The organism is Mycobacterium sp. NGS48, assembly GCF_059812585.1.
This window is the reverse complement of record NZ_JCALCY010000010.1, coordinates 55,532-111,722: the sequence shown is the minus strand read 5'-3', so window position 1 is coordinate 111,722 and position 56,191 is coordinate 55,532. Positions and strand designations below refer to the sequence as shown.

The following is a 56,191-nucleotide window of genomic DNA, read 5'->3' as shown; positions in this document are numbered from 1 at the left end:
GCTTCGACTTCGTCGCCGAATTCGCCGGCAAGCTGCCGATGGACGTCATCTCCGAACTGATGGGCGTGCCCGAGCCGGACCGTGCCCGCATCCGCGAGCTGGCTGACGGCGTGATGCACCGCGACGACGGTCTGGCCGATGTCCCGGCATCGGCGATCCAGGCATCGGCCGACCTGATGGTCTACTACGCCGACATGGTCGCCCAGCGACGCAAGAAGCCGTCGCAGGATTTGACGTCGGCCCTGCTGGAAGCCGAGATCGACGGGGATCGCCTCAGCGACCAGGAGATCATGGCTTTCCTGTTCTTGATGGTGGTCGCCGGCAACGAGACGACGACCAAATTGCTGGCCAACGCCGCGTATTGGGGTTTCCAGAATCCCGACCAGCTGGCGAGCGTGTACGCCGACCATTCCAAGATCCCGCTGTGGGTGGAGGAAACGCTGCGGTATGACACCTCCAGTCAGATCCTGGCCCGCAGCGTGGCCGGCGAGCTCACGCTGTATGAGACCACGCTGTCCGAAGGTGACACGCTGCTGTTGCTGCCGGGTTCGGCCAACCGCGACGACCGGGTCTTCGACCAGCCCGACGAGTACCGCATCGGCCGCGAGATCGGCTCCAAGCTGGTCAGTTTCGGCAGTGGCGCGCACTTCTGCCTGGGCGCACATCTGGCCCGGATGGAGGCGCGAGTAGCACTTACCGAACTGTTGAACCGGATCCGTGGCTATCAGGTGGACGAGGCGAACGCCGTGCGCGTCCACTCCAGCAACGTACGGGGATTCGCCTGTCTGCCGATCACCGTGGAGACCATGTAAATGCCTCGCTTCCAACCACACCCGGCACGTCGGCCCGCCATCGTCGCCGGTGCGTCGTCCGGCATCGGTGCCGCCACCGCTGTCGAGCTCGCCGGTCGCGGCTTCCCAGTAGCGCTAGGCGCCCGCCGTGTCGAGAAATGCCAGGAGCTGGTCGACGAGATCCAAGCACACGGCGGCGAGGCCGTCGCGCTGCACCTCGATGTCACCGACCCCGAGTCGGTCAAGGGCTTCGTCCACCAAGCGACCGAACAGCTCGGCGACATCGAGGTGCTGATCACCGGCGCCGGTGACACCTTCTTCGGCCGGCTGGACGAGATCAGCACCGACGTCTTCGAATCGCAGGTGCAGATCCACCTCATCGGCGCCAATCGGTTGGCTACCGCGGTGCTGCCCGGAATGTTGGAACGCCAGCGCGGTGATCTGATTTTCGTCGGGTCCGACGTCGCGCTGCGCCAGCGTCCGCACATGGGCGCCTACGGCGCGGCCAAGGCAGCGTTGCTGGCCATGGTGACCAACCTGCAGATGGAGCTGGAGGGCAGCGGGGTGCGTGCTTCGATCGTGCATCCGGGCCCGACGAAGACCGGCATGGGCTGGAGCCTGCCGCCCGAATCGATCGGGCCGATGCTCGAGGACTGGGCCAAATGGGGGCAAGCCCGCCACGACTACTTCCTGCGCCCGTCGGACTTGGCCCGCGCAATCGCGTTCGTCGCCGAGACACCGCGCGGTGGGTTCGTCACGTCGATGGAGATTCAACCCGAGGCGCCGCTGTCCAGCGCGCCCGCCGAACGTCAGCAACTGAAGTACCCGGAGGAACCGTGACAAGCCCAGAGCTCAAAGATGTTCCACGAGTGTCGGGCGGCCAGGAGGAGCACGGCCACCTCGAGGAGTTCCGCACCGACCCGATCGGCCTGATGCAACGCGTGCGCGACGAGTGCGGCGACGTCGGCTGGTTCCAGCTGGCCGGCAAGCAGGTGGTGTTGCTCTCCGGTGCGGAGGCCAACGAATTCTTCTTCCGGTCCAGCGACGACGACCTCGACCAGGCCGAGGCGTATCCGTTCATGACACCGATCTTCGGCACGGGCGTGGTGTTCGACGCCAGCCCCGAGCGGCGAAAGGAGATGCTGCACAACTCCGCGCTGCGTGGCGAGCACATGAAAAGCCATGCCGTCACCATCGAGCGCGAAGTGCGCCGGATGATCGAGAACTGGGGTGACAGCGGCGAGATCGATCTGCTGGACTTCTTCGCCGAGCTGACCATCTACACCTCGACTGCATGCCTGATCGGACCGAAGTTCCGCGAGCAACTCGATGCCCGGTTCGCGCACCTCTACCACGAACTCGAACGCGGGACCGACCCGTTGTGTTACGTCGATCCGTACCTGCCAATCGACAGCTTCCGTCGTCGCGACGAAGCTCGGATAGGGTTGGTGGCGTTGGTTCAGGAGATCATGAACGGCCGAATGGCCAATCCGCCTGCCGACAAGGCGGATCGGGACATGCTCGACGTGCTGGTGTCGATCAAGGACGACGACGGCAACCCGCGGTTTTCCGCCGACGAGGTCACCGGGATGTTCATCTCGCTGATGTTCGCCGGTCATCACACCAGTTCGGGTACCGCGTCGTGGACGCTGATCGAGTTGATGCGCCACCCGGATGTCTACGCGGGCGTGATCAAGGAACTCGGTGAGCTCTACGCTGATGGCCAATCGGTGAGTTTCCATGCGCTGCGCCAGATTCCGAGGCTGGAGAACGTGCTGAAGGAGACGTTGCGGCTGCATCCGCCGCTGATCATCCTGATGCGAGTGGCTCATGGCGAATTCGAGGTGGCAGGCCACCCGATTCACCGAGGCGATTTCGTCGCCGCATCACCGGCAATCTCCAACCGGATCCCCGAGGACTTCCCCGACCCGGACGACTTCGTGCCCGAACGTTATGACGAGCCACGCCAGGAAGATCTGATCAACCGCTGGACCTGGATTCCGTTCGGCGCAGGGCGACATCGGTGCGTGGGGGCGGCATTCGCCACTATGCAAATCAAGGCCATCTTCTCGGTATTGTTGCGCGAGTACGAGTTCGAGATGGCCCAGCCGTCGAATAGCTATCGCAACGACCATTCCAAAATGGTGGTGCAGCTGGCCCAACCTGCCAAAGTGCGCTACCGCCGTCGCGCCGGGGACTGATGATGGGCTATCACGTGAAGGCCGACCTCGACCTGTGCCAGGGACACGCGATGTGCGAACTGGAGGCCCCCGACTACTTCCGGGTGCCCAACCGCGGACAAGTCGAAATCCTCGACGACGAGCCGCCCGAAGCGGCCCGCCGACAAATCGAGCAAGCCGTGTGGGCCTGCCCGACTCAAGCCCTATCGATCCAGGAGACAGGAGAATGACGGTGGCCGGATTTTCCCGTGCTGAACTCGAACAGTGGGTGCAGGCCTGGCTTCAGGCCAACAAAGACTGCGAGAAGTCAGGCGACTGGAAGCCGCTGGCAGACTTCTACGCCCCCGAGGCGACCTACGGCTGGAATATCGGCCCGAAAGAAGACGTGATGTGCGTCGGCATCGACGAGATCCGCGACATCGCGCTCGGCCTGGAGATGCAGGGTCTGGAGAACTGGCAGTACCCGTATCAAAAGGTGATCATCGACGACCAGCAGGGCGAAATCGTCGGCTTCTGGAAACAAGTAGTGGTCGACGGCGGCGGCGGTCAACAGGAGATTTACGGCATCGGCGGCAGCTGGTTTCGGCTGGGCGCCGACAAACTCATCGAGTGGCAGCGCGACTTCTTCGACTTCGGCCATGTCCAGACGCTGTACATGGACCTGATGAAGGCCGGAAAACTGTCGGCGGGCATGCAGAAGCGGATCGAGCGCAGCCTGGCCGGTGAGAAGCTGCCCGGCTACTACCCGCTTGGAAAGACCCCGGTACCGCTGTGGTGAGCCACGTCACTACGCTGACGCTCGAGTCCTGACAAACAAGCTGAAAGCAGGTTCGCGGTGAAAACAAAGGGCGCGCTGCTCTGGGAGTTCAACCAGCCGTGGTCGGTCGAGGAAATCGAGATCGGCGACCCGCGCAAGGACGAAGTCAAAATCCAGATGGAAGCGTCGGGGATGTGCCACTCCGACCACCACCTGGTGACGGGCGGCATCCCGATGGCCGGGTTCCCGGTGCTCGGCGGCCACGAGGGCGCGGGCATTGTGGTCGAAGTGGGCGAGGGCGTCGAAGACTTCGCGGTCGGCGACCACGTGGTGCTGTCCTTCATCCCGTCCTGCGGGAAGTGTCCAACCTGTCAGGCCGGCATGCGCAACCTCTGTGATCTGGGTGCCGGGCTGCTGAACGGCGCATCAGTGACCGACGGCAGCTTCCGCGTTCAGGCCCGCGGCCAAGACGTCTACCCGATGACACTGTTGGGGACGTTCTCGCCGTACATGGTGGTGCACAGGAGTTCGGTGGTGAAGATCGACCCGTCGATCCCGTTCGAAGTGGCCTGCCTGGTGGGCTGCGGTGTGACCACCGGCTACGGTTCGGCAACCCGGACCGCCGACATCCGCCCCGGCGACGACGTCGCGATCGTCGGTATCGGCGGCGTCGGCATGGCAGCGCTGCAGGGTGCGGTCAACGCCGGTGCCCGCTACATCTTCGCGGTCGACCCGGTGGAGTGGAAACGCGACCAGGCGCTGAAATTCGGTGCCACTCACGTCTATCCGGACATCGAAGCCGCGCTGCTGGGCATCATGGAGGTCACCGCCGGCTTGATGGCCAAGAAGGTGATCATCACCGTCGGCGAACTGCATGGCGTCGATGTCGACAACTACCTGAACATCACCGCCAAAGGCGGCACCTGTGTGCTGACCGCGATCGGCAGCCTGCTGGACACCCAGGTGACGCTGAACCTGGCGATGTTGTCGCTGATGCAAAAGAACCTGCAGGGCACCATCTTCGGTGGCGGCAACCCGCAATACGACATCCCGCAGCTGCTGTCGATGTACAAAGTGGGCAAGCTCAACCTCGATGACATGATCACCCGGCAGTACAAGCTCGAGCAGATCAACGACGGCTACCAGGACATGCTGGACGGCAAGAACATTCGCGGCGTCATCCGCTACACCGACGACGATCGGTAGCGACATGACCGGCCCGCTGCGGGTGTTCCAGGTGGCGTCCGGGAACGTCGGGACCGAGATGGTCAAACGGATCGCCCGCCGCCCTGATCTGGAACTGGTCGGATTGCATTGCTATTCGCCGGGCAAAGTGGGCCGCGACGCCGGGGAAATCGCCGGTATCGAGCCGATCGGGGTGACCGCCACCACGACGGTCGACGACATCATCGCGGCCCGGCCGGACTGCGTCACCTTCCACGGCGTATGGCCGGATTTGTCGCTCTACGAGCAGGTGCTGGCGGCCGGGATCAACGTCGTCACCACGGCGGACTGGGTCACGGGCTATCACCGCGACACCAACCACCGCTTACCGGACGGCCGCAGCGAGTCCGAGGTGCTGCAGGCGGCATGCCTGCGCGGGAACTCCACGTTTTACGGCACCGGGATGAACCCTGGTCTGGCGCAGATCCTTACGATCGTGCACAGCGCCGACGTGGCCGATATCGAGAACGTCACCTGCATCGAATCGGTGGACGTGTCGTGTCACCATTCGGCTCCGACGTGGGCGAATTGCGGTTTCGGCCGGCCGGTCGACGATCCGGAGATTCCGCGGCTGCTGGAGCGGGGCACCCGGGTGTTCGAGGACGGGGTGCGGCTGATGGCCGACTGTCTCGATATCACGCTCGACGAGGTCGGGTTCAACTACGAGTTGGGCGCTTGCACCAAGGATGTGGATCTGGGCTGGTATCAGTTGCCGGCCGGGTCGGTCGGCGGCGCGGCATTCCAGTACGTCGGCCTCCTCGACGGAGTACCTCGGGTGGAGTTGCATCTGGAATGGCAGATGACGCCGCATACCGACCCGCACTGGGACATTCAGGGCTGCTACATCACCAAGATCCAGGGCGATCCGTGTATCTACAGCAAGCATTTGATCCTACCCAAGCCGGGAACCGACTTTTCGTCGTCTGAAGCGTTCGCGGCGATCGGCATGACGGTCACCGGGCTGCCGGCTCTCAACGCAATCCGGGCGGTTGTCGGCGCGCCACCGGGCATCGTCACCAGTGCCGATCTGCCGTTGCGCGCATTCGCGGGCACCTTCAGCAGGTGAGCCGCTTTCCGAACCTGCTGCAACCGGGGCGCATCGGTGCCATGATGCTGCGCAACCGGCTGGTGATGTCTCCGATGGAGACGATGTACGGCACACCTGACGGGCTGCCGTCGCCGCGCACCTGTGACTACTTCGCTGCACGCGCGCAAGGTGAGGTTGGCTTGATCACTGTGGGCGCCACCGGCGTTGACCCTCGGCATCCGGAAACCCCGGGCGGCTTGCATTTGGGCACCGACGCCGCAATCGATGCGCACCGCAGGCTGGTGGAAGCGGTGCACGAGCACGGCGCCAAGATTCAGCCGCAGATCGTGCACGCCGGGCCCGACGGCTTGGGACCGGAAATGCACCAGGTGACGTCACTGGGTCCGTCGGTGATCCCGTCGTATCTGACCGGACGGCCCTCGGAGGAGATCAGCACACGACAGCTCACCGAAGTACTCGACTTGTTCAGGGCTGCGATACGTCGCGCCGCCGAAGCCGGCTACGACGGCATCGAACTGCACGCGGCGCACGGCTACATGTTGCTGGGCTCGTTCCTTGCGCCGCAGCGCAATCGACGCACCGACGACTACCGCGGCGACTCGGTGCGCGGCCGAATCCGGATCGTGCTGGAGACACTGGCGGCAATCCGCTCCGAGGTCGGCGACGCGTTGCCGATCACGTTGCGGATCTCCGGATACGAGCGGGTGGCCGGCGGCCGGCCGATTCACGAAACCGCACAGGTGGCACCGGAATTAGCGGCCGCCGGAGTCGACGCCTTCCATGTCAGCGGCGGGGTGATCGACCGGCTCGTCACCCAGATGGTCAACGGCGCCGACGACGGCGACGCACTCAACGTGGGCGCAGCCGCCGCGGTCAAAGAGGTGGTCGACGTACCGGTGATCGCCGTCGGCCGCATCCACAACCCGGGGCGCGCCGAAGAAATCCTGGCCGACGGTCGCGCCGATTTCATCGCAATGGGGCGGCCACTGCTCGCCGACGCTGAGCTGCCGCGAAAGCTCCGGATGGGCCAGGCGCGCCGCATTCGCACATGTATCTCGTGTGAGAACTGCATCGACGCCATGGAACAGCGGTTTTCGGTCGACTGCGCGGTCAATCCGCGTACCGGTAAAGAACGCGACTTGGCTGCCCAGCCGGCCGGGCACGCCAAGCGGGTGGTGGTGATCGGCGGCGGTCCGGCCGGCTTGGAAGCCGCGCGTGTCGCATCCGAACGGGGACACCGCGTCACGCTGTTCGAGCGCGCTGGGCAACTGGGTGGCGCATTACGTTGGGCCGCGATCCTGCATCCGGAGAACGAGCCGTTTCTGCGATACCTGCGCGACGAGATCAGGATCAGCACCACCAAAGTCGTGCTGGGCCAGGCTGCTTCGATAACCGACGTCGTCGAGCTGAAACCGGACGCGGTGGTGGTGGCCACCGGCGGCCGCATCGTTGTCCCGGCGATCCCGGGCGATCACCTCCCACACGTGCAGACCGGACCGGCGTTGCGCCAGATGCTGGCCAAATGGACACCGCGGCTGGTGTCGCCGAAGGCAGTCCGATTCGCCACCCGCGCATGGATGCCGATGGGACGGCGCGTCGCAATCATCGGAGGTGACTTGGTCGCCCTGGAACTCGCCGAATTCCTGGCGAAAAGGGGACGTTTCGTGTCGATTCTCGAATCCGGCAAGTCCATCGCGCCGGAGGTGGGCAGCAAGCGCAAAGTCGAACACATGGATCGTCTCGACCGCCTCGGAGTCACCGTGCACGTCCGAGCGGCCGTCGAACGCATCGCTGACGACGCGGTGGTCTTCACTCCGGCGGGAGGCACAACCCGTCAGCTGGCTGTCGACACCGTCGTCATGGCAGGGACGCCCGAGCCCGACACCGCCGTGTTCGACGCAGTGGTGGCTGCCATGCCCGACGCCGAAGTACATGCCGCCGGGGACTGCACCGGGTTGGGACTGATCCGCAAGGCAACCGAGGACGGCGCCCGTGCCGCCTGCGCCATTTGATGATTGGAGAGAGAAAATGTCAGAAGAAGCAGTGCAACAATTGCCCGCGCTGGCTGCGTCACAGTCGTCGTGGCGCTGCGTGCAAGCCCATGACCGGGAGGGCTGGTTGGCGTTGATGGCCGACGACGTCGTCATCGAGGACCCGATCGGCAACGCGATCACCAACCCGGACGGCACCGGCGTCCGGGGCAAGGATGGGGTCACCGGGTTCTACGACACCAACATCGCCGCCAACCAGCTGACGATCACTTGCGAAGAGACGTTTCCTTCCAGCTCACCCAACGAGATCGCCCATATCCTGGTGCTGGACAGCAAGTTCGACAACGGAATCACCAGTTCGGTGCGCGGCGTGTTCACCTACCGTGTCAACGACGCCGGACTGATCACCAACATGCGCGGCTACTGGAACCTCGACGCGATGACATTCGGCACCCCGGAGTGAGCCGGCTGCTGGCCGGCCGCGCTGCCGTCGTGGTCGGCGGGTCCCGGGGTATCGGGAGGGCGGTAGCCGGCTTGCTGGCCCAGCACGGCGCGGCTGTGGTGGTCAACGGCCGAGATGCCGCCACCGCTCAGGCCACTGCCGAGTCGATCACCGCCGAAGGTGGCCGCGCGGTGGCTCACCCGGGTTCACCAGCCGACCAGACGATTGCAGAAGCGTTGGTGGACAGATGTATTGACGATTTCGGCGCCATCGATATCTTGGTGAACTGCGCGGGCATCGCCGAGCCACCGGGTTCGTCGATCCTCGACATCAGCGCAGCGCAATTTCGCGAGCTGCTCGACGCGCACGTGGGCACGGTATTCGCCACCTGCCGCGCGGCCGCCCCGAAGATGGCCGCTCAGGGCAGCGGCAGCATCGTCAACACCAGCTCGATGGCTTTCCTCGGCGATTACGGCGGCACTGGATATCCCGCCGGCAAAGGCGCGGTGAACAGCCTGACCCTGGCGATCGCCGCCGAACTCAACGAACACCGAGTCCGCGCCAATGTGGTGTGCCCCGGCGCGAAGACGCGGTTATCCACCGGGCACGACTACGAAACGCACATCAGGGAACTGCACCGGCGGGGCTTGCTGGACGAGATCAGCATGCGCGGATCGCTGGACGTGGCGTCACCGGACTACGTCGCGTCGACGTATGTCTATCTGGCCAGCAACCTGGCCGCGCAGGTGACCGGTGAAATCTTTGTCGCTGCAGGTGGTTTCATCGGTCGGTTTCCGCGGCCGTCGCCGGCCTTCATCGCATACCGCGACCACCACGACTCGCCGCCGTGGTCGGTGACGGAGTTGGCCGGGCTGATCGGTGGCTGCACCGACGTTAAGCTTTGACGCATGGCCACTGTGTTCACCAAAATCATCAACGGCGAAATTCCGGGACGGTTCGTGTATGAGGACGACGAGATCGTCGCGTTCTTGACCATCGAGCCGATGACGCAAGGGCACACGCTGGTAGTGCCGCGCGCAGAGATCGACAACTGGCAAGACGTCGACGGCGCTGCGTTCGCCCGCATCATGGCGGTGGCGCAGCTGATCGGCAAGGCGGTGTGCCGAGCCTTCAGCACCGAGCGGTCCGGCGTCATCATCGCCGGGTTAGAGGTTCCGCACCTCCACGTGCATGTCTTCCCGACCCGCAGGCTCAGCGATTTCGGCTTCGCCAACGTCGACCGCAACCCGTCGCCGCAATCCCTCGATGAGGCGCAGCGCAAGATCAAGGCGGCGCTGGCCGAACTGACATAGGCGGCGCTAGCCGACGTGGACCGGCACGTCGGCGATGCGGGGCAGACTGACGCGGAAACGACAGCCCTGGTCCGGAGCGGTAGTCACCGTCACCGAGCCGCCGTGGGCGTGGACCAACGAGTCGACGATCGACAGTCCGAGGCCGGTGCCGCCGCTGGTTCGCGCTCGCGACGAGTCGGTCCGATAGAACCGTTCGAAGACTCGCAGCGCATCCTGCTCACTCATCCCCGGCCCCTCGTCCGCGACCTCCAGCACGGCGTTGTCGCCATCGGTGCCGACCCGCACGGTGATGTCGGCGCTTTCCGGCGTGTGCTGCAACGCATTCGTCACCAAGTTGCCGAGCACCTGGCGCAGTCGGGCCTCGTCGCCGAGCACCTCCGGGGTGCCGGGGCCGTCGAGCACACCCATGGTGATCGTGCGCTTGGGGGCGATCGCCTGCGCATCGTGCACCGCGTCGCTGGCCAGCGCCAACAGGTCCACCCGGTGGTGCTCGAGTGGTCGTTGTGCATCCAGCCGGGCAAGCAGCAGCAAATCCTCGACCAGAAGGCCCAACCGGCTCGATTCGCTCTCGATCCGAGACATCAGCATCTCGACGTCGCGCGCGGCACCCTGGCGATACAACTCGGCAAAGCCCCGGATGGTGGTCAGCGGGGTGCGCAATTCGTGGCTGGCGTCGGTGATGAAGCGCCGCATCCGATCTTCTGAACTGCGCGCCTTCGCCGCGGAGGACTCGGACGACGCCACCGCTCGCTGAATCTGGGCGAGCATTCCGTTGAGCGCCAGGGACAGTCGGCCCACCTCAGTTCGCGAACTGCGTTCGGGGACGCGGCGATCCAGCTGGCCGGCGGCGATCGCGGCGGCGGTCTGCTCGACCTCGGTCAGCGGCCGCAGACTTCGGTGCACAACCGCGTATCCGGCGACGCCGAGAACCAATAGCACCGCCGCGCCGATGCCAACCTGCAACCAGACCAGTGACCGCACGGTGTGCTGGACGTCGGAGAGGTCATAGGCGACGGTGATCAGTCGACCGAGCGGTCCCCGCACCGACACCGCGCGCCACTGCACACCGGATTTGTCGACGGAGCCGATTGTGGTGGGTTCGGGGCCGACATCGTTGTTGTTGGGCAGCGCGGGTTCGGCGTTGCGATCGTTGACCACCGTCCAGGTGCGGCCGTCCTTGCCAATGCTGCGCACGTAGAAGTTTGTGGGCGGGCGATCGGCGTTCGGCCTTTCGTTGGCGCGTGATGACGTGTGGCGCGGAGCCTGCGCCCAACCTCGGGATGCGTCGATCAGATTCTGGTCGACCCGATTGATCAGGCTGTGCCGCAGGATCGACGTAACCGCGATACCCGAGGTCGCCAAGCCACCCGCTACCAGCACCAGGGTGGCCGCAACGAGGCTCACCCGGAGCGGCAGTGCTCCTCGATGAAGTTTGGCCATTCCCGTATTCTTCGCCTACGACGCGCTATCGCGGCTCGCGCAACACATATCCCACTCCACGCAATGTGTGCAGCAGGCGCTTGTCGCCGGTGTCGATCTTGCGTCGCAGATACGACACATAGGACTCGACGACATTGACATCGCCGCCGAAGTCATAGCGCCAGACGTGATCGAGGATTTTCGGTTTGCTCAATACCGTGCCGGCATTGATCACGAAGTAGCGCAACAGGGTGAACTCGGTGGGTGACAGCGACACGGGCTCGCCTGCCTTCCACACCTCGTGAGTGTCCTCGTCGAGTTCGATGTCGGCGAACGTCAGTCGGGCGTTGCGGTCCTCGGTGATGCCCTTGCCCGCGCGGCGCAGAATGACGCGCAACCGAGCGACGACTTCTTCCAGGCTGAACGGTTTCGTCACGTAGTCGTCGCCGCCGAGGGTGAGGCCGGCGATCTTGTCCTGCAACGAGTCGCGCGCGGTTAAAAACAGCGCGGGCGCATCGATGCCGTCGGCGCGCAGACGACGCAGCACCCCGAAGCCATCCATGCCGGGCATCATCACGTCGAGGATCACCGCGTCCGGTTTGACTTCGCGGGCCAGGTCGAGGGCTGCGGGCCCGCTGGCGGCGGTGTGGACCTCGAAGCCCTGGAATTTGAGGCTCACTGCGAGGAGTTCGAGGATGTTGGTTTCGTCGTCGACGACGAGGACTCGCGCCTCGGGGGTGGTTCCGTCTGTGGTTGCCGATGCCATATCGCTAATCTCCTCGCACTTCGTTGAACGGAACCTCCATGGCAACTGTGATGTTCCTGTGAATGCGGTGCCAGTTTGATCTGCGCGCTCCCGGGTCAGCGCAGGTCGGCGCGCATAGACTCGGGGGATGAATCTCGGAAAAAGCCTGGCGACGCTCGCCACCGCACCGCTGCGGGTCGGGCTGACCGCGGCCGACGCGAGCCTGGGCGTTGCGGCCTCGGCGGTTGGCCTGGCGAAGCAAGCGATCGGTGAGGCCGGCGTGCAGACCCGGTCTAACGCCGTCGTTCACATGCTGGGCATCGATGACGCGCTCGGGCGAGCAAACCGGATCGCCGGGCTTCTCGACGACGACGCTCCGTTGGGACGCGCCCTGGCAGCCGATGGGCCGGTGGACCGGCTGCTGCGCCCCGGCGGGATCGTCGACATGCTGACCGCCCCCGGCGGGCTGCTGGACCGGCTGACTGAGGAGGGCGGTGGTCTTGAGCGAGCCCTGAAGCCCGGCGGGCTGGTGGATCAGCTGGTCGCCGACGACGGTCTGATCGAACGCGTCCTGGCCGAGGACGGGCTGGCTGACCGGTTACTGGCCCAAGGTGGTCTGATCGACAAGCTGACCGCCCGGAACGGGCCGCTGGAACAGCTCGCCGCCGTCGCCGACACTCTGAGCCGCTTGACACCGGGGATGGAGGCGCTGGAGCCGGCCATCGAGACCCTGCAGGAGGCCGTCATCGCTTTGACGATGGTGGTCAACCCGCTGAGCAATATCGCCGAGCGGATCCCGTTGATACCGCGGCGGTCCTCGCGCCGCTCGACAAGCCGTCCCGTGCGTTCCCCGCGCGTTATCGAGGAGTAGGCGGGTTGGGCTGACACCGGCCCCGCCTCCGCGAGCGTGAACTTAGCTTCACGCTGGGCGACGAGCGTGAGCCCAGCTTCACACTCGCCGTTGAGACGACGCTATCCCTCAGGGCCGATAGGTAATGGAGCCGCGTGAGAGACTCGAACTCTCGACATCCGCTTTACAAGAGCGACGCTCTACCAACTGAGCTAACGCGGCCGGGGCCGGCTCGACGAGCCATGGCGATTCTACGACGGGGTCGCGGGGTCGCCGCGGCGCGCTAAACGAGCGGTCCTCTGGTCAGCCGTGGGGCGCCTCAGAAATCTTGCTATCCGGCTTGCCCACCGTTTGGCAGTAAGTCGTCGCCGACAAACGCGTAACCGAGATCTCCATACTGCTCGGGTCAGCACCGCTCTTGTCTTTGAGCATTTTGCTGATCTCCTCGTTTTGCTTCTTCTCGTCCTGCGTGGTGAAGTCCTTGCACTTGGTGTCGCCGCCGGTATTGATCACCTCTGAGGCCGAACATCCACTGAACAGCAGCGCAGCGGCCACAATCGTGACAGGAACAATCGACTTCATCATCGACTTCATCGTCGGCCTTTCGGGTCGGAGTAGCTAGACATTTATAGACGGGCGAGTCGGACTTTAAACGCCGGCGCTCGCCGACAACGCCGGGTCAACCGCTGGTATGCACGATCAACACGTCGACCTTGGCCTTGCTGGCGACACTTCCGGGGATCGAAAACACCCGTCCGATGATCGCCGATCGTGCGTTCAGTCCCACGTTTCCGACCACGAGCAGATCGGCTTGAACCTGTTCGGCGAGGTCAACCAGCGCATCGACAGGAGCATCCTGAATCGGCCGCTCCTCGATGTCCTTTGCGCCGGCCGCCTTGGCCCGGTCGCGGCCCTCGCGCAACATCGCGTAGATCGGCGCATTGCCCTGCACTTTGTAGCCTTCGTCCCCGAGCGCGTCGGCGGCGCGCGGATCATCCTTGTCAGGAAAATAGCCGGTCACGATGATCAGCTTCGCGTTCGATTCGGCGGCGATCGCACCCGCGCGCTCGACCGCATTCAGCGACGAAGCCGAGCCGTCGGTACCGACCACCACAGTTTTATAGGCGGTCATCAGCCCTCTCCAGCGTCTTTGCAGTGCCTTTCGCAGACACTAACGCTGCGGACCCGAGACGGCTGTCAGGATCCGCGAAATGCATCGTCAACCGCTGGTCACACGCTTGGACGAGGGTCTTCGCAGCAAGCTGCGGCATACTGGACGTCAAGCATTAAACGTCGTCGCCGCAAATTGCCGTCGGGGGGTAGGGGCGGCGCTCAGGACAGAGTCGAGATTGTGGTGGCCAACCAATCCGGCGGTAGGCACCGCCGCCCAAAACCGGCACCCTGGCAGATCCGCCGCCGATTGACCCACGGCGCGGTGGCCGCGGTGTCGGTGTTGGCCGTGCTGGCGACCGGCGCCGGCTGGTGGATGGCCCATGGCGTACTTGGCGGAATTACCGTGTCTGAGGCACTGAGCTCCGACGACCCGCATTCCAGCGGCGGCGAGATGAACATCTTGCTGATCGGCTTGGATTCGCGCAAAGACCAAGACGGCAACGAACTGCCCAACGCGATCTTGAACCGGCTGCACGCCGGTGACTCCGACGCCGGCGGCTACAACACCAACACGCTGATCCTGGTGCACGTCGGCGCCGACGACAAAGTCGCCGCGTTCTCCATTCCCCGCGACGACTATGTGCCGTTCAGCGGCGTCCCGGGATACAACCACATCAAGATCAAAGAAGCGTACGGGCTCACCAAGGACTACGCCGAGCAGAAGCTGATGAACAAAGGCGTCAGCGATCAGCGGGAACTCGAGACCAAAGGGCGCGAGGCCGGCCGGACAGCAACTTTGCGGGCGGTGCGCAACCTGACCGGCGTACCGATCGACTACTTCGCCGAGGTCAATCTGGCCGGGTTCTACGACCTAGCCCAAACCCTCGGCGGCGTCCAGGTGTGTCTGAAACACGCCGTCTACGATTCCTATTCGGGCGCCGACTTCCCGGCCGGGCGCCAGACACTCAATGCCGAACAAGCGCTGGCGTTCGTGCGGCAGCGCCACGGCCTGGAGAACGGCGACCTGGACCGCACCCACCGCCAGCAGGCGTTTCTGTCCTCGGTGATGCACCAACTCCAAAGTTCGGGCACCTTCACCGATCTGAGCAAGCTGAAAAGCCTGATGGCCGTGGCTCGTAAGGACGTGGTGTTGTCGGCGGGCTGGGACGAGAGCCAGTTCCGCCGGATGGGCGCACTGGCCGGCGGCGACATCGAATACCGGACCCTGCCCGTCGTACGATACGACAACATCAACGGGCAAGACGTCAACATCGTCGACCCCGCCGCGATCAAGGCCGAGGTGGCCGCGGCGTTCGGTACCGGCGGGTCGTCCACCACCACAACCAGCACTGCGCCCAACCCGGCAACCGTCGTCGACGTCGTCAACGCCAGCAGCACATCCGGACTTGCCACCACGGTGTCACGCACACTGACTCAGGACGGTTACACCAAGGGCGCTGTGCGCGACCGCGAATACGGCGAACCGAGCGCCACGACAGTCGACTACGGATCGGGCGCCAAGAGCGATGCGCAGACGATCGCGGCACTGCTGGGCGCCGAAGTGGCCGACCACAGTGATTCATCGCTGCCCGCCGGTCGCGTTCAAGTCTTCGTCGGCGACGATTACTCCGGGCCGTCGCACGACGAAACATCGTCGGCCACAACGATGGCCGGTTCCTATCACGGTTCACGCACCACCAGCGCCGAGCCGACCCCAGATCAGGGCGCACCCATCGACGGTGGCGGAGTTCCCTGCGTCAACTAGGCCTGTCGCGAGAGTGCAACTGCCGACGCATTTCTCGAGTAGACCCGTCGCCAGTTGCACTTTCGCGGCGAAAAAGGAACGCCAGCACCGCGCTCTCGAACCCTTCCTTCGCTTCGATCATCGTCCAGTGCCCGCAGTTAGGGAACACGTGCAGTTCGGCATTCGGGATGGTGCGCATCGGGATCAGCGCCATGTCCAGCGGGCTGACCCGATCATCGCGGCCCCAGGTGATCAACGTCGGCGCCTTCACCCGGTGCATCATCGCCCACGGTTGCGGACCTTTCGATGACTCCATGGCTTGGATCATCTGCTCGAATGCAGCCCTGCTGTACATCCGCCGCGCACCGGCCAGCGTGGCGGGATCGGTGGCGTGCTGCCAGCGCTCCTCGATCAGGTCCTCGGTCACCACTGCAGGGTCATACACCATCGAATACAGCCAGCGGATCAGCCGCTCGCGTGACGGCTCTTCGGTGAACTCCTGCAGCAGTCGGATGCCTTCGGCTGGACCGGGACTGAAGACGTTACGTCCGATACCTCCGATGGTTACCAGTCGGCCCACCCGATCGGGATGGGCCATTGCGAAGTTGAGCGCCACACCCCCGCCCATCGAATTACCGATGATATCGACGGTGTCGAGGCCCAGCGCGTCGACGAACCGCCCCACCGCGTCGAACGCGGTGATCATCGGGTGGCCACCGAAGTCGTCGCTGACACCGAAACCGGGGAATTCCAATACGAGGCAACGGAAGTGTTCGGCGAATGCGCCCAACACACCGCGGAAGTTGCGCCAGCCAGTAACTCCGGGCCCCGACCCGTGCAGCAGCAGCAGCGGTGGCCCGTCGCCGGCCTCGTGATAGCGCAGAACGCCTGACTCGGTGGAGATTTCGCGAATAGTGCCTTCATAGGTGACGGTGGCTGTCATGCGTGGGTTCCGCCGTCGATGCGGATCTCAGTGCCGGTGATGAACGCGCCGTCATCAGACACCAGCATGGCGATCACGCCGGCGACGGCGGAGGGAGCGGCCATCGGCGCTCCGCTGGATTCCTCTGTGGTGGGCATGATCGGTGACAGCCTGCCGAACAGCGTCCAGTCCGCATCCGGCGGAATGAATCCGCCAGTGGCATCGGTGATTCCGGATTTGATGCTGCCCGGCGCCACGCACACGGCGCGTAACCCTTGCTTTGCGTACTCAAGCGCCAGCGCATGGGTGAACGACTGGACACCGCCCTTACTGGCCGCGTAGGCCGCCATGTAGGGGTGCGCGAAGGACGCCGAGGTCGAGCTGAAGTTGACGATCGCGCTGCGCGGGTTGCTCAGCAGCGTCGGCAGCGCCTCGCGTACCACCAAGAACGTCCCGGTCAGATTGACGCCGATGATCTGGTTCCACAGGTCGGTCGTCATCTGATCGGTGTGCGCCGCACGTAACATGCCCGCGGCGTTGACCACCGAATCCAGGCCGCCGAGCGTGTCGACGGCCGACCGCACGCCGTCAACCACCGATCTCTCGTCGCCGATGTTCATCTCCAAGGTGGAGAGACGCTCGCTGCTGCCGGCCTCTGCCGCCTGCGCACGGGTCTTGTCCAGTCCGTCGGCGGCGATATCCGCAGCGACGACGGCGGCGCCCTCGTCGAGCAGCCGCAGTGCGGTGGCCTGGCCGATTCCCGATGCGGCGCCGGTCACCAGGATCCGGTTGCCCTCAAGACGCTTCATGTGAACTCCCCTTGATCAGGTTGAAGCCTTTGTAGCCGACCGCGGCCACCTCTGCACAGATGTCGTTGTAGACGGCGAATCCGCCGGTGAACAACATAAACACACGTGGCTTGCCGGGGACGTTGGCGCCCAGGTACCAGGAGTTCGCTTTCGGGAAGAGCGTTGCCTCTGCGCGTTGCGCACACTCGGCAATCCAGTTGTCTACCGCCTCCGGGCTGGGCTCGATGGCGGTGTAGCCGTGCTCGTCGAGATAGGCGATGCAATCGGCGATCCAGTTCACGTGTGCCTCGGCGTGCAAGACCATGTTGGCCAGCACACCGGGCGCTCCCGGGCCCGAGACGATGAACAGGTTGGGGAAGCCGTCCACACCCAAGCCCAAATATGTCCGCGGACCGTCCTTCCAGTCGTCGCACAGCACTTCCCCGCCTCGGCCGGCGACATCGATCTTGGCTAGCGCACCGGTCATCGCATCGAAGCCGGTGGCCAACACGATCACGTCGACATCGTAATGCCCGCTGGTCGTGGTGATTCCGGCCGTATCGATGCACCGTATTGGTGTCCGACGGACGCTGATCAGCTCGACGTGCGGCTTGTTGAAGGTCTGAAAATAGTTGGTGTCGGTGCAAATACGCTTGGTTCCGATTGGATGATCGTTCGGGATCAGCAGGTCGGCAACCTCAGGGTCGTCGATGGCGGCACGGATCTTCTCCTCGTAGAACCTTCTGGCCTCGTCGTTGGCATCCGAGTCGATCATCTGGTCGGAGAAGGTCTTGGAGAACAGCACGCCGCCCAGCTGCCAACGCTTTTCGAATGCGGCTCGGCGCTCGTCCGCGGATACTTCCATCGTCTTATTCGGGTGGGCGATGTGCGGTGAGCCGCCGCCGCTGCGCCATGAAAGCCGGCGCCGCTCCGCGTAACCCGCCTTGATCACAATCATTTCCTCGGCCGTCAGCGGCTTGTTGCCCGCGGGAACACTGAAGTTCGGGGTGCGCTGAAACACATAGAGCTGCGCCGCCTGCTCGGCGATGACCGGAATCGACTGGATGCCCGAGGAGCCGGTGCCGATGACCGCGACCCGCTTGCCGGTGAAATCAACCGGCTCATGCGGCCAATGAGCCGTGTGGTACACCTCGCCGCCGAAGGTGTCCAGGCCCGCGAAATCGGGTGTCATCGCGGCTGAAAGCGAGCCGGTAGCCATCAGGCAAAACCGAGCGGCGATCACCTCGCCGCCGTCTGTCGTCACCGCCCAGTACAGGGTCTCCTCGTCGAGGACCGCCGAGTAGACACGGGTGTTGAACGTGATGTCCTTACGGAGGTCGAGCTTGTCGGTGACCCAGTTGATGTAGCGCAGGATCTCTGCCTGGGTCGCGTACTTCTCGGTCCAGTTCCATTCCTGCTGCAGTTCGTCGGAGAACGAGTAGCAGTAGTCGACACTCTCGACATCGCACCGACAACCGGGATACCGATTGAAGTACCAGGTGCCGCCGACGTCGGGAGCGGCTTCGAGAACACGCACCGACAACCCCTGTGAGCGCAGTTTGTGCAAGGCGTACAGTCCGGCGAATCCGGCACCGACAACCACCGCATCAAGGGTCACGACGTGACGGTAGGCCCATTCGATCGCGAATAACAGTTGCTTCCCGGTCACTGGGATCGCCAAAGGTGTCATCATCACGGGCAGGAGACCATCGATCGCGGCCCACAACGTAAGGACAAGAGGATGACCGAGCGGGTAATCGATCGGATAACGGATATCGCCGACCAGCTTCGCGAGCAGGCCGCCGACGCCGAACAAATTGGCCGGCTCACCGACGACACCGTCAAGCTGATGAAGGGCGCCGGCCTGATCCGGCTGCTACAGACCAAGCAATACCAGGGCTTCGAGGTTCATCCCCGCGAGTTCGCCGAAACAGTGATGGCCACCGCGGCGCTGGACCCTTCGGCTGGCTGGATCACCGGCGTGGTTGGCGTGCACCCCTATCAGCTCGCCTACGCCGATCCGCGAGTCGGCGCGGAGGTCTGGGCGAAAGACGTCGACACCTGGATGGCTTCGCCGTACGCGCCGCAAGGAGTGGCCAAGCCCGTCGACGGCGGCTACCTCTTCAACGGACGGTGGCAGTTCAGCTCGGGTACCGACCATTGCGACTGGATCATCTTGGGCGCCATGCTCGGCGACACCGGGGGCGTCCCGGTGATGCCGCCTCAGATGTTGCACATGATCTTGCCGCGCAAGGATTACGAGATCGTCGAAGACTCGTGGAACGTGGTGGGCCTACGGGGAACCGGCTCCAAAGACGTCATCGTCCGCGACGCATTCGTCCCTTCCTACCGGACGATGGATGCGACCAAAGTGATGGATGGCACCGCCCAACGTGAAGCCGGAATGACCGAGCCGCTCTACCTGATGCCGTGGTCGACGATGTTCCCACTGGGCATTTCCGCGGCGACGATAGGTATCGCCGAGGGAGCACTCGGCGCGCATCTCGACTATCAGCGGGAACGCGTCGGCGCCACCGGAACCGCGATCAAGGACGACCCCTACGTCATGCATGCCATCGGCGAGGCCGCCGCAGACATCAACGCCGCCCGGCAGGAGCTGCTGGCCAACGTCGACCGCATCTACGACAGAGTTGCCGCCGGCAAGGAGGTGTCGTTCGCGGACCGCGCCGCCGGTCGCCGCACCCAGATTCGCGCGGTGTGGCGCGCGGTCTCTGCGGTCGACGAGATCTTCGCCCGCTCGGGTGGCAATGCAGCCCGGATGGACAAACCGCTGCAACGCTATTGGCGTGACGTGCACGTCGGCCATCTGCACGCCATCCACGTCCCGGGCACGACCTACCACGCATCGGCGCTCAGTTCGCTGGGCATCGATCCGCCCGAGGGACCGCTGCGCGCCCTGATCTAGGAGGCCATCATGAGCGACCTGAAAAGCCTGGGCTACATCACCATCGCGACCAACGACGTCGAGCGCTGGCGGCAGTTCGCTTTCGGCGTTCTCGGTTTCGCCGAGGGCAAAGGCCCAGACTCGTCGGCGCTGTATTTGCGGATGGACGAGCGCGCCGCTCGGCTCATTGTGGTGCCTGGTGAGACCGACCGGGTGCTCACCGTCGGCTGGGAAGTGCGTGACCATCCGGGTCTTCAGCGGGTCAAGACCGCCCTGGATGGAGCCGGGGTGGCGTTCAAACAGCTGTCCGTCGATGAAGCCGAGGCCCGTCGCGTGGAAGAGGTCATCACCTTCGAAGACCCGGCCGGCACCATGGTAGAGGTTTTTCACGGTGCGGTGCTGGACCACAGCCCGGTTGTCACCCCGTTCGGTGCGAAATTCGTGACCGGCGACCAGGGCATGGGCCATGTCGTCGTGCCGGCCACCGATCCCAACGGGCTGTTCGAGTTCTACACCGACGTGCTGGGGTTCCGTTCCCGCGGCGCTTTCCGGGTGCCACTGCCCAAAGAGTTTGGCCCGGTGCGGGTTCGGTTTCTCGGTATCAACGAACGACACCATAGCCTGGCCATTGTTCCTGCAGCACACCAGCGCGACCCACGCCTGGTGCACATCATGGTCGAGGTCGACAGCCTCGACGCCGTCGGGCAGGCGCTGGACCGCGTCAAAGCCGAAGGCTTTCAGCTGTCATCGACCCTGGGCCGCCATACCAACGACAAGATGGTGTCGTTCTACGTGCGGGCCCCCGGCGATTGGGACATCGAATTCGGCACAGACGGCATGCGGGTCGATGAAAACTCATACACCGCAGAGGAAATCACTGCCGATAGCTACTGGGGCCACCAGTGGGTGGGAGAGATGCCCGCGGCAATGCGGCTGTGATGTCCAAGACACCCGACACCGACGTAAGGCCGGTCCAGGCCAAGTCCATCGCCTCTTGGCACCACGAGGCCGACGTCGTCATCGCCGGCTACGGCGTGGCAGGTGCGGCGGCCGCGGTCGAAGCCGGCCGATCCGGTGCTGATGTCCTGGTGCTCGAACGCACCGGCTCCTGGGGCGGGGCGGCGGCCATGGCGGGCGGGTTCATCTATCTCGGCGGCGGCACACCGCTGCAAAAAGCGTGCGGCTTCGACGATTCCGTCGACAACATGGCCGCCTTCCTCAACGTCGCGATGGGCCCCGGCGCCGACGAGAACCGCATCGCGGACTATTGCGCCCGCAGCGTCGATCACTTCAACTGGCTCGTCGACTGCGGGGTGCCGTTCAAAGCCGAGTTCTTTTCCGAGCCGGGCTGGGAGCCGATGGGCGACCAGGGCCTGATGTACAGCGGTGGCGAAAACTCCTATCCGTTCAATACGATCACAACTCCGGCCCCGCGCGGCCATGTCCCGCAGATGTCGAACAAGAAGCAGGGCGAGGCCAGCGCCGGGTTCATGCTGATGAAGCCGCTCGTCGAGACCGCGACCGCGGCCGGCGCGCGGGCGATCTACGACCTGCGGGTGCAGCGGCTTGTCGTGGAATCCGACGGCCGAGTCGCTGGCCTGTGTGCCCGTCAGTACGGCACCGACGTGGCGATCCACGCACGCCGGGCCGTGGTGCTGGCGACGGGGAGCTTCGCCTACAACGACGCGATGGTTGCCCAATACGCTCCGCGAATCGCCGGGCGCCCGGCCGCCTCGATCGAGCAGCACGATGGTCAGGCCATCCGGATGGCGCAGGCATTGGGCGCCGATTTGGCACACATGGACGCCACCGAGGTGGCGATCTTCGTCGACCCGCAGCAATTGGTGCGCGGCATCCTGGTGAACGGCCGGGGACAACGCTATGTCGCAGAGGACACCTATCCGGGTCGCATCGGGCAGCTCACCCTCTACCACCAGGACAACACCGCCTTCCTCGTCATCGACGAGGCGGCCCAGAACGAAGCCATGGCCTCGTGGTCACCTCAACTCATGTTGCGGCCGCCCACCTGGGTATGCGAAACCGTCGCCGAGCTGGAGGACGAGATGGGTCTCGCTCCGGGTTCCTTGCAGGCAACCGTGGCGGCGTACAACGACGGCGCGGCCCGCGGCCAGGATCCGCTGCTACACAAGAAGATCGAGTGGCTGCGCCCGATCGGATCCCCGGTCGGCGCGATCGACTTGCGCGAGAGCACCGGCGGCTTCACGCTGGGCGGTTTGGCGACCACCTTGGATTCCGAAGTGCTGCACGTCAGCGGGGACCCGATCCCCGGTCTGTACGCGGCGGGCCGCTGCACAGCCGGTCTGGCCGCTTGGGGTTACGCCAGCGGGATCTCGCTCGGCGACGGCAGCTTCTATGGGCGCCGGGCCGGTCGAGCCGCCGCCCACGCATGAGTCTTTTCGTCATCCCGCTCCGCACACCGAGCGACGTGCGCTGCATCAATTTCGTGCCGCTATGTGACAGCAGCCACACCGTATGCTACAAATAGGAATATTTCTATTAGAAATATTAAGGAGCGTGCCGTGACTGTCGAATCCACCACTCCAAGTGCTGTCATCGACCGGGTTTCGTTGGTGCTGGATGCCTTTGACGGCCCCGGCCGGCTGACGCTGGCGCAGATCGTGCGTCGGACCGGCCTGCCGCGCTCCTCGGCACACCGGATGCTGGAGCGGCTGGTGCAACTGCGCTGGCTGCGCCGAGACGGCCGCGACTACGAACTCGGGATGCGGCTGGTCGAACTCGGATCGCTCGCTGTCCATCAAGACCGGCTGCACCGCGCGGCGGTCCCGCTGTTACACGATCTGCACCGTTCCACCGGGCTGGTTGTGCATCTGGCCGTCCTGGACGGCGCCGGCGTGGTGTACCTGGAGAAGATCGGCGGCCGGATGACCGCGGCGATCCCCAGCCGTGTCGGCGGACGCCAGCCGGCACATTGCACGGCCGTGGGCAAAGCGATGCTGGCCTACAGCGATAGCGTCGAGCACATCGATTTCGCCACCCGCAAAACCAGATATTCGATCAGCAACGGCGCGCAGTTGACCGTCGAACTGACCAAGACGCGTGCCCACGGGGTGGCGGTCGACCGCGAGGAGTCCCTGCCCGGATTCGGCTGCGTGGCGGCGCCCATCGGCAATCCGGGCCAGGCCATTGCAGCCATTTCCGTGTGCGGACCGATGAACGGGATGATGTTCGACCAGCGCATGGCGGCGCCGGTGCGGATGACGGCAATGCGCATTTGGCACAACATCGATGACGGCGCGCAACGGGTGGCACCGACGCTGCAGCAGGTGCGCCCGTTCCACGCGATGCCAGCGCCGCGCCCGGGGCGGATTCCGGCCGCGTTGCAGTACGCATGAGACTCGACCCGCAAATCGCGGGAATGCTCGAGGCGCTCGACGCGGGGTTCCCGCACGTGGAGACGATGACCGGAGCCCAAGCACGGGCGGCGATCCGGGCACGGCTCGTCGCCCCGGCACAGCCTGAGGGCGTCGGCTCGGTACACGAAGAGACCATCCCCGGCGATATCACCGCCCGCATCTACCGACCTGCAACAGCGTCACTGCTGCCGATTCTGGTCTACGCGCACGGTGGCGGCTTCGTATTCTGTGACCTCGACAGCCACGACGGCCTGTGCCGCAGCTTCGCGAACCTCATTCCGGCCGTCGTGATTTCGGTGGCATACCGGTTGGCTCCGGAGCACCAGTGGCCGGCCGCCGCCGAGGACGTCTACGCAGTGGCGCAGTGGGCGGCCCGCAACGCCGACCCCCTCGGCGGCGACGCGGGCCGCATCGTGGTGGGCGGCGACAGCGCGGGCGGCAACCTGGCGGCCGCGGCTGCCCTGATGGCACGCGATCGTGGCGGGCCGTCGCTGGCGGGCCAGCTGTTGGTCTACCCGATGGTCAACGCCGACTTCAATACCGAGTCGTATCGACTGTTCGGGGAGGGCTACTACAATCCACGTGTCGCGCTGCAGTGGTACTGGGATCAGTACGTGCCCACCGCCGCCGCCCGCGAACACCCCTACGCCTCCCCGCTGAAAGCAGACCTACGCCGTCTGCCGCCGGCCATCGTCGTCATCGCCGGCCATGACCCGTTGCGGGATGAGGGCATTGCGTACGTAGACATGCTCAAGGCCGCGGCGGTAGATACGGTGTGCTGCAACTACGACGGCGGCATCCACGGTTTCATGACGATGCCGATGCTGGACTTGGCTCAGCGGGCACGCGAAGAGGTCTGCAGCGAGCTGTGCCGTCTGTTGGCACCGGCCCAGCGATCGACCGGAATTGCCTAGGCGCGGAGAATGGCTGATGGTCAGGTATATGTGATTGACCGGGTCATCACGCGGCCCGGCTGCGCCAGGACATTCGTTGACGCTTATCTGTCCGGCTACGCGCCCGGGGCGCGTCAGCGCGGAATGACGTTGCAGCGAGTGCTGGTCAGTCCGCCGATCTGGTTTGCCGACCAGCCCAATACGGTCACGGTCATCTGGTCGCTGCCGAGCCCACAGGCGTGGTGGGAGATGACTTGGCAAGGCCGGCCCGACGCCACGGTTGGACAGTGGTGGGCCGATATCTCCGACCTGGTGGTCGAGCGCACCCGCAGCGTTGCAGCCGACCCCGCAGACGTGGACGGACTCTGCGGTGTTTAGCGTTATCAGGCTGATCGACGTAGGGACCGCGGATGGCCGCGACCGTCTGCTGGTCACGTTGCGCTGCGTGGCCCCCCAGGTCGGCGCCGAACGCGTGTTAGTTGAGCCGACGCTGCCCGGCTCACGCAACGGTGGCAACATCCTGATGCATCTGCGGTTCGCTGATCGACGCCAATGGGATTGCGTCGCAGGCCAATTCAACCGCGTGCTGGCGGATTCTGCGGTCAGCCACATCAACGGGGCAAGCTATACCGGCCGCCCCGCCAGCACCGATTGGTCGGATGGCCCGGGCACCGTCTACCGCACGCTGTTGCTGCGGGTAGCGCCCGGGACAGACGCCGTCACCGTCGCCCGTTTCGAGGCCGACCTGCAGGTGATGCCCAAATACGTGCGCACCATCACCGCCTGGCAGCTGAGTTGCGTCGAACAAGCCATCGGCGCCTCGGCGTGGACCCACGTGTTCGAACAGCAATTCACCGACGTCGAGGGCTTGACGGGCCCGTATCTCATGCATCCGATTCATTGGGCCTACGTGGATCGCTGGTTCGATCCCGAATGCCCTGAGGTCATCGTGCGTGATCGCGTCTGCCACAGCTTCTGCCGCACCGACACGGCGATACTCGGCTGAGCGGGAGGACGTCATTGAAATTGCGCTGAGGGTTGTGAGTGACCGGCAATCAACAGCCCTGGCTGCAATCTCAACGTCCAACCATGTTCTGGCGCTACAACCCGGCGGGCAGGATATTCGGGTTGGCGGACGGTGGCGGCTCCAGTGGCGGCCACAGCGTCTTGCCGTCGAGGCTGCGCACCGGCAACCCTTGAGACCACGGATAGTGCAGGCTGAACGCCACCAGCCCGGTACGCTCAGCCGCAGGCAGGTGGCACATTGCCAGCACGGTTTCGGCCAGATACTCGACGGGTTCGGTCGGGAAGGAGCCCGGAATCAATTGCGCTGCACCTGGAGTGCGTACCGCGGTGGACGGGCTAACACAGTTGACGGCGATATTCGCGTCGAGCAACTCGGCTGCTACTCCTTGGGTGAAGCGGTGCAGCGCCGCCTTCGTCGACGCGTAGACCACGTCACCGGCGGTCTTGTTGTAATCGCGATACGGCCGGATGGGCGCCAACCCGGTCACCGACCCGATGTTGACGATCCAGCCCACGCCCTGGTTGCGCATGTGCGGCACTACGGCCTTCGTCAGCACGAACGGCGTCTTGAGATAGTGCTCCACCGCCCGGTCGAAGGCCTCCAGCGTCATACCTTCGACCAACGAGTAATCGGCGTATCCGGCGTTGTTGACCAGAATATCGAGCCTTCCGGTGCGGGCGACCACCTCGTCGATCAACTGCCCACGCTGTTCGTCGTCCTCGAGATCGGCGGCTATCCCCAGCGCAGTGCCGCCGGCTTGCTCTATCAGCGCGACGGTTTCGCCGATCGTCCCGGGCAGTGCGGTGGCCACACCGGCCCGCACCGAGGGCGAAGGATAGTGGGATCGTGCTGTCACCACGACGACGGCACCCTCGGCCGCCAATCGTTGCGCGATAGCACGTCCGATGCCGCGGCTGCTGCCGGTGACCAACGCCGTTCTGCCAGACAACAGTTGGGTCATCGCAGCTCGAAGTGCTCTTCGACGGGCGCGCGGTATTCTTCCCACCAGTCGATCATCCGGAGCGGGTTGGCCACCACGACGCGGCCGGAGGCCACCCGGTAGTACGTGTGCGCGGTCGGGGTATGCCGCCAAACCAGCCCTTCCATCGCATCGTCGAGACGAGCGACGTACTCGTCGTAGGCCTCGCGAGTGGGTTCCATCGACCCCGCACCCCGCAACGCCATCAGTTGCAGGCACTCCATGATGTAGTGCACGGCCACCTCGACGCCGAAGTTGTGACCGCCGCCATGGCCCGGACTGCCGTTGGGATGCGACGTGATGAACAGGTTCGGAAAGCCCGGCACCGTGCCGCCGCGATAACTGCGCGGGGTGCCCGCCCATTCGTCGTTCAAGGACCGCCCGTCGCGCCCACGAATGTCGATGGTCGACAGGAAGTCGAGGTAATAACCTGTGGCATAGACGATTACGTCAAGCGCGACCTCGCATCCATCCTCGGTGAGGATCCCGTTGGGTGTGACCCGCGCCGGTTCGGTGGCTTCGACGTCGACATGGGGGCGGGCGAGCGCGGCATAGTAGCCGCCGGGGTCGCGGATGATGCGCTTACCGTATGGGGCGAAGTCGGGGGTGACCTTCTTCGCCAACTCGCTACCCGCACCGAAGGTGCGGTCGATGTAGTCCTGGCAATGCTTCAGCAGCACATCGTTGGCCGGTGAAATCGACAGGTGCGAGGCCGCCCACTCGTCATGCACCTGGATGACGGGATAGTTGTTGTCGGCTGTCGACCAATACGACTTCAACCGAATCCAATTCGCGTAGTGCGGCACGTGCCGGGCCAGCCAGCGGTGGTAGTCGGGTACGTCGTCGGATGGCCGCCGGCGCGGCGCCACCCAGTGCGGCTGGCGCTGGAACATGGTGAGGTGCTCGACGTCGTCGACGACCGCGTCGACGATTTGCACGGCCGTGCAGCCGGCTCCGATCACCGCGACCCGCTTGCCGGCCAGGTCGAGTTCGGGATCCCACTGCGCCGAATGAAGGCTGATGCCGCCGAACGCCTCACGACCTTCGAGCTCCGGGAATCGGGGCCTGTTGAGGTAGCCGGCCGCGGTAATGACCACGGTGGCGTGGCTGACAATGCGAGTGCCGTCGGCCGAGCGAGCGTGAATCTGCCAGCGCTGCTGCTCGTCGTCCCACCACAGCGCCTCGACCTCGGTGTTGAACCGGGTGCGGTCACGAATCTTGTACTTACCGGCGACGGCCTGCAGGTAGGACTGGTACTCCCAGCCCATCGGGTAGTAGCTGGACCAGTCGGGGTTGAGTTCGCAGGACAGCGAGTAATAGGTGGATGGCGTGTCCACCCCGATACCCGGGTATGTAGTAGTCAGCCAGGTGCCGCCGACCTCCGGGTGGCGCTCATAGATCTCGTAGTCGACGCCGGCGCTGACTGCCGCGATCGCTGCCGCGATGCCGGCCAAGCCGCAGCCGACGATGGCGATCTTGGTCGTCGGCGAAATGGGGGTCGTGCGCGGCAGCACCGGACGAGACTTATGAAACCCGCCCTGCTCCAACAGCATTGGTATATCGCGGTTGCTGACCGCCACGCCCAGGCCGATGGGTGCGATCCGCGCGAACAGCGCGGGGTCGTCGTGGGCGACCGCGCCGGCAGGCGGCGAGACTCCGGTCAGGATGTCGATCAGCGCCTCGACGACGGCGGCGGCAGTCTGCGGATCGGTCACACCGGCCTGTTCGGGTGGATCGGGCAGGTGCGAGATCGCCGGCCCGAACTTGTCGACGATCCCGGGATCACCGCTTAGTTGCGCCAGCACGGCGACCAGCACGCCGGGATCGGCTTGTTCCAGGTTGGCCCGCAGCTCGGTGGCCATGGATTGGGTAAGCATGTCGACGCCAGTATCAGCTCATCGTGCTTGCCCGGCGCCGGTTGTGTCTACTGAGCGGGAAGCCTTCGTCGATTCCCTTATCGAAGAACCCGAGCGGGAAACTGCTCACACGCGTGCTGCGCGAGCGTTTCGGCTTCGAACAACACGTGTTCGGCTGATCCGAGGCGCAGTCCTACAGTTGCGTTCATGAGCAAGCCTCTCGATATCTCCAGCAGCGGACCGACGCAGCTGTCGGCGATCAGCATGCCCGGCGGGGCGGCCCGCTGATGCCGTTGCCGCGGTTGGCACCCCCCGCCACCGTCGACCCGGCAGCGGTGGCTTCGAGTCGAGTCGCAGGATTGTGGGGGCTGATCACCGGCTGATGGTGTTCCACTGACCGGTCACCAACGATTCCGTCGCCGCCGACAGCGGCTTAACTGGAAAATTGTGAGCAACGACATCTCGCTGGCCGAGCTGCAGGAATTCATCGCGGAGTTCTGGTACCACTACGACGCGGCGCACTACGACGACCTGGCGGCCCGATACGCCGACGACGTCCGTTATCTGACCCGGAGCGATTCGGGCGCCAGTCCTTTCGAAGAATTGATGTCCCCGGAGCTGCGCGGGCGCGACGCGGTGATGGAGTGGTTAGCCGATCACCGCCGGCAAAGCCCGTACCCGCTGCGCCATCACGCCACCAACGTGCACCGTGCCGGCACCGACGGCGAGATAACCCGCGCCCGCTTCTACATATTCGTCAACCAGATTGCGAATTTCGTTCCGTTCGCGGTATCCAGCGGCCTGGCCAACGTCGCGGTGCGGCGCGGTGCCAATGGGCTGGAGTTCACCGAGATGGATATCGTCCTCGACACCACCGACTCGGTTCCGCTGTCCGAGGCCACCGTCGTCAGCGCTGCCGGTTCCTAACCGGTGGACGCCCGGGATGTATTTTTCGGCGGGGTGGCTGTCATCACCGGTGCCGGCGCTGGAATCGGTGCCGGGCTGGCACGGCATGCCAACCGGCTGGGGATGACCGTGGTGCTCGCCGACGTCGATGCGGCCGGGATCGCCGCGCTCCGGGAAGAGCTCTGTGATGCCGGTGGTTCGGCCGAGGAAATGGTATGCGACGTGCGCGATCCCGAGGCAGTACAGCGGCTTGCCGAGCGGGCTTATCACGACCTTGGACCGGTGCGCCTCCTGGTCAACAATGCCGGCGTCGAACAATTCGGGTATCTGTGGGACACACCGCTGCAGAACTGGCAACGCGTCGTCGACGTCAATATCAGTGGCGTCTTTCACGGTGTGCGTGCGTTCCTGCCGAGGATGCTGGCCGCCGCGGAACCCGCGTGGGTGTGGAACCTGTCGTCAATCGGCGGGGTAGCGACCGTACCGCTACAGGCGCCGTACATCATGAGCAAGCATGCGGTGCTAGCGCTCACCGAATGCCTGCGGTTAGAAGTGCAGTTGGCCGGGCACAACGATCACGTCCACGTCCAGGCGGTACTGCCAGGTGCGGTAGTGTCAAACATCTTTGAGACCGCCGGCGGAGTCGACCACGGCGATGTGGCCGCCGCGGAGTCGCAACGCTCGGCCATGCTCGACATCAAAGCCAACGCCCTGAACGCTTTGACCGCCGCCGAAGCAGTGTTCGACCAGGCGGCAGAGGGCCGCTTCTACCTGCTCACGCAACCCGAGCATGTCGGCTCGGCGATGGCAGATCGCGCCGAAGCCCTTGTCTCCCAGCGGCCTCCCACGTTACGCCGGCGCCGATTCGACCCCGCGGGACAGTGAGCCTGGATCCCGACGCTGCCGCACGCGTCGCCTCTTTCGGACCAATTCCGCCCATGCGCCAACGCGGCCTGCCCGCCGTGCGGCAAGCGGTCGAAGCGGCGCCCCTTCCCGGCGATATGCCGGAAATGGCGGCCGTCGAGGACTGTGCGGCGACCGGCCTCGACGGACCGATCCCGTTGCGCGTCTACCGTCCGAGCCGTGCAGCCGGCGCGCCGGTGCTGCTGTATTTCCACGGTGGCGGAATGGTTCTCGGCTCCAATCATTCGTTCGAGCCACTGGCGCGGATGCTGGCATCCGAAAGCGGCGCGACGGTCGTGGCGGTGGATTACCGGCTCGCGCCCGAGAATCCGCCGCCCGCCCAGTTCGACGACGCCTACTGTGCGACCACGTGGGTCGCCGAAAACGTCGATCGACTCGATGTTGATCCGACTCGGCTTGCGGTGGTCGGCGACAGCGCCGGTGGCTCATTGGCGGCGGCTGTCGCGCTGGCCGGACGCGACCGGGGTGGCCCGCCGATCTGCTGTCAGGTGTTGTTGTATCCGGGGCTGGACCGGGATATGGGGGCGCCGTCGATCAGAGCGCTCGCCGACGCCCCGATGCTTTCGCTTGATGACATCAGCTACATGCACGAGCTGGCCGACCGAGGTGCCGGCACAGGGGACGACGCGTATCGGGTGCCTGCAGATGTCACTGACCTTTCCGGGCTGCCGCCGGCGATCGTCGTCACCGCCGAATGCGATCCAATCCGTGACTGGGGTGAGCGCTACGCAAACCGCTTGCGCGATGCCCGGGTACAGGTGACCATGACCCGCTACCCCGGTATGTACCACGGCTTCTTGATGCGCTCCGAGGCCACCGCACGGGGTCGACTGGCGATCGCCGAAGTCGGCGCGCTGCTGCGCGCGAAGTTCGCTCATCCGTTGAAGTTCTGACGGTTTGACGTCCCGATCACCGGACACCTGTGCGCTGCAATGCCGCTGGCAGCCGCAGAATCGAAAAACCAGCGGCAAACCAAGAGGAGACCCGATGCTCACCGATCAGCGGCGCATGGAACTGTCCGACGTCCTGCGGCCCGCGTCGCCGCCACGGGAGGTCGACGATGTCTACACGGACTACCAGCGCGACCTACTGCTGGACACAGTGCACGGCAACGGGCCGTGGAAGCTGATCCTCGCTCACCACTTCGCGTCGGCTGAAGAGCTCATTGCGACCATGAGCGGCGTGTTTCCCGAAGGCTTCGAACCCTCGCTGGATCTGTTTCTGACTCCGACCTTCCGCGGCTTCCTGGCGAACTACGGCACGGTGCTGTATCCAGAACTGCACGATTGCTTTTACAACGCGCGCTTTGTGGAGATGGCCAAGGCCTACTGGAAAGCCGACTACGCCAAACCACAGATGATGCTGTTCAACATCAACGGCCCATGCGCCAATCGCGACCCGGGACATCTGGATTCGCCGAGCTTCCGCGGTGTGCGGTATGAGAACGCGCCGACGTGGCTGACCAGTGTCATGGGCAAGTCCGGGCTATTTCAGGATTACCTGATCAAGATGGCGCAGGTGATTACCTGGTTCTCACTGGATTCGGGCAGCGGCTTCACCTATTGGCCGGATGGGCCGCTCAAGCCGCCGCAGCGGGTGCTGCCACCGGTGTACAACCGCGGCGTCGTGGTGCAAAACGAGATGATGGTGCACCGCGGCGAAGCTAACGGACCCCTGGATGAGCAGATCCCCGCCGGGCTGAGCTTCGGCACTGTCTTTACCGGCGACCCGGCCGAGCGCGACTGGTGGCTGCTGAAGAACGGCGACGACGTGGTCGCCCGCCACCACACCGACCAGCTGCGCTTCCTGGTGCACTGGTCGGCAGAGGTGTTCTCCGACTTCGACGAGTTGAAGAAGAACATGGACGGCTCCGATGACCTGACCATCGAGCAGGCCATCGACACCCTGGTCAAAGACGTCAACGCGCAGGGCATCAAACTCGCGACGCCGGACGACCCGCTGCACGACCCGGAGTTCATTCGCACCCTCAACGCGGCCTATGACTTCGGAGGCCCGTCGATCTATCCGGAAGAAGCACCGATCAGCGCCTTCCAGCTGGCTTAAGGAGACCGGCGGGTGCCTGCTATCTGGACCGTTTCATCGACAACCGGCAGGTCGCCGTGGCAGGCTGCGTCGGCAACCGAGCCGCTGAGCGCCGAACACGCCAGGAACACACCGCGTCCCGAGTGTGCGGCGAGGTTCTGGGCGTCCCGCCGTTCAAGGCAAAGGGCGGAGGCTTGCGCATCCCATTGCACGCTGGTCTGATCCCAGCTGCTCTTTCGCGCCAGGACCTGCGCACCGCAGCGCCGGCAGGCTACCGACACCATTGGACAGTCGGATAGCCGGTTGTCGACCCGAGCAGTCATCAGGTGGCTCCCGCCGCCGACCTCGCGGCGAGGTTCGCTTCAACCACCTTCATCCACTCCTGGCGCGGACTGGTGGTATCCAGCTCATACTCGAAGCGATCCACCATGTCCGGCGTCACGTCGGCGACGTCGACGTAGAACTGCTCATACCAGCGGCGTAGTTGATAGACCGGGCCGTCCTCCTCGCACAACAGTGGATTGTCGATGCGCGCCTTGGTCTTCCAAATCGCAACGTCCTGCTCGAAGCCCATCTTGACGAAATCGCCCAGGCCGATCGCGGTCTGCACCGCGAGCTCATCGGGCAGCGCCTCGGACTTTTTCACGATGATGCCGTACTGCAGCACAAAGGATTTGGCGTCGATCGGGTAGTGGCAGTTGATCAGCACCGTCTGGTGGTCGGCGTCCTCATAGTGATACGTCAGGTCGTCGATCATGAAGGACGGCCCGAAATACGACGCGACTGACGTGGTTCCGAGCATCTGCGAGGCGCCCGGTTCGCCGACGTCCGGGCGGCCCGCGCTGTTCATGTACTGAGTCGCAATGTGACCTTCGAAGATGTTCTTGAAGTGCGTTGGCAGCGACCCATGGATGTAGAAGAAATGCGCCATGTCGACGACGTTGTCGATGATCTCACGACAGTTGCTATTGACGGTTGTCGTGTACCAATGCCAGTCGGTCCATTCGTCAGTGGTCGCACCCTCGATACGCGGGATGGCGACTTCCGGCGGCGGCGGGTTGCCCTGCGGGTCGTTCCACACGAACAACATCCCGTCTTGCTCCAGCGTGGTCCACGTCGCGGTGCGGGCCAGCCTGGGGACCCGCTTGCTGTAGGGAACCTGCTTGCAGCGGCCGTCTCCGCCCCACCGCCAATCGTGGAATGGGCAGGCGATCTCGTTGCCCTTCACTTCACCTTGCGACAGATCACCGCCCATGTGGCGGCAATACCCGTCGAGGACATTGATCCTGCCGTCCCCGCTCCGGAAGATCACCAGCTTCTGTCCGAACGCATGCACGGCATGCGGCTTGCCGTCGCCGAACTCCTTGGCCAGGCCGAGACAGTGCCAGCCGCGAGCGAACCGAGACGGGACGGCCTCCACTTCGATGTGCCGAATCTGGTCGGTGTTGACTTGCAACGTCATGTCCTTGTTCTACGACTGCCGGTCGGCTTATCGCGGTGGCCATCCCGCTGGCAGGGAGAACAGTTCACGGCGCCGACTTGGCGACCTAGTGTCATCGTCGTGACGACCTTTCCCTCAGGCATTATCCCCGCCGATGTGCCTGTCCGCGATAGCACCGTTGACCTCCTGGTCGTCGGCTCGGGCACTGGAATGGCAGCGGCGTTGGCCGCCCGGGAACGCGGCTTGACGGTACTGATCGTTGAGAAGTCGTCGCATGTCGGCGGCTCGACCGCCCGCTCGGGCGGCGCCTTGTGGTTTCCGGCGAGCCCGGTCCTTGCCGAAAACGGCGGCGACGACAACGTGGAACGTGCCCGAACGTATCTCCAGTCGGTGGTGGCGGGCAGCGCTCCTGCCGAGCGGTCCGTCGGCTACCTGCGCAACGTGACCGCCACCGTCGAGATGCTGCGGCGCACCACACCCATGCGGTTCATGTGGGCCAAGGACTATTCGGACTACCACCCCGAGGAACCGGGTGGAACCGCCGCCGGCCGTACCTGCGAGTGCCGGCCGTTGAACTCGGCGATCCTCGGCGAGTACCGAGCCCGGCTGCGCTCGGGGGTCCTCGAGGTCAAGGTGCCGATGCCCACCACCGGGGCCGACTACCGGTGGATGAATTTGATGGCCCGGGTTCCACGGCGGGGTATCCCGACCATCGCCAAACGCTTAGGTCAAGGCGTGGGCGGAATGCTGCTCGGTCGGCGTTATGTCGCAGGTGGGCAGGCCCTGGCGGCCGGGCTCTTCGCTGGGGTTCTGCGGGCCGGGATCCCGATATGGACCGACACCGAGCTACATCGCGTTATCACCGATGGCAGCAGAATCACCGGCGCGGTGGTCTGCCACGACGGGCAGGAGGTCACGATCACCGCGCGGCGCGGCGTGGTATTGGCCGCCGGCGGGTTCGACCACAACATGGCCATGCGGTGGAAGTTTCAGTCGGAATCCCTCGGCAAGCACATGAGCCTGGGCGCGGATACCAACACCGGTGACGCCATCCGCACCGCCCAAGACATTGGTGCCGCAATTGATCTGATGGACCAAGCATGGTGGTTTCCGGCCGTGGCACCGCTGCCGGGTGCCGCTCCGTTGGTGATGCTGGCCGAGCGGTCCCTGCCGGGCTCGCTGATCGTCGACCAGCACGGCGTGCGATTTGCCAATGAAGCAACGGATTACATGTCGTTCGGGCAACGCCTGCTGGAACGGGAACGCTCGGGCAACCCGGTGGAATCCATGTGGATCGTCTTCGACCAGCACTATCGAAACAGCTATGTCTTTGCCGGTGAGCTGTTTCCCCGTATGGCGATTCCGCAGAAGTGGTACGACGGCGGTATCGCCCATCGCTCGGATGAGCTTGCCGAGCTGGCCGCCAAGATCGGCGTACCGCGGTCGCAATTCGTAGCTACCGTTGAGCGTTTCAACCAGATGTCGCGAGCCGGCGACGATTCCGACTTCCACCGGGGCCGCAGCGCCTACGACCGCTACTACGGTGATCCGACCGTCACTCCGAACCCCAATCTCCGCGCTTTGAACAACGGCCCGTTGTATGCGGTGAAGATGGTGCTCAGCGACCTCGGCACCTGCGGCGGTCTGCGAGCCGACGATCGCGCTCGGGTACTGCGCGAGGACGGCAGCGTCATCGAGGGCTTGTACGCGATCGGCAACACCGCGGCCAACGCGTTCGGAACCACATATCCCGGTGCGGGCGCCACCATCGCCCAGGGGTTGGTGTACGGCTACATCGCCGCCTGTGATGTCGCCGGGCCGTGATCAGTCCGGTTCTTCGGCGTCGGCCTTCTTTTCGACTTCGTACCAGAATTCCGGTGTGGGCCAAGAAATCTTGGTCGGGCTTCCTTTCCCCGGCTGGGGGAAAGCGGCTTCGGCTTCGTCGAGCTCTTTGATCATCTTCAAGGCAAGCTCCCGCTCGTTGGCGTAATACCGCTCGGCCCACTGCAATGCGACGCGGGCGTATGCCCAGGACGGGTCGACACCGGCCCACCGTGCGTCCTTGGACGCCTTGCGGTGCATCTCGTCGGCATACGCCACGTGTTCTTGCAACACCTCCTTCAGCCGTTCCGGGGTGGTGAGATGCCCCAATGTCACCCGCAATAGCGGGCCATGCTTGAGCGTCGGCGGGTCGACCGGCGCCTCGTTCGCCCAACGGGTTACCGCCGCCAGCCCGGCTTCGGTGATTTTGTACAGCCTGCGATTGCGGGCGCCACCCGTGTTCTCGACGCGCGAGGTCACCAGGCTCAGTCTTTCGAGTTTCTTGAGCTCGGAGTAGATCTGACTGTAAGCCGGGCTGCCGTAGTAAAAGCGCATGCTCCAGTCGATCCACTTCCGGATGTCATAACCGGAGAGTTCGTATTCGTACGACAGCACGCCGAGCAGCGCCCAGCTGGTCGCCGCAAGATTCGGCTTGTCCGGCGGACTGCTGCCTCCCATCTGGCCAGGTTAACAACGTCGGCACCGGCTTGACGTCCGCTCACCACTGGCCGGGACACGACATTGCCCAGCGGACGGGCCATCACGCAGGATTTGTCCGTGACATCCAACGAGGAACGCGCACAGCTCGAGGCGGTATCTGGGCCATTAGCCGATTCGGTGCGCCGCCTCATCGACGCCACAATCAGAACGCAAGTCGACGCGGCGGCGCTCGCCGAAGCCAAGAGCAAAATCGATTGCGCCACCGAGGCACTGAGCGCGGCATTGATGCCGGGCTCTTTCGGCGTATGGCAGACCGCCGGTGGTCAACCGATGGCATGGGGCAACGTCATGATCGGACTGCGCAACCCGATCGCCCCGCCACTGGTCGTCCACCACGGAGCCGACGGCCTGGTGTGGACGGACTTCGTCCTTGGGGCGGCCTACGAAGGCCCGGCCGGCCACGTACACGGCGGCGTGTGCGCGATGGTCCTCGACCATGTCCTGGGCGCAACCGCGCACAAGCCGGGAAAGCCTGCCTATACCGGCACCCTCCGCGTCCGCTATCTGCGGGGCACACCGCTCGGTGCATTACGCGCGAAGGCACACGTCGACCGCGTGGAGGGGGCCAAGACATTCGCCGTCGGTCACATTGCCGACGCTCAGGGCACCACCGTCGAGGCTGAAGGCGTGTTCATCCACCCGCGGGAGAAGCGGTCATGAATCGCTAACCGCGCGCAGGCGCGAGCCGCTTGAGGGCCAACCCGCCTTCGAACGGCCGGTATCCGAACGCCGCCGGGGCACGATATCCGGTGTCCTCGAGCGGCGTGTGCACCTCGGCAACCTTCGGCCCGATCTTGGCGGCGACGGGCAGCAACTCGCCGGGGTCGAACCGATATAAGCGACTTGCGTTGCCGCCCAGAATCTTCCGGCATTCGTCCGTTGACCTGTCGTGCAAAGCCCAGCGGATCGCCAACTTGGAATGCGGCGCGAACCCCTCCTCGTGCGGATAGTCACTGCCCCACATGATGTGCTCTGCTCCCATGAAATCGATCATCATCGAGTCGTAGGGCGCCAGCTCGCTGGCCAGATAGCAGTTCCGTTGGGCGTATTCGCTCGGGGACATCGTCAGCTCGTCGACCGAGGACCCGCCGAACATCCCGTAGGTGCGATTGCCGGCCTCGGACTTCATGGTGGGCACCATGGCGTCGAGCACGGCCAGTTGCGGCTGCACCCAGAGGGTGCCTTGTTCGGTGGGCACGAACCGCAAGGTCGGATACCGTTCGAACACCCCGGCCAGGATCAGGTGCCCGAGCGTGCGGTTGGCCCAAATCGCCATCTCGGTAACCAACACCGCGTTCGACGCGGGCTGGTCCATCGGCATCTCGGGGCTACCGGCCCCCGCGTGCTGCACCACCGTCAGGTCCAGGTCCGCGCACAGCGCCCAGATCGGTTCGTAGCGGGTGTGGAAGAGCGGGGCGACGTTCGGGTCACCCGGTGAGACCGGCGGGATCAGCACACCACCGAAGCAGTCCTGCTCGACGCCCCAGCGGATCTCCGACATTGCCAACTCGACATCGTTCGGGAAAATCTGAATCAACCCGCGACGTCGGGCCGGAGCCAGCGAGCAGAAGTCGACCTGCCAGCGATTGTGGGCTTGGACGCCGGCCCAACGTTTCTCGAACTCGTCACGTGTCCGGGGCAGGCTGATGGTGATGTTGGGAGTAGTCGGGAAAAACGGCGGAACTGTGTTGGGCAGCAGCACCTCGCCGGCCACCCCGTCGGCGTCCATCTCGGCAATCCGCAGCTCATGGTCCCAGTTTCGGTTGGCGGTGGCGATGATCAGGTCGTCGAACGGGCTGACGTACTCCTTGGCCCAGGAGTCAAACTCGTCGTGCAGGCCCGCGGGCAGATACGGCTTGTAGTCATGCAGATCTGCCCCGGCGTGAGTATCCGTCGAGATGACGACATACCGATCGATCGTGTCCCAGGTTGTAGCCATCGTGTCCTCCGCCGACATCGCACGTACAAAAACCAGCATCCAGATTCTGCTCCACGATTGCCAAGACGCGCTCTCATTGACCGGAACACGCGGCAAGGTAGAGACCATGGACATCGGATTCATCGGCCTGGGCAACATGGGCCGCGGTATGGCCGCCAACCTGGTCGACGCGGGGCACGCCGTCACCGTCTACAACCGCTCCCCCGCGAAGGCCGAGACATTGGTTCAGCAAGGCGCGGTACACGCGCGCACGGTGGCAGACGCGTGCGGCGGTGACGTCGTGGTCACGATGCTGGCTGACGACCCGGCGGTCGAAGACGTGGTGTTCGGTGAGCACGGTGTGCTGTCGTCGTTGCAGGCCGGCGCCACCCACGTCTCGGCGAGCACCATCAGTGTCGAATTGTCCAAACGCCTGACCGCCGCACACGCCGACGCCGGGCAGCATTACGTCGCCGCGCCGGTGTTCGGCCGCCCCGAAGCCGCAGCTGCTGCAAAGCTTTTCGTGGTCGCCGCCGGCCCACCACAAGTGCTCGATTCAGTAGCCCCACTGTTCGATGCGATCGGCCAGCGGACTTTCGTAGTGTCAGGCGAGCAGCACACCGCCAACCTGGTCAAGCTGTCCGGCAATTTTCTGATCGCGTCGGTGATCGAATCGCTAGGCGAGGCGATTGCATTGGTCCACAAGGCCGGCGTCGATCCACTGCACTACGTCGACATTCTGACGTCGACGCTGTTCAGCGCGCCGGCCTACCAGACCTACGGCAAGCTGATCGCGAGCCAAGAGTTCGAGCCGGCCGGATTCGCCGCAACGCTGGGACTCAAGGATGTCCGACTGGTGCTCGCCGCCGCCGAGGACATGCAGGTGCCGCTGCCGGTCGCCAGCCTGCTGCGCGACCGCTTCCTCAGCTTGCTGGCCAACGGTGGCGGCCACTTGGATTGGTCGGCGATCGCCACGCTCGCCAGCCGGGACTCGGGCTCAGACCACTCCGCGTAATCCGTCAGCCCCGAACGCCGGTTCCAGCATTGCGGTGAAGTCGGGGCCTCGGCGCAACATGTGGCCGCCGTCGACGTTGATGATCTGACCGGTGATCCAGCCGGCGGCGTCGCTGAGCAGAAACATCGCCATGTTGGCGATGTCTTCGACCTCGCCCACTCTGGGCAGCGGAGTGCACATCCGGTAGTCCTCGCTCAGCTCCGGCGATTCGGTGATCGCCGCAACGAGCTCCGTGCGAATCAGTCCGGGACGGATGCCGTTGACCCGCACCCATGACGGGCCGAGTTCGTCGGCAGCCAACATCATCAGGTGGTCGAGCGCCGATTTAGTCACCCCGTAGGCGCCGAACCAGCGGTGGGTATTGCTGGCCGCGATCGACGAGATCCCGACGAATGACCCGCCGCCGCCGCGGACCAGTTCGCGGGCGGCGTGCTTGAGCACATACATGGTGCCGTTGACGTTGAGGTCGACGGTGCGACGCCACGCGTCGGAGTCGACTTGGGTGATCGGCCCGATGGTCTGCGACCCGCCAGCACAGTGCACGACGCCGTGCAGGCGGCCGTGCCAGGCCGTCGCGGCGTCGACCACCCGTGCCGCCTGCTCTTCGTCGGTGATGTCGGCCGGCTCGGGTCGGACTTCGCCGCCGATCTTTTCGGCGACCGTCGCCAACCGGTCGGCGTCGCGGCCCACGATCACTACCGCAGCCCCGGCGGCGGCTAAGCCGGCGGCTACGCCCTTGCCGATTCCGCTTCCACCGCCGGTGACCAGGTAGGTACGGTCCTCGAACGAAAGCTGCACATTGGCTCCTTAAGGTTGCGCGAGAAGACGCAGAATCGCACGTCCGAGCGCCGGATGATGCGATTCTGCGTCTGTTCGCCAAGAATTACGGCTCGTCCCGGCGGGCCACTTTCGACGGCTTCGCGGTACGCCAGTCCTCGACGTCGGGTGGCAGGCCGATGGGGTATCGATTCTCGTTGTGCGCCGCCCAATGCGCATGCCCGAGCTCGTGAACGTGGAATGCGTGCCGCAGCGCCTCGGTGAATCCCATCGCATCGGAAGCCGCGTTGACCGAGTCCTTGATCAGCAGCGCTCCCATCGTGGGCCGTTCGGCGATACGTCGCGCAAACTCCAACGTCTTGTCCTCGAGCTCGTCGCGCGGAAAGACTTTGGACACCATGCCCAGCCGGCAGGCCTCGTCGGCGTCCAACGAATCACCGGTCAGCAGTAGCTCTTTGGCTTTACGGGGACCGAATTCCCAAGGGTGAGCATAGTATTCGACGCCTGGCATACCCATGCGGACGCCGACGACGTCGCTGAACTTCGCGTTGTCGGCGGCGACGATCAGATCACACGCCCAGATCAGCATCAGACCTGCGGAGATCGCGTTGCCCTGGACCTGGGCGATCGTGATCTTGCGCAGATCGCGCCACCGGCAGGTGTTCTGGAAAAAGAAGTGCCACTCCTGCAAGTAGGTCTTCTCGGCAATCGGCTCCCGGGTCGCACCGTACCCGCGGAACGTCGGGTGCTGGCCCGGGCCGGGCTTACGCTCCAGCAGCGCTGCCTCCGACCCCAAGTCGTGACCGGCCGAGAAGTTCTTGCCGCGCGCCGCCAGGATCACCACCCGAACGTCGTCGTCCGCCTCGGCGCGGGCGAATGCCTCGTCGAGCTGCACCAGCAGAGTCCGGTTCTGCGCGTTGTGCGCGTCGGGCCGATTAAGCCAGATCCGGGCGATTCGGCCCTCGTCGAGAGTTTCGTAGGCCACCAGATCGGCGGATTCGCCGTTGACCGCGCTGGCGCCGGCATGATCCGGGCTCGTCATTGTGCCCACCTCGCTTGTTCTCGTTCCAGACGCTTTGCACATTACGGCCAGAACGTAACGCGTGCGGCGCCGGGTGCCACGTCGAACAACGGCTCCGTCAACACAGGCTGCCAGCGCGGCTGCGACGCAAAACACACTTCGCATACAGTTATGTCATGCCTGCCAAATCAGATACTGCCGAAATCGGCGATGTGGAACCTTTAGCTGACAGCACCGCGCGCCAGGCCAGGCGGGTAGTCGCCGCCTACGCGAATGACGCCGACGAGTGCCGCATTTTCCTGTCGATGCTCGGTATTGGACCAGCGAAAACCGAGAGTTAAATGGCTCCCGGGGGCGGCAAGAGCTCGAAAGACTCAGGCCCCGGGGATTCCGACTTCGTGGTGGTCGCCAATCGGCTGCCCATTGACATGGAGCGGCTTCCCGACGGGAGCACCACCTGGAAGCGCAGCCCGGGCGGGCTGGTCACTGCTCTCGAGCCGCTGCTGCGGCGTCGGCGTGGCGCCTGGGTCGGTTGGCCGGGCATTGTCGACGCCGACGAAGATCCGATCGATGCGGAAGACCTGCGGCTTCATCCGGTACGGCTGTCCGCCGAGGACGTCGCCGAGTACTACGAAGGGTTTTCCAACGCCACGCTGTGGCCGCTGTATCACGATGTCATCGTCAAGCCGATCTACCACCGTCAATGGTGGGACCGCTACGTCGACGTCAACCGCCGGTTCGCCGAAGCCGCCTCACGCGCTGCGGCCAGGGGCGCGACGGTGTGGGTGCAGGACTACCAGCTGCAACTCGTCCCCAAGATGCTGCGTGAGCTACGGCCGGACCTGACCATCGGATTTTTCTTGCATATCCCGTTTCCGCCGGTGGAACTGTTCATGCAGATGCCGTGGCGCACCGAGATCGTCGAAGGGCTGCTCGGCGCCGACCTGGTCGGCTTCCATCTGGCCGGTGGCGCGCAGAACTTCCTGATCCTGTCCCGACGTCTGGTCGGCGCGAACACCTCTCGCGGATCAGTGGGGGTGCGGACGCGGTTCGGCCAGGTGGAGGTGGATTCCCGCACCGTGCGGGTGGGCGCCTTCCCGATCTCCATCGACGCGGGCGATCTGGACCACAAGGCCCGGGATCGCGCCATCCGGCGGCGCGCAAGAGAGATCCGGGCCGAGATCGGCAATCCTCGCAAGGTGCTGCTCGGCGTCGACCGGCTGGACTACACCAAGGGCATCGACGTTCGGCTGAAGGCGTTCTCCGAACTTCTCGCCGAGGGCCGCGCCAAGCGCGACGACACCGTGCTGCTGCAACTGGCCACCCCCAGCCGCGAACGGGTCGAGAGCTATCAGATCCTGCGCAACGACATCGAACGCCAGGTCGGCCACATCAACGGTGAGTACGGCGAAGTCGGCCATCCGGTGGTGCATTATCTGCACCGTCCGGTCCCGCGCGACGAGCTCATCGCATTTTTCACGGCCGCCGACGTCATGCTGGTCACGCCGCTGCGCGACGGGATGAACCTGGTGGCCAAGGAGTACGTCGCCTGCCGCAGCGATCTCGGCGGCGCACTGGTTCTCAGCGAATTCACCGGCGCCGCAGCTGAACTCAAGCAGGCCTACCTGGTCAACCCGCACGACACGGAAGGCATCAAGGACGCAATCGAGGCCGCGCTCAACCAGTCCGAGGAGGACGGCCGACGCCGGATGCGGGCCATGCGCCGTCAGGTGCTTGCCCACGACGTGGACCGCTGGGCCCGGTCGTTTCTCGATGCGCTCGCCGATGCGCGACCCCAGAACAGCTGAATCGTTGCCGCCGGCGCTGCGACGCTGCGATACTCAACGCGTGAAAATCTTCCGCGGCCTGAGCGCCGCTGCCGGCGTGGCACTGGTGGCTGTGGGATCCGCGAGCCCCGCCCAGGCGCTGGGCCCGCCGCCTGACGGTATCTACACGTTCACCGAAGAGGGTGTGCCGGCAGGGACTTGGAAGATCACCGCGCTGTGCGACCCGATATCCCGCCAGCGTGCCATTCCCGACTTCACCGACCCCGTCATCGCCGCAGACCTTTGCGCACTTAATGTCTCGAGCACGACACCGCGTGTCATCTCTGTCGGCGAGAAGCGGGCGAACTACATCGGACGGGCCCGGTTGACAAGCGATCTGTGGACATTCAAGGTCGGGAAGTCCAATGGCGTGTCATGTCCGGACGGCAGTACCGCGGCGTCAACGGACACCTACGCCTTCGACGACGTATCGCTGACCGGCACCCACACGAGCCTCCACGGCGCGGTGTGCGGTATGGAGCCGGCGATGACGAAAACACCGTTCACGCTGGCGCTCAAGGGACCGCTGCCCAACCCGGTCGAGCGCTACCCGCTGGAGTGTGACCCGATCGGCAGTTGCCGCTGAGCCGAACTGCCCGGCGGGCTAAATCGGTGTGATGTAGTTGATCAACCACTTTCCGCCGACGCGCTTGTAGTCCACCCGCAATCGGCTGCCGTCGTAGACCGGTTGCCGGGATTTATCGGTCACCGTGCGGTTCAGGTAGACCATGACCGACGCCGAATCACGTTTGGCTGCCATGACTCCCACACCGACAACGTTGGCCTGGACGACCACTTCACGTTTTTTGGCTTCCGGGATGATCTGCTGGGTGGCGCTCTTTTCGAACTCCTGCCGATAGCCGGGCGTGAGCAGCTGATAGGTGGCGGTCAGGCTACGCTCGACCGTCTGGTAGTCGTAGCCGAACACCTGCGGTATCTCCTTGGCGGCCAACGGCGCCAGGACGGCCCGCGCCGACTGCTCGCCGTGCGCCTGCACCCGGTCCCAGTAGAACCAGCCTCCGGCCGCGGCCAACCCGACGAAGGCTGTGGTCATCAGGCTGACGGCGGCGGCGATCAACCACCGCATCAATTGCCACCCTCCGGATACTTCAGGTCATATCCGGTCATCCGTCCAGTGTCGTCCTGGTGCACGATGACTCGCATCCGGTAGGGCGACGACGGCTTGTTGACACCGTCGAGGTCGGTCACGGTGACCCGCACCGACACCAGCACCGACGCGTTGTCGGTGACATCGTCGACGCCTTCCAGCGCGGCGCCGTTGACGACCACTTCTGAGGTGGCGTCGGTGTGGCGGTACAGGGTCTTGATGTTCTCGGCGTTGCTGCTGAGCATGCCACGCAGCGGCCCGCTGGTGCCGTCGACCGCTCGAGTCACGCTCTCATCGATGGTCTCCTGGGTATAGCTGAACATATTGACCACCGTCTGGGTGGCAGTGTCGACGAAGCGCTGGTCGCGCGCCCGCTGGGCGTCGGCATCGCGCTGCTGGAAGAACAACAGGGCCACCCCGGCAGTCAGCGCTGCGATCCCAACCAGTCCGGCCGTCACCGCGATTGCGCCCACCAGCCGGCGATGTGCGGGCCGGCGTGGCGGCGGCCCGAGCGGCGCGGCCCGCCGCTTGGCTGGTTCGGACGGTGTCTCTACGTGGACCGTGGTAGCGGTAGCCGGCTCACCGCCGGTCGGGCCGGCCGCGCGCGAAGCCCGCCGACGCGTGTGGCGCTTCGTCGGCTCGGGGTTCGTCGGTCGTCGACCCGCCGCGCCCGGCCCGGCCGCGCTTGCGGTCGGCTCGGCGTCGGTCACAACTGCCTCGGATCGCGCATCAGGTCCACCCAGTTCTCCGCGGTCGATGGTCTGCCGGGCGCGAAGATACCAGTGCCGCCTGACGGGTCCTGGAAAGTTCCAGTGGCCTGGTCATACGTCGTGTAGGCCGCACCGCTGGCCTGCGGCACCGGTCCGGGCGGCGGGCCCCATGGCTTCTCCGCCGGTGGGCCTTGCGGCGGATTGATCCCGATCGGCGGTGGCGGCGGTGGTTGGTTCTTCGGGAACGGGATTTGCGGTGGCTGCGGCGGGTAGGGCGCCGGCGGTATCCACGCCTGCCGGCCATCGGTCCCGCCGGTGTTGGGCGGCGGCGGGACCGGGAACGGCTGGTGCGGAGCGGGACCGGGTCCGGGGACCACACCAGGCGGGGGCGGGCCCACTATCGGTGTACCCGGGTCAGGGTCGGCGCCCGGCGGGATATACGGGAAATGGTTGGGCGGCGTGACGTTCAGCCCGTTGGTCATCGGGGTGCCGTACGGGATCGGCGGTCCGCGCCACGGGTTGGTGCCGATTGGCACGTAGCCGCGCGGGTCGCGGCACAGTGCGACCGTCGGCGCCCGCTTGCCCGGGAATTCCTGGCAGGGGTAGTTGCGCGCGCCGCGTACGGTGGATGCGTCGTTCTGGGCGGTCTTGCAGTACATATCGGTCGGGATTTCCCGCACCGTCTCGTCGGCGGGTGTGCGGATCATCGGCGGCGGGATGAAGCCGGTGTTGCAGGGCGGCGGGTCGATATTGATCTTGAAGTCCAGCTTGGCGCCCTCGTCCTGGGGTACGCCGTTGGCTGAAGTGGTGATCGCGGCGAACAGCGCCGGCAACACCACCAGCAGGTGCTCGATCGATTTGTGGTAGATGACACCAACCCGTCCCAGGTTGGCCAGGCTGGCCGCCAGCATCGGGAATGACGGACGGATGCCGGAGAACGCCGTGTTGGCTTCGTCGGCCGCGGAGGGAACCACCGCCAACAGCTCGCGAAGCTGCGGGTCGGCCTGCCGCACCTCGGACGTGAATCGCGCCAGCCCGTCGGCCAGCGACTTGATGTCGTCACCCGAGCGGATTTGAGCTTGCAAGAACGGGCCTACCTGATCGATCAACTGCGAAGTCTGCGGATAGTAGGCGTTGGCCTCATCCACCAGCAGCCGCGACGACTCGATCAGTCTTGCCAAATCCGGGCCGGTTCCGTTGAACGCCTTGAACGTCTCGTGCAGCAGCTCCCGCAGCCGGGTGTCCGCCACGCTATTGACCAGCGTCTCGGACTGGCGCAGCAGCGTGGCGACGTCCTGGCCGATCCGGGTGTTCTGCTGGCCGATCCGAGATCCGTTGTGCAGCTTGGCCGCCGCCGGGCTGTCGCCGGGTACCAGGTCGACATACTGCTCCCCGATGGCCGACACGCTCTTCACCGTGGCAGTCACGTTCGACGGGACCGTAGTTCCACTGTTGAGCCGCATGACCGCATCGACGCCGTTCGAGTTCAGCGTCACCGACTCCACCCGGCCGACCTCGACACCGCGGTAAGTGACGTTGGCGTTCTTGTACAAACCGCCACCGGCGACGAAGTCCGCGGTCACCTGGTAGGTACCGACGCCCAGCGCAGCGGGCAACCGTAGGTAGAACGTCGCCATCACGGCAACCGTGATCACGGTGACCACCGCGAAGATGGCCAGTTGCGTTCTGGTCAGCCGGTCGATCATCAGTTCTGCCCTCCGACCGCCCCGGGCGGAATCTTGAACGGGTCAGCCGCCTGGCCGGACAGGTTGGCCATCGAGCCGATCAGCCAGTCCGGCGGGTTGAGGATCTCGTCCATGTGACGCATGTTCGGGTCCAAAACCGATGTGGTGAAGAATGTTTCACCCAGCCGGCGCACGGTCAGGTCGAACGTGGTGAACACGTTGAGGTAGTCACCGCGCACCGCCTGCTTGATGCCGTAGTTCGGGAATGGGAACGTCAGCAAGAGCTGCAGCGAGCTGACGAATTCTTTCTTGCTGTCAGCGATCGCTTTGGTCGCCGAGTAGATGTATTTGACGTCCTCGGTGAAGTCGACCTTGGTTTGCGCGAGCACATGCGACGTCACCGTCGCCATCTTCTTGAGCGCGGCAAACGCCTCGACGATGTGGTCTCGATTCTTGTTGAGAACCAGCAGCGCCTCCGGCAGCGAGTCCAGCGCCCGTCCGAGACTGTCCTTGTTGTGCGCCAGGATCGTCGAGAACCGGTCCAAGCCGTCGAGGGCGGCGATGATGTCGTTGACTTGATTGTTCAATCCCGCGGTCAGCTCCGCGAGCCGCGGCACCAGGCCCTCGAATGCGCCTTCCCGGCCTGCCACCGCGCGATATGTCTCGTCGGTGATCTCTTGCAACGCGCCGAGATTACCTTTGTTGACCACCACACCCAGCGCCGAGAGCACCTCTTCGGTGGTGGGATAGCGACTGGTGTGCGACTCCTGGATGGTCGAACCGTCGGCTAACCTGCCCGCCGGATTCTTCTTCGGAGCAGCCAGTTCGATGTGCTGGGAGCCCAGCAGTGAGGTCTGCGCCACCTTGGCGGTCGAATTTGCCGGCAGCACCACGTTGCGGTCCAGCGCCAACTTGACTGCGGCAAAGAAACTTCCGTCCGGGCGCTGCACCGCGTCGATTCCCGAGACGCTGCCGACGGTGACGTCGTCGACCATGACCGGCGAGTTCTGCGGCAGCGTTGCCACGTCGGCCAAATCCACGGTGATCGAGTAAGCGCCAATGCCGTGACCGGCGGTGCCAGGCAGTGCGATGGAGTTCAAGCCGCCGAACTGACAGCCGGCGAGCAACACGCTGCCTACCCCGATTACTATGCTGCACCGCAGTTTTCGACTCACCCGCCGGCTCCCTGTTCGGCGGGCAGCGGGGCGATCGGCGCGCCGGCGGGCGCCGGCGCCGGTCCGGGTGCCGGACCGCTGGGCGCGCCGGGGGCGGGCGGAACGAACAGCGCCTGCAAGTCGTCCGGGTTGGGCGGAGTAACACCGGGCGCCGGTATCCAGGTCAGCTCCGGAATCGGCGTCTGCGCCTTCGCTTCGGTGGCCGGCGTGTCATAGATGATCTGGCCCTTGTAGGCGGTGATCGAGTTGATCGGGTGGAACATCATCGGCGGGTAGTTCGCCGTCAACCGGCGTAGCGGCGGACCCAGCCGCTGCCGGCAGATCTCGGCGCGCTTGTAGTAGTCCGGCGCGACCAGACCGGCAGCAGTGTCGAACGAGCCGCCGCAGATGAACTGAACCGGGTTGGCGAATTCCGGAAGCGACAACAAACCATTCAGTGTGCCCTGCGCAGGGTCATAGATGTTGTAGAAGTTGCTGATCCCCGGACCGGCAACGTGCATCACCTGTTCGATGCTCTCGCTCTGGTCGCTGAAGGTCTTGCTCAAATCGCCCACCTTGTTGACCGTTCCGATCAACGTCGAGTTGTTCTCGTGCAAAAAGCCTTTGACATCGTTGAGCGCCTGGTTGAGCGTGCCAATGGTCTGATCGAGATGGTCCGAGCTGTGGGCGAGCACCTGCGACACCGAGGCCACATGCCCGGAGAACGCGACGATCTGTTCGTTGCTCGACGACAGCGCTTCGACCAACACCTGCAGGCTCTTTACCGCGCCGAAGATGTCGGTGCGCGAATCGCCCAACCGGCCGGCGGCTTGCGACAGTTCGGTTAGCGCGCTGTGAAACGAATCGCCGGTGCCGTCGAAGGTGTCCGCGGCCTGGTTGATCACCTTGCCCAGCGGTCCCTGCATCTGTCCTGCTGCCGGACTGAGCCGGTTGGCCAAATCCGTTAACGCTTCTTTGACCTCGTCCCATTCCACCGGCGTGGCGGTGCGAGACAAGTCGATGCTTGCCCCGTCAGGCATTGCCGGCCCGCTGGTATAGGCGGGGGCGAGCTGAATGAAGCGCGCTGCCACCAGGTTCGGAGCCATGATGATCGCCCGGGCATCCTGGGGGACTTTGACGCCGCGGTCTACCGACATGGTGATCTTCACGTCCGCCGCGCGCGGTTCGATCGAGTCGATCTTGCCCACCGGCACCCCGACAATGCGGATTTCGTCTCCGGGATAGAGCCCGACAGCGGACGTGAAGTAGCCGACGATCTTGTGACCGGTGCGAGCCGGCCAGACCAGGTAAGCGCCCGCAGCGATGAGAACCGCGAGCGCGACGGCCAGCGTCAGCCGCAGCGTTCGGCTGCGTTGTTGGAGGACGGAGAGGATCGTCATGGCGACTGCGGCCTAATGATCCACCGCTCCTGGATCAGCCCGCGCAGGTAATCTGCCAAGCTGTCCGGGATCTTGCCGGGCTGGAAGACGGCGTCGAACATGATCCCGACGATCGGTGCCGGTATCGCGCCGTACACGTTGACATTGAATCCGGGTCCCGAGCCAACCACCTCACCCAGCGTGGTCGCGTATGAAGGCAGTCGTTTGAGCGCCTCACTGATGTACTCGTGGCGCTCGTTGAGCTGATCCAGCACCAGGTTGAGTTTGGAGAGCGACGGGCCGAATTCCTTGCGGTTGTCGGCGACGAAACCGGAAAGCTGGTGGGAGACATCGTCGATCCCGGCGATCAACTGACCCAGAGCAGCACGGCGCGCATCTAACGCGGCGAACAATTGGTTACCGTCCAGGATCAGCTGGTTGACCTGGCCGGCGCGGTCAGCCAGGATGGCCGTCACCGACTTCGCGTGTGCCAGCAGGCTTCCCAACGCTTCGTCGCGACGGTTCAGCGTGCGAGACAATGACGTCACGCCGTCCAGGGCACCACGCAACTGCGGGGTGGCATCCTGCAGCGAATCGGTGAGAACCTGCAGCGACTTTTCGAACTGGTCCTTGTCCAGGTCGCCGGAGTTGCGGCCCAGATCCTGCAGCGCGGAGTTGAGGGCATACGGTGTCGTCGTCCGGCTCAGCGGGATCGCCGTTGCGCTACCGCTGCCCGCCGGGGTCACCGCGATCGCTCGCTGACCCAGGATGGTGTCGGTCCGAATCGATGCCAGCGACTGACTGCCGACGGCGACGTGGCGGTCCACGGTGAAGGACACCTTGGCGGCGTCCCCGGCCAGCGCGACCGACTTCACCTGGCCCACTTTGATACCCGATACGTAGACGTCGTTGCCGGGCGTGATGCCGCCGGCGTCGGTGAAGTAGGCGTCGTAACCGCGGCCCTGCGGCCAGAACGGCAGTCCGGTGTAGCCGAATGCGACCAACACGATGCAGATCACCAGGGTCATTCCGAAGATGCCGGTCCGCAGCGGATCGCGGCCTTCTGCTCTATTTGGCAAAAGCGCACCTCCCCTTGCTGGGGTCCGGTTGGCCGCCCATCGGGATCAGGATGTCGCTACCGGCCGGCCCGTTGATCTTGATCGACACTGCGCAGAAATAGATGTTGAAGTACGCCCCGTACGCACCGAGCGCGGACAGCCGCAGATAGTCCTCGGCCAGCTGCTCGATGTCGTTGTTCACCTCGTCTTGGCGATCGTGAAGTTCGGTGGCGATGGGCCGGGTGTTTTCGATGACGCCCTGCAGCGGCCGGCGTGCGCCCTTGAGCAACTCGGTCAAATCCGCGGTCGTGGATGCCAACGGCGGGATTGCACCGGCCACCGCGTCGCGGTTCCGCGCCAGCCCGGTGATCAACTGCTGCAGCTGATCGACGCTGGCCGAGAATTGTGCGCCCTTGTCGTCGACGGTGGTCAGCACGGCGTTGAGGTTGGTGATCACGTCGCCGATGACCTGGTCACGTGCGCCCAGCGCCGAGCTGAAGGCATTGGTGTCGGCCAGCAGGTTGGACAGCGCTCCGCCCTGACCCTGCAGCAGTTGGATCACGTAGCCGCTGATCGTGTTGACCTTGTCGGCGTCCAAGCCTTTGACCACCGGGCGCAGGCCACCGAGCAGCGCATCGAGATCGAGCGCCGGCTGGGTGTGGTTCCGGTCGATGGTCGCGCCCGCCGGCAACTTGCGCAGCTCGCCGGGACCGGAGGTGATCTCCAGGAACCGGTCGCCTACCAAGTTGTCGTAGCGGATCACCGCTCGGGTCGACGAATACAGCGTGTAGCGCTTGTCAACGGTGAACGCCACGTCAACACTGTTGTCGCGGTTGAGCTTGACACCTTTCACCGCGCCGACCGGCACACCGGAGATGCGGACCTTCTGCCCGGACTTCAGCTTCGTCGCGTCGGAGAAGTTGGCGTGATACGCGTTCGACGGGCCGAACCGGAACTCACCGAAGACCACCACCAGCCCGAGGGCGACCAGCAGCATGGTCACGGTGAAGATGCCGACCTTCACCATCATCGAGCGGTGCGACTCGTACCCGGCGGCCATCAGAAGTCGTCCCGTTCTGCGAAAGCTCCGTGGAACAGGAACTGCAGCGTCGACGGCGCATCCACCTGCATTTCGGTGAACGGCTCGTACGGGATGTAGGCGTTGTCGGTGACCAGGAACGGTGACCGGAACCAGGAGCCGCCGGTCTGCTTGGTCGGAATGTCAGGTAGCCCACGGCAATTTGGGCCGCCGGAGGCGTTGACGATCGGCAGGCTCTCCGGATAGGTGTACGACGGCGCGCCCAGAACAAAGCTCGACGAGGTGAACAGACCGGCCTTGTTCACGCCGAGCAGCGGCGCGAACTCGTCGAGACCCCGCTGGATTCCCCTGAACATGCAGCCGAACTCCGGCGAGTAGTCGCCGGCGACCTTCAGGGGAGCTCGCAGCCGCTTGATGGCGTCGATGAGGTCTTGCTCAGCGGGCGCCAGCGTGTCATAGATGTTGTTGGACAGGCCAATTGCCGCCAACAGCGTGTCATTCAAGTTGCCTTGCTGGTCCACGACGGTCTTGGCGATCGTCGGCGTGTTCTGAAAGACGGTGACGAGGTCGGGTGCAGCGGCCGCGTAAATGTTGGCCACCTCGGCCACCTTGGCGAAGTCTTGCCGCAGGGTCGGCAATTGCGGGTTTGCCTGTTGGGTGAGGGTATTCGTACCCGCCAGCAGCGCGCCCAGGTCATCGCCGTGACCGCGCAGCCCCTCGGCGACGGCACTCAGGGTGGCGTTGAGGTCCACCGGGTCGATCTTGTGCAGCAGATCGATCAGCGACTGGAACAACGTGTTGACTTCCAGGGAAACCGTGTCCGCCTTCAGGTGCGCTCCCGGACGAAGGGAATTCGCCGACGGTGTCTGCGGCGGAATGAATTCCACCGACTTGGCCCCAAAGATGGTGTTGCTGGCGATATGGACGGTGGCATTGGACGGAACGAAACGCAGCTCTCGGCTGTCGATAGCCAACTCGAGCTGGGCCTGCTCGTCGGCGTATCTGATGTTCTTGACCTTGCCGATCTGGATGCCGCGGTATTTCACTTTGTTGTCGCGGTCCATCACCAGCCCGGCGCGCGGCGCGGTCAGCGTGACGGTGTCGGTCGAGGAAAATGCGGCGTTGTAGGACAGGTACGTCAACAGCGCAAAGCCCACTAATAGAGAGGCCAGCAGCGTTGCTGCCAGCCTGACGTGTGTGCGTCGCGCGCCCGTGCTTGCCATCGCTCCCTCTACCGGATTCCCTGGCTCGGTTTCATCGCTTCGCTGTGCATCGTCGCCTGCCTACCCGGAGAGGTTGAAGTTACCGGACGCGCCGTAAACAGCCAGCGAGATGAACAAAGTAATGACCACGACGACGATCAGCGACGTGCGGACCGCCTGGCCGACCGCCAGGCCGACGCCCACCGGCCCGCCAGAAGCGTTGTAGCCGTAATACGTATGGACCAGCATGACCGCAATCGACATCACGATGGCTTGCAGGAACGACCACAGCAGGTCGGTCGGATTCAGGAATGTATTGAAGTAATGGTCATACAGTCCCGCCGACTGACCGTTGATGAACACGGTGGTGAACCGAGCGGCGAAAAATGAGGCCAGCACGGCCAACGAATACAGCGGGATAATCGCGATCAGGCCGGCGATCAACCGGGTGGATACCAGGTAGGAAACCGAGTGCACGGCCATCGATTCGATCGCGTCGATCTCCTCGGCCACCCGCATCGCGCCGAGCTGTGCGGTGGTACCGGCGCCGATAGTGGCGGCCAGCGCAATTCCGGCCACCACCGGGGCGACGATGCGGACATTGAGAAACGCCGACAGAAAACCGGTCAAGGCCTCGATGCCGATGTTGCCCAACGACTCGTAGCCCTGCACCGCGATGACACCACCGGATGCCAACGTCAAAAACGCTGCGACCCCGACCGTTCCGCCGATCAGCACCAACGCGCCGGTGCCCATCGTCATCTCGGCGATCAGCCGGACGGTCTCTTTGCGGTAGCGAGTCAGCGCATTCGGGATGTAGCGCATCGATTCGCCGTAGAACAGCGCCTGCTCACCGAAGCTGTCGACCGGTCCGGCGAATCGGGAGAAGAAGCGGCGAAAGCGCAGCGTGGCGTCGTAACTCATGGGCTTACCGGCTCAGCACCCGGACGCCGATCGCCGTCATGATCACGTTGATCACGAACAGGCAGATAAACGCGTAGACGACGGTCTCGTTGACGGCGACGCCGACCCCTTTCGGGCCGCCCTTGACCGTCAGCCCCCGGTAGCAGCCGACCAGGCCGGCCACCACACCGAACAACAGCGCCTTGACCTCGGAGAGCACTAACTCGCCCAGGTGCGTCAGTACGGTCAGCCCGTTGACGAAGGCGCCCGGGTTGACGCCTTGCAGCAACACCGAGAAGACGTACCCGCCGGCGATCCCGATCGCCGAGACCAAGCCGTTGAGCAGCAACGCGACGAACGTCGATGCCAACACCCTGGGCACGACCAGACGCTGGATGGGGTCGATGCCCAAGACCCGCATGGCGTCGATCTCCTCGCGGATGGTCCGGGCGCCGAGGTCTGCACAGATCGCAGTGGCGCCCGCACCGGCCACCACCAGCACGGTGACGACGGGACCAAGCTGGGTGATGGTGCCGAAGGCGGTTCCCGCTCCGGACAGGTCGGCTGCGCCGAGTTCGCGCAACAGGATGTTGAGGGTGAACGCCACCAGGACCGTGAACGGGATGGCTACCAGCAGCGTCGGGATCAGCGAGACCCGGGCGATCATCCAGGTCTGGTCGAGAAACTCACGGAACTGGAATGGGCGTCGAAAACTTTTGCTGAACGTCTCTAGGGACATTTCGACGAATCCGCCCACGGCCCGGGCCGGAACCGCAAGTTGTTCGATCAACCTGGTCCCTTTCTCCCGCGGCAGCCTGCAACTTGGAGCGAAGCTATACTTCTCCGGTCGGCGCCGTCAAAGCTGTCTTCTGAGCGGACGACGCTCCGCGTGAGCTGGATCATATTAACTAGAACAGGTTCGCAGTGTCAAAGAACTGCAAAATTAGGTCAAGGTTAGTAGTTTGACCAGGTCAGAAGCTATTGTGATCCAGGTCATTCTGTAACGTGTTCTAGCTGCATTGAGCCGGGACGCCTGTCTCCCGACCGGATCAAGAGTCCATCAAGCTGGACGCGGCAAAGTTCACCTCGGGGTCGCGTTCAGCAAAGTAATCGTGCAACGTTGCGCTGAGTTCGCCAGCATCCCACGCCTGCGCATCTGAGGTGAATTGACGTTCTGCAGTCGGCGCCGCCACCAGCGTGACCCGGGGTCCGTAGACGATGAAAACCTGGCCGTTGACCGCTTCAGCCGCCGGGGAGGCCAGGAAACGGACCAGCGTGACGACGTGCTCGGGTGAGAGCGGATCGATCTGGCCCGAACCGACCTCAGGTGCCTCGCCGAAGACCTCGGCGGTCATCGCGGTCCGCGCTCTCGGGCAGATCGCATTGGCGCAGACCCCGTAGCGGCCCAGCGCCCGCGCGGCAGACAGGGTCAGCGCGGTAATGCCGGCTTTGGCGGCACCGTAATTGGCCTGCCCGACCGGACCGACCAGACCTGCTTCCGACGACGTGTTCACGATCCGGCCGTAGACCGACCCACCGGCTTCCTTGGCCTTGGACCGCCAGTAGGTGGCCGCGTTGCGGGTAAGCAGGAAGTGGCCGCGCAGGTGCACCGCGATGACGGCGTCCCAGTCCTCGTCGGACATGTTGAACAGCATCCGGTCGCGTGTGATCCCGGCGTTGTTGACCACGATGCTCAGGCCGCCCAGGCCGTCGGCGCAGCTGACCAGTTCGTCGGCGGTTGAGCGCTGGCTGATGTCGCCGGCCACTGCGACCGCCTTGGCGCCGGCGGCGCTGATCTCGTCGAGGACGTCGGATTCGTCCAGCGCCGTGGCGATGTCATTGACGACGACGCTGGCGCCGGCTCGGGCTAAGCCGATCGCCTCGGCACGTCCCAAGCCAGCGGCCGCACCGGTGACCACCGCGACCTTCCCAGACAGGTCGGTCGCGTTCGTGCTGCTAGTCAATTTATGAATACCTCTAGTCTTCGCGTTTCAGGGCCGCGCGCGGGCATTCGGCAATGGCCTGCTCGGCCAGCGCCTCCCGATCGGCAGGAATCGGATCGGTTTTGACGACGGCGTAATCCTCGTCGTCCAGTTCGAAGACATCCGGCGCGATTCCTACGCATATCGCGTTGCCCTCGCACCGATCGCGGTCCACTATCACTCGCACGGGATCCTCCTTGGGCGTTTCCGAGTGCCGGTATTCCCACCATACGACGGAAGGTCGGGCGAATCGGCCGCTGGACCCCCAGACTAGAACGTGTTACAACCAGGGAGGTAAACGGGATCCCGAAGGGACGGCCAATGCGCATCAGTTATACCCCGGAGCAGGAGGAACTGCGCCGCGAACTGCGGTCGTACTTCGCCAAGTTGATCACCCCCGAGCGCCGCGAGGCCCTGAGCTCGACGTCGGGTGAGGTCGGTGAAGGCAACGTCTACCGGGAGACGGTCGCCCAGATGGGCAAGGACGGCTGGCTTACGCTGAACTGGCCGAAAGAGTACGGCGGCCAGGACCGCTCCCCGATGGATTCGCTGATCTTCGCCGACGAGGCCGCGGTCGCCGGGGCGCCGGTGCCGTTTTTGACCATCAACAGCGTCGCGCCGACCATCATGGCCTTCGGCACCGAGGAACAGAAGAAGTTTTTCCTGCCCAAGATCGCGGCTGGCGACCTGCATTTCGCTATCGGCTACTCCGAGCCCGGCGCAGGTACCGACCTGGCGAACCTACGGACCTCAGCGGTGCGCGACGGTGACGACTACATCGTCAACGGCCAGAAGATGTGGACCAGTCTGATCGCCTACGCCGACTACGTGTGGCTGGCGGTGCGCACCAACACCGAAGCCAAGAAGCACCGCGGCATCTCGATGTTGATCGTCCCGACCGCTTCGGACGGCTTCTCCTGGACACCGGTGCACACCATGGCGGGCGTGGACACCAGCGCCACCTACTACCAGGATGTCCGGGTACCGGTGGCCAATCGGGTCGGCGAGGAGAACGGCGGGTGGAAGCTGGTCACCAACCAGCTCAACCACGAGCGCGTCGCACTGGTGTCCGCGCAACCGATCATTTTGGCGCTCAACCAGGTCCGCGAATGGGCGCAGAACACCAAGGATGGCGGTGGAGCCCGGCTGATCGACTCCGAATGGGTTCAGCTCAACC

The 56,191-nt window shown here is 64.7% G+C and carries 58 protein-coding genes and 1 tRNA gene (2 of these 59 cut by a window edge); 31 read left to right on the top strand and 28 right to left on the bottom strand.

Annotated features, from left to right (window positions below; all coding sequences use genetic code 11):
* The 11 genes in view from AC5Y42_RS17680 to AC5Y42_RS17630 are tightly spaced (at most 57 nt apart) and all read left to right on the top strand, a layout consistent with a single transcriptional unit that may run on beyond the window.
* Nucleotides 1-812, top strand: the 3' portion of a protein-coding gene (locus tag AC5Y42_RS17680) for a cytochrome P450 (RefSeq protein ID WP_499899894.1). It extends 391 nt beyond the left edge of the window; only the last 812 of its 1,203 coding nucleotides appear in the window; the start codon falls outside the window, past its left edge; it ends in the stop codon at nt 810-812.
* Complete coding sequence (locus AC5Y42_RS17675; protein WP_499899893.1) at nt 813-1,631, top strand: SDR family oxidoreductase; 819 nt, start codon at nt 813-815, stop codon at nt 1,629-1,631.
* Nucleotides 1,628-2,992: a lanosterol 14-alpha demethylase gene (gene cyp51 / locus AC5Y42_RS17670; protein WP_499899892.1), complete on the top strand. Its 1,365-nt coding sequence runs from the start codon at nt 1,628-1,630 to the stop codon at nt 2,990-2,992. The genes AC5Y42_RS17675 and cyp51 overlap by 4 nt, the downstream gene beginning before the upstream one ends.
* A 2-nt stretch (nt 2,993-2,994) precedes the next feature.
* Nucleotides 2,995-3,201 carry a ferredoxin Fdx gene (fdx, locus tag AC5Y42_RS17665; protein WP_499899891.1) on the top strand — a complete coding sequence of 69 codons (207 nt, stop codon included), beginning with the start codon at nt 2,995-2,997 and terminating at the stop codon, nt 3,199-3,201.
* Nucleotides 3,198-3,749, top strand: coding sequence for a Cif family virulence factor (locus tag AC5Y42_RS17660; RefSeq protein WP_499899890.1), 552 nt, complete (start codon nt 3,198-3,200; stop codon nt 3,747-3,749). The genes fdx and AC5Y42_RS17660 overlap by 4 nt, the downstream gene beginning before the upstream one ends.
* Nucleotides 3,750-3,806: 57 nt before the next feature.
* Nucleotides 3,807-4,934 carry an NDMA-dependent alcohol dehydrogenase gene (locus AC5Y42_RS17655; RefSeq protein WP_499899889.1) on the top strand — a complete coding sequence of 376 codons (1,128 nt, stop codon included), beginning with the start codon at nt 3,807-3,809 and terminating at the stop codon, nt 4,932-4,934.
* Between the two features lie 4 nt (nt 4,935-4,938).
* Complete coding sequence (locus tag AC5Y42_RS17650) at nt 4,939-6,018, top strand: NAD(P)H-dependent amine dehydrogenase family protein (protein ID WP_499899888.1); 1,080 nt, start codon at nt 4,939-4,941, stop codon at nt 6,016-6,018.
* Complete coding sequence (locus tag AC5Y42_RS17645) at nt 6,015-8,012, top strand: FAD-dependent oxidoreductase (RefSeq protein WP_499899887.1); 1,998 nt, start codon at nt 6,015-6,017, stop codon at nt 8,010-8,012. Before AC5Y42_RS17650 ends, AC5Y42_RS17645 begins: the two co-directional genes overlap by 4 nt.
* A 16-nt stretch (nt 8,013-8,028) precedes the next feature.
* On the top strand, nt 8,029-8,454 hold the full coding sequence (locus AC5Y42_RS17640) for a ketosteroid isomerase family protein (RefSeq protein WP_499899886.1): 426 nt from the start codon (nt 8,029-8,031) through the stop codon (nt 8,452-8,454).
* Nucleotides 8,451-9,338, top strand: coding sequence for an SDR family NAD(P)-dependent oxidoreductase (locus tag AC5Y42_RS17635; protein ID WP_499899885.1), 888 nt, complete (start codon nt 8,451-8,453; stop codon nt 9,336-9,338). Before AC5Y42_RS17640 ends, AC5Y42_RS17635 begins: the two co-directional genes overlap by 4 nt.
* Before the next feature lie 3 nt (nt 9,339-9,341).
* Complete coding sequence (locus AC5Y42_RS17630; RefSeq protein ID WP_499899884.1) at nt 9,342-9,746, top strand: HIT family protein; 405 nt, start codon at nt 9,342-9,344, stop codon at nt 9,744-9,746.
* A 6-nt stretch (nt 9,747-9,752) separates the two neighbouring features.
* Here AC5Y42_RS17630 and AC5Y42_RS17625 read toward each other — a convergent pair whose 3' ends face one another.
* Together AC5Y42_RS17625 and AC5Y42_RS17620 are read right to left on the bottom strand one after the other, a co-directional pair.
* Nucleotides 9,753-11,186, bottom strand: a complete 1,434-nt coding sequence (locus tag AC5Y42_RS17625) for a sensor histidine kinase (RefSeq protein ID WP_499899883.1) — start codon at nt 11,184-11,186, stop codon at nt 9,753-9,755.
* A gap of 25 nt (nt 11,187-11,211) precedes the next feature.
* Nucleotides 11,212-11,931: a response regulator transcription factor gene (locus AC5Y42_RS17620; protein ID WP_065013709.1), complete on the bottom strand. Its 720-nt coding sequence runs from the start codon at nt 11,929-11,931 to the stop codon at nt 11,212-11,214.
* A gap of 127 nt (nt 11,932-12,058) precedes the next feature.
* Here AC5Y42_RS17620 and AC5Y42_RS17615 point away from each other — a divergent pair, with 127 nt between their 5' ends.
* Nucleotides 12,059-12,781 (top strand): hypothetical protein, encoded by a 723-nt coding sequence (locus AC5Y42_RS17615; RefSeq protein WP_499899882.1) that lies wholly within the window; start codon nt 12,059-12,061, stop codon nt 12,779-12,781.
* 125 nt (nt 12,782-12,906) lie between these two features.
* Here AC5Y42_RS17615 and AC5Y42_RS17610 read toward each other — a convergent pair.
* The 3 genes from AC5Y42_RS17610 to AC5Y42_RS17600 form a co-directional block, all read right to left on the bottom strand.
* Nucleotides 12,907-12,982: transfer RNA gene (locus AC5Y42_RS17610), tRNA-Thr, on the bottom strand.
* 81 nt (nt 12,983-13,063) lie between these two features.
* Nucleotides 13,064-13,345 carry a hypothetical protein gene (locus AC5Y42_RS17605; RefSeq protein WP_499899881.1) on the bottom strand — a complete coding sequence of 94 codons (282 nt, stop codon included), beginning with the start codon at nt 13,343-13,345 and terminating at the stop codon, nt 13,064-13,066.
* Between the two features lie 94 nt (nt 13,346-13,439).
* A complete protein-coding gene (locus tag AC5Y42_RS17600; protein WP_499899880.1) occupies nt 13,440-13,892 on the bottom strand; it encodes a universal stress protein in 453 nt (150 codons plus the stop codon).
* A 222-nt stretch (nt 13,893-14,114) separates the two neighbouring features.
* Between AC5Y42_RS17600 and AC5Y42_RS17595 the strand changes: the two genes are divergently transcribed.
* Nucleotides 14,115-15,638 (top strand): LCP family protein, encoded by a 1,524-nt coding sequence (locus AC5Y42_RS17595; protein WP_499899907.1) that lies wholly within the window; start codon nt 14,115-14,117, stop codon nt 15,636-15,638.
* Here the strand turns inward: AC5Y42_RS17595 and AC5Y42_RS17590 are convergent.
* The 3 genes from AC5Y42_RS17590 to AC5Y42_RS17580 are packed head-to-tail and all read right to left on the bottom strand — an operon-like array spanning nt 15,631 to nt 19,020.
* Nucleotides 15,631-16,560, bottom strand: a complete 930-nt coding sequence (locus tag AC5Y42_RS17590) for an alpha/beta fold hydrolase (protein WP_499899879.1) — start codon at nt 16,558-16,560, stop codon at nt 15,631-15,633. The two genes, AC5Y42_RS17595 and AC5Y42_RS17590, sit on opposite strands and share 8 nt — an antisense overlap.
* On the bottom strand, nt 16,557-17,348 hold the full coding sequence (locus AC5Y42_RS17585; RefSeq protein ID WP_499899878.1) for an SDR family NAD(P)-dependent oxidoreductase: 792 nt from the start codon (nt 17,346-17,348) through the stop codon (nt 16,557-16,559). Before AC5Y42_RS17585 ends, AC5Y42_RS17590 begins: the two co-directional genes overlap by 4 nt.
* Nucleotides 17,335-19,020, bottom strand: coding sequence for a flavin-containing monooxygenase (locus AC5Y42_RS17580; RefSeq protein WP_499899877.1), 1,686 nt, complete (start codon nt 19,018-19,020; stop codon nt 17,335-17,337). The genes AC5Y42_RS17585 and AC5Y42_RS17580 overlap by 14 nt, the downstream gene beginning before the upstream one ends.
* Nucleotides 19,021-19,068: 48 nt before the next feature.
* Here AC5Y42_RS17580 and AC5Y42_RS17575 point away from each other — a divergent pair, with 48 nt between their 5' ends.
* The 7 genes from AC5Y42_RS17575 (at nt 19,069) to AC5Y42_RS17545 (ending at nt 25,526) form a co-directional block, all read left to right on the top strand.
* Nucleotides 19,069-20,253: an acyl-CoA dehydrogenase family protein gene (locus AC5Y42_RS17575; protein WP_499899876.1), complete on the top strand. Its 1,185-nt coding sequence runs from the start codon at nt 19,069-19,071 to the stop codon at nt 20,251-20,253.
* A 9-nt stretch (nt 20,254-20,262) separates the two neighbouring features.
* The gene (gene bphC / locus AC5Y42_RS17570; protein WP_499899875.1) at nt 20,263-21,171 is read left to right on the top strand and encodes a biphenyl-2,3-diol 1,2-dioxygenase; all 909 of its coding nucleotides are present in this window, start codon (nt 20,263-20,265) and stop codon (nt 21,169-21,171) included.
* Nucleotides 21,171-22,643 carry an FAD-dependent oxidoreductase gene (locus AC5Y42_RS17565; protein WP_499899874.1) on the top strand — a complete coding sequence of 491 codons (1,473 nt, stop codon included), beginning with the start codon at nt 21,171-21,173 and terminating at the stop codon, nt 22,641-22,643. Before bphC ends, AC5Y42_RS17565 begins: the two co-directional genes overlap by 1 nt.
* Before the next feature lie 129 nt (nt 22,644-22,772).
* Complete coding sequence (locus AC5Y42_RS17560) at nt 22,773-23,606, top strand: IclR family transcriptional regulator (protein WP_499899873.1); 834 nt, start codon at nt 22,773-22,775, stop codon at nt 23,604-23,606.
* Nucleotides 23,603-24,541 (top strand): LipP1 family hormone-sensitive lipase, encoded by a 939-nt coding sequence (lipP1, locus tag AC5Y42_RS17555; protein ID WP_499899872.1) that lies wholly within the window; start codon nt 23,603-23,605, stop codon nt 24,539-24,541. The genes AC5Y42_RS17560 and lipP1 overlap by 4 nt, the downstream gene beginning before the upstream one ends.
* Before the next feature lie 9 nt (nt 24,542-24,550).
* Nucleotides 24,551-24,898 (top strand): hypothetical protein, encoded by a 348-nt coding sequence (locus tag AC5Y42_RS17550; protein ID WP_499899871.1) that lies wholly within the window; start codon nt 24,551-24,553, stop codon nt 24,896-24,898.
* Nucleotides 24,891-25,526, top strand: a complete 636-nt coding sequence (locus AC5Y42_RS17545) for a Dabb family protein (protein ID WP_499899870.1) — start codon at nt 24,891-24,893, stop codon at nt 25,524-25,526. The genes AC5Y42_RS17550 and AC5Y42_RS17545 overlap by 8 nt, the downstream gene beginning before the upstream one ends.
* Nucleotides 25,527-25,620: 94 nt before the next feature.
* On the opposite strand, the gene AC5Y42_RS17540 is transcribed toward AC5Y42_RS17545, so the two are convergent.
* The gene (locus tag AC5Y42_RS17540; RefSeq protein ID WP_499899869.1) at nt 25,621-26,508 is read right to left on the bottom strand and encodes an SDR family NAD(P)-dependent oxidoreductase; all 888 of its coding nucleotides are present in this window, start codon (nt 26,506-26,508) and stop codon (nt 25,621-25,623) included.
* Complete coding sequence (locus tag AC5Y42_RS17535) at nt 26,505-28,403, bottom strand: flavin-containing monooxygenase (RefSeq protein WP_499899868.1); 1,899 nt, start codon at nt 28,401-28,403, stop codon at nt 26,505-26,507. Before AC5Y42_RS17535 ends, AC5Y42_RS17540 begins: the two co-directional genes overlap by 4 nt.
* 426 nt (nt 28,404-28,829) lie before the next feature.
* On the opposite strand from AC5Y42_RS17535, the gene AC5Y42_RS17530 reads away from it, so the two are divergent.
* The 4 genes from AC5Y42_RS17530 (at nt 28,830) to AC5Y42_RS17515 (ending at nt 32,276) form a co-directional block, all read left to right on the top strand.
* Entirely contained in the window at nt 28,830-29,309 is a 480-nt protein-coding gene (locus AC5Y42_RS17530) for a nuclear transport factor 2 family protein (protein WP_499899867.1), read from the top strand.
* Nucleotides 29,310-29,312: 3 nt separating this feature from the next.
* Entirely contained in the window at nt 29,313-30,173 is an 861-nt protein-coding gene (locus AC5Y42_RS17525; RefSeq protein WP_499899866.1) for an SDR family NAD(P)-dependent oxidoreductase, read from the top strand.
* Between the two features lie 53 nt (nt 30,174-30,226).
* Nucleotides 30,227-31,105 carry an alpha/beta hydrolase gene (locus AC5Y42_RS17520; RefSeq protein ID WP_499899865.1) on the top strand — a complete coding sequence of 293 codons (879 nt, stop codon included), beginning with the start codon at nt 30,227-30,229 and terminating at the stop codon, nt 31,103-31,105.
* A 94-nt stretch (nt 31,106-31,199) separates the two neighbouring features.
* Nucleotides 31,200-32,276, top strand: coding sequence for a hypothetical protein (locus AC5Y42_RS17515; protein ID WP_499899864.1), 1,077 nt, complete (start codon nt 31,200-31,202; stop codon nt 32,274-32,276).
* On the opposite strand, the gene AC5Y42_RS17510 is transcribed toward AC5Y42_RS17515, so the two are convergent.
* Together AC5Y42_RS17510 and AC5Y42_RS17505 are read right to left on the bottom strand one after the other, a co-directional pair.
* Complete coding sequence (locus AC5Y42_RS17510; protein ID WP_499899863.1) at nt 32,273-32,578, bottom strand: ferredoxin; 306 nt, start codon at nt 32,576-32,578, stop codon at nt 32,273-32,275. The genes AC5Y42_RS17515 and AC5Y42_RS17510 overlap by 4 nt on opposite strands.
* Nucleotides 32,578-33,717, bottom strand: a complete 1,140-nt coding sequence (locus AC5Y42_RS17505) for a 3-ketosteroid-9-alpha-monooxygenase, oxygenase component (protein ID WP_499899862.1) — start codon at nt 33,715-33,717, stop codon at nt 32,578-32,580. The genes AC5Y42_RS17510 and AC5Y42_RS17505 overlap by 1 nt, the downstream gene beginning before the upstream one ends.
* 99 nt (nt 33,718-33,816) lie before the next feature.
* On the opposite strand from AC5Y42_RS17505, the gene AC5Y42_RS17500 reads away from it, so the two are divergent.
* The gene (locus AC5Y42_RS17500; protein WP_499899861.1) at nt 33,817-35,520 is read left to right on the top strand and encodes a 3-ketosteroid-delta-1-dehydrogenase; all 1,704 of its coding nucleotides are present in this window, start codon (nt 33,817-33,819) and stop codon (nt 35,518-35,520) included.
* Here AC5Y42_RS17500 and AC5Y42_RS17495 read toward each other — a convergent pair whose 3' ends face one another.
* Nucleotides 35,521-36,195: a PadR family transcriptional regulator gene (locus AC5Y42_RS17495; protein WP_499899860.1), complete on the bottom strand. Its 675-nt coding sequence runs from the start codon at nt 36,193-36,195 to the stop codon at nt 35,521-35,523.
* A 99-nt stretch (nt 36,196-36,294) separates the two neighbouring features.
* On the opposite strand from AC5Y42_RS17495, the gene AC5Y42_RS17490 reads away from it, so the two are divergent.
* Entirely contained in the window at nt 36,295-36,897 is a 603-nt protein-coding gene (locus AC5Y42_RS17490; protein WP_499899859.1) for a PaaI family thioesterase, read from the top strand.
* A 4-nt stretch (nt 36,898-36,901) separates the two neighbouring features.
* On the opposite strand, the gene AC5Y42_RS17485 is transcribed toward AC5Y42_RS17490, so the two are convergent.
* Entirely contained in the window at nt 36,902-38,176 is a 1,275-nt protein-coding gene (locus AC5Y42_RS17485; RefSeq protein ID WP_499899858.1) for an amidohydrolase family protein, read from the bottom strand.
* A 106-nt stretch (nt 38,177-38,282) separates the two neighbouring features.
* Between AC5Y42_RS17485 and AC5Y42_RS17480 the strand changes: the two genes are divergently transcribed.
* On the top strand, nt 38,283-39,170 hold the full coding sequence (locus AC5Y42_RS17480; protein WP_499899906.1) for an NAD(P)-dependent oxidoreductase: 888 nt from the start codon (nt 38,283-38,285) through the stop codon (nt 39,168-39,170).
* Here AC5Y42_RS17480 and AC5Y42_RS17475 read toward each other — a convergent pair.
* Nucleotides 39,153-39,968, bottom strand: a complete 816-nt coding sequence (locus tag AC5Y42_RS17475) for an SDR family oxidoreductase (protein ID WP_499899857.1) — start codon at nt 39,966-39,968, stop codon at nt 39,153-39,155. The two genes, AC5Y42_RS17480 and AC5Y42_RS17475, sit on opposite strands and share 18 nt — an antisense overlap.
* A gap of 85 nt (nt 39,969-40,053) precedes the next feature.
* Nucleotides 40,054-40,989 carry an enoyl-CoA hydratase gene (locus tag AC5Y42_RS17470; protein ID WP_499899856.1) on the bottom strand — a complete coding sequence of 312 codons (936 nt, stop codon included), beginning with the start codon at nt 40,987-40,989 and terminating at the stop codon, nt 40,054-40,056.
* Nucleotides 40,990-41,144: 155 nt separating this feature from the next.
* Between AC5Y42_RS17470 and AC5Y42_RS17465 the strand changes: the two genes are divergently transcribed.
* Genes AC5Y42_RS17465 through AC5Y42_RS17455 form a run of 3 tightly spaced genes read left to right on the top strand, consistent with a single transcriptional unit; the run spans nt 41,145 to nt 43,380 of the window.
* Nucleotides 41,145-41,309 carry a hypothetical protein gene (locus tag AC5Y42_RS17465; RefSeq protein WP_156657405.1) on the top strand — a complete coding sequence of 55 codons (165 nt, stop codon included), beginning with the start codon at nt 41,145-41,147 and terminating at the stop codon, nt 41,307-41,309.
* Entirely contained in the window at nt 41,310-42,776 is a 1,467-nt protein-coding gene (locus AC5Y42_RS17460) for an alpha,alpha-trehalose-phosphate synthase (UDP-forming) (protein ID WP_499899855.1), read from the top strand. It begins immediately after the preceding gene.
* A gap of 40 nt (nt 42,777-42,816) precedes the next feature.
* Nucleotides 42,817-43,380 (top strand): hypothetical protein, encoded by a 564-nt coding sequence (locus AC5Y42_RS17455; RefSeq protein ID WP_499899854.1) that lies wholly within the window; start codon nt 42,817-42,819, stop codon nt 43,378-43,380.
* Between the two features lie 18 nt (nt 43,381-43,398).
* Here the strand turns inward: AC5Y42_RS17455 and AC5Y42_RS17450 are convergent, their stop codons facing one another.
* From AC5Y42_RS17450 to AC5Y42_RS17395, 12 genes are all read right to left on the bottom strand, one after another.
* A complete protein-coding gene (locus AC5Y42_RS17450; RefSeq protein WP_499899853.1) occupies nt 43,399-43,881 on the bottom strand; it encodes a mammalian cell entry protein in 483 nt (160 codons plus the stop codon).
* Nucleotides 43,881-44,612 carry an Rv1363c family protein gene (locus tag AC5Y42_RS17445; protein ID WP_499899852.1) on the bottom strand — a complete coding sequence of 244 codons (732 nt, stop codon included), beginning with the start codon at nt 44,610-44,612 and terminating at the stop codon, nt 43,881-43,883. Before AC5Y42_RS17445 ends, AC5Y42_RS17450 begins: the two co-directional genes overlap by 1 nt.
* On the bottom strand, nt 44,609-46,318 hold the full coding sequence (locus tag AC5Y42_RS17440) for an MCE family protein (RefSeq protein ID WP_499899851.1): 1,710 nt from the start codon (nt 46,316-46,318) through the stop codon (nt 44,609-44,611). The genes AC5Y42_RS17445 and AC5Y42_RS17440 overlap by 4 nt, the downstream gene beginning before the upstream one ends.
* Nucleotides 46,318-47,472, bottom strand: a complete 1,155-nt coding sequence (locus AC5Y42_RS17435; RefSeq protein ID WP_499899850.1) for an MCE family protein — start codon at nt 47,470-47,472, stop codon at nt 46,318-46,320. Before AC5Y42_RS17435 ends, AC5Y42_RS17440 begins: the two co-directional genes overlap by 1 nt.
* Nucleotides 47,469-48,851, bottom strand: a complete 1,383-nt coding sequence (locus AC5Y42_RS17430; protein WP_499899849.1) for a virulence factor Mce family protein — start codon at nt 48,849-48,851, stop codon at nt 47,469-47,471. Before AC5Y42_RS17430 ends, AC5Y42_RS17435 begins: the two co-directional genes overlap by 4 nt.
* Entirely contained in the window at nt 48,848-49,909 is a 1,062-nt protein-coding gene (locus AC5Y42_RS17425) for an MCE family protein (RefSeq protein WP_499899848.1), read from the bottom strand. The genes AC5Y42_RS17430 and AC5Y42_RS17425 overlap by 4 nt, the downstream gene beginning before the upstream one ends.
* Nucleotides 49,899-50,948, bottom strand: a complete 1,050-nt coding sequence (locus AC5Y42_RS17420) for an MCE family protein (protein ID WP_499899847.1) — start codon at nt 50,946-50,948, stop codon at nt 49,899-49,901. The genes AC5Y42_RS17425 and AC5Y42_RS17420 overlap by 11 nt, the downstream gene beginning before the upstream one ends.
* Entirely contained in the window at nt 50,948-52,150 is a 1,203-nt protein-coding gene (locus tag AC5Y42_RS17415) for an MCE family protein (RefSeq protein WP_499899846.1), read from the bottom strand. Before AC5Y42_RS17415 ends, AC5Y42_RS17420 begins: the two co-directional genes overlap by 1 nt.
* A 60-nt stretch (nt 52,151-52,210) precedes the next feature.
* The gene (locus AC5Y42_RS17410) at nt 52,211-53,053 is read right to left on the bottom strand and encodes an MlaE family ABC transporter permease (protein ID WP_499899845.1); all 843 of its coding nucleotides are present in this window, start codon (nt 53,051-53,053) and stop codon (nt 52,211-52,213) included.
* Between the two features lie 4 nt (nt 53,054-53,057).
* Complete coding sequence (locus AC5Y42_RS17405) at nt 53,058-53,822, bottom strand: MlaE family ABC transporter permease (protein ID WP_499899844.1); 765 nt, start codon at nt 53,820-53,822, stop codon at nt 53,058-53,060.
* A gap of 259 nt (nt 53,823-54,081) precedes the next feature.
* A complete protein-coding gene (locus tag AC5Y42_RS17400) occupies nt 54,082-54,996 on the bottom strand; it encodes a 3-oxoacyl-ACP reductase (RefSeq protein ID WP_499899843.1) in 915 nt (304 codons plus the stop codon).
* Between the two features lie 13 nt (nt 54,997-55,009).
* Entirely contained in the window at nt 55,010-55,201 is a 192-nt protein-coding gene (locus AC5Y42_RS17395; RefSeq protein WP_499899842.1) for a ferredoxin, read from the bottom strand.
* Nucleotides 55,202-55,335: 134 nt separating this feature from the next.
* On the opposite strand from AC5Y42_RS17395, the gene AC5Y42_RS17390 reads away from it, so the two are divergent.
* On the top strand, nt 55,336-56,191 hold the 5' portion of the coding sequence (locus AC5Y42_RS17390; RefSeq protein ID WP_499899841.1) for an acyl-CoA dehydrogenase family protein. 326 nt of this gene lie beyond the right edge of the window; 856 of the gene's 1,182 nt are visible here — the first part of the coding sequence; it begins with the start codon at nt 55,336-55,338; its stop codon lies off the right edge, out of view.

What these genes read in the sequence shown, in the direction of transcription:
- AC5Y42_RS17675 (WP_499899893.1), top strand. Translation starts at nt 813, where the DNA reads ATGCCTCGCTTCCAACCACACCCGGCACGTCGGCCCGCCATCGTCGCC.
- fdx (WP_499899891.1), top strand. Translation starts at nt 2,995, where the DNA reads ATGGGCTATCACGTGAAGGCCGACCTCGACCTGTGCCAGGGACACGCG.
- AC5Y42_RS17660 (WP_499899890.1), top strand. Translation starts at nt 3,198, where the DNA reads ATGACGGTGGCCGGATTTTCCCGTGCTGAACTCGAACAGTGGGTGCAG.
- AC5Y42_RS17650 (WP_499899888.1), top strand. Translation starts at nt 4,939, where the DNA reads ATGACCGGCCCGCTGCGGGTGTTCCAGGTGGCGTCCGGGAACGTCGGG.
- AC5Y42_RS17640 (WP_499899886.1), top strand. Translation starts at nt 8,029, where the DNA reads ATGTCAGAAGAAGCAGTGCAACAATTGCCCGCGCTGGCTGCGTCACAG.
- AC5Y42_RS17630 (WP_499899884.1), top strand. Translation starts at nt 9,342, where the DNA reads ATGGCCACTGTGTTCACCAAAATCATCAACGGCGAAATTCCGGGACGG.
- AC5Y42_RS17625 (WP_499899883.1), bottom strand. Translation starts at nt 11,186, where the DNA reads ATGGCCAAACTTCATCGAGGAGCACTGCCGCTCCGGGTGAGCCTCGTT.
- AC5Y42_RS17620 (WP_065013709.1), bottom strand. Translation starts at nt 11,931, where the DNA reads ATGGCATCGGCAACCACAGACGGAACCACCCCCGAGGCGCGAGTCCTC.
- AC5Y42_RS17615 (WP_499899882.1), top strand. Translation starts at nt 12,059, where the DNA reads ATGAATCTCGGAAAAAGCCTGGCGACGCTCGCCACCGCACCGCTGCGG.
- AC5Y42_RS17605 (WP_499899881.1), bottom strand. Translation starts at nt 13,345, where the DNA reads ATGATGAAGTCGATTGTTCCTGTCACGATTGTGGCCGCTGCGCTGCTG.
- AC5Y42_RS17600 (WP_499899880.1), bottom strand. Translation starts at nt 13,892, where the DNA reads ATGACCGCCTATAAAACTGTGGTGGTCGGTACCGACGGCTCGGCTTCG.
- AC5Y42_RS17590 (WP_499899879.1), bottom strand. Translation starts at nt 16,560, where the DNA reads ATGACAGCCACCGTCACCTATGAAGGCACTATTCGCGAAATCTCCACC.
- AC5Y42_RS17585 (WP_499899878.1), bottom strand. Translation starts at nt 17,348, where the DNA reads ATGAAGCGTCTTGAGGGCAACCGGATCCTGGTGACCGGCGCCGCATCG.
- AC5Y42_RS17580 (WP_499899877.1), bottom strand. Translation starts at nt 19,020, where the DNA reads ATGATGACACCTTTGGCGATCCCAGTGACCGGGAAGCAACTGTTATTC.
- AC5Y42_RS17575 (WP_499899876.1), top strand. Translation starts at nt 19,069, where the DNA reads ATGACCGAGCGGGTAATCGATCGGATAACGGATATCGCCGACCAGCTT.
- bphC (WP_499899875.1), top strand. Translation starts at nt 20,263, where the DNA reads ATGAGCGACCTGAAAAGCCTGGGCTACATCACCATCGCGACCAACGAC.
- AC5Y42_RS17565 (WP_499899874.1), top strand. Translation starts at nt 21,171, where the DNA reads ATGTCCAAGACACCCGACACCGACGTAAGGCCGGTCCAGGCCAAGTCC.
- lipP1 (WP_499899872.1), top strand. Translation starts at nt 23,603, where the DNA reads ATGAGACTCGACCCGCAAATCGCGGGAATGCTCGAGGCGCTCGACGCG.
- AC5Y42_RS17550 (WP_499899871.1), top strand. Translation starts at nt 24,551, where the DNA reads ATGGCTGATGGTCAGGTATATGTGATTGACCGGGTCATCACGCGGCCC.
- AC5Y42_RS17540 (WP_499899869.1), bottom strand. Translation starts at nt 26,508, where the DNA reads ATGACCCAACTGTTGTCTGGCAGAACGGCGTTGGTCACCGGCAGCAGC.
- AC5Y42_RS17535 (WP_499899868.1), bottom strand. Translation starts at nt 28,403, where the DNA reads ATGCTTACCCAATCCATGGCCACCGAGCTGCGGGCCAACCTGGAACAA.
- AC5Y42_RS17520 (WP_499899865.1), top strand. Translation starts at nt 30,227, where the DNA reads ATGCGCCAACGCGGCCTGCCCGCCGTGCGGCAAGCGGTCGAAGCGGCG.
- AC5Y42_RS17515 (WP_499899864.1), top strand. Translation starts at nt 31,200, where the DNA reads ATGCTCACCGATCAGCGGCGCATGGAACTGTCCGACGTCCTGCGGCCC.
- AC5Y42_RS17510 (WP_499899863.1), bottom strand. Translation starts at nt 32,578, where the DNA reads ATGACTGCTCGGGTCGACAACCGGCTATCCGACTGTCCAATGGTGTCG.
- AC5Y42_RS17505 (WP_499899862.1), bottom strand. Translation starts at nt 33,717, where the DNA reads ATGACGTTGCAAGTCAACACCGACCAGATTCGGCACATCGAAGTGGAG.
- AC5Y42_RS17495 (WP_499899860.1), bottom strand. Translation starts at nt 36,195, where the DNA reads ATGGGAGGCAGCAGTCCGCCGGACAAGCCGAATCTTGCGGCGACCAGC.
- AC5Y42_RS17485 (WP_499899858.1), bottom strand. Translation starts at nt 38,176, where the DNA reads ATGGCTACAACCTGGGACACGATCGATCGGTATGTCGTCATCTCGACG.
- AC5Y42_RS17480 (WP_499899906.1), top strand. Translation starts at nt 38,283, where the DNA reads ATGGACATCGGATTCATCGGCCTGGGCAACATGGGCCGCGGTATGGCC.
- AC5Y42_RS17470 (WP_499899856.1), bottom strand. Translation starts at nt 40,989, where the DNA reads ATGACGAGCCCGGATCATGCCGGCGCCAGCGCGGTCAACGGCGAATCC.
- AC5Y42_RS17465 (WP_156657405.1), top strand. Translation starts at nt 41,145, where the DNA reads ATGCCTGCCAAATCAGATACTGCCGAAATCGGCGATGTGGAACCTTTA.
- AC5Y42_RS17460 (WP_499899855.1), top strand. Translation starts at nt 41,310, where the DNA reads ATGGCTCCCGGGGGCGGCAAGAGCTCGAAAGACTCAGGCCCCGGGGAT.
- AC5Y42_RS17450 (WP_499899853.1), bottom strand. Translation starts at nt 43,881, where the DNA reads ATGCGGTGGTTGATCGCCGCCGCCGTCAGCCTGATGACCACAGCCTTC.
- AC5Y42_RS17440 (WP_499899851.1), bottom strand. Translation starts at nt 46,318, where the DNA reads ATGATCGACCGGCTGACCAGAACGCAACTGGCCATCTTCGCGGTGGTC.
- AC5Y42_RS17430 (WP_499899849.1), bottom strand. Translation starts at nt 48,851, where the DNA reads ATGACGATCCTCTCCGTCCTCCAACAACGCAGCCGAACGCTGCGGCTG.
- AC5Y42_RS17420 (WP_499899847.1), bottom strand. Translation starts at nt 50,948, where the DNA reads ATGGCCGCCGGGTACGAGTCGCACCGCTCGATGATGGTGAAGGTCGGC.
- AC5Y42_RS17415 (WP_499899846.1), bottom strand. Translation starts at nt 52,150, where the DNA reads ATGGCAAGCACGGGCGCGCGACGCACACACGTCAGGCTGGCAGCAACG.
- AC5Y42_RS17410 (WP_499899845.1), bottom strand. Translation starts at nt 53,053, where the DNA reads ATGAGTTACGACGCCACGCTGCGCTTTCGCCGCTTCTTCTCCCGATTC.